The sequence below is a fragment of the Candidatus Nitrotoga sp. BS genome (assembly GCF_927797785.1).
Classification (GTDB): Bacteria; Pseudomonadota; Gammaproteobacteria; order Burkholderiales; family Gallionellaceae; genus Nitrotoga.
In genome coordinates this window covers 1-50,911 of the sequence record NZ_CAKMLL010000034.1, presented here as the reverse complement: position 1 = coordinate 50,911, position 50,911 = coordinate 1, and the positions used below count along the sequence as shown (strand labels likewise).

Genomic DNA, 50,911 nt, shown 5'->3' with positions numbered 1-50,911 from the left:
CACCCAACCCTAATTTGAACGGCAGTACCATCGGCTGTAAGAAACCGCCATTTTTGCCAATAACCAGGCCTGTGCGTAATTGGCATACTCGAACACCATGCTCCTTGGCTTTCACTGCCTCGTTTTCCCATTCGACACAAAGCTGGCGGCCAAAATCATCTTGGCCAGGTGATGTTTCATCGAGTATGGTATCGCCCTGGTTACCATAGTAGCCAATTGCTGAGCCACTCAAGAAAACTCTAGGCTTAGTTTGTGCTCGCGCAATAAATTTCACCAGATCCTGAGTAACATCAATGCGGCTATGTAGAAGGACTTGTTTGCGCTCATCCGTCCAGCGTTTACCAAAAATCGGTGCGCCAGCAAGATTGATAATGGCTTCAAAATAATCAGACTCGGATAGTGTCTTCAAGGATTTGAGTGGCGTCACTTGATCGCCAAATATGGCATTGACTTTATCAGGGTGGCGGCTATAAACCGTTAATGTGTGACCCGCTGCAAGTAATGCCGGGCATAATGTTTGGCCAATAAACCCAGTTCCGCCTGTTATCAGTATTTTCATGAACTGGTTCCTTATCAATCACAAAGCGCGGGGTAACTGAGGGTCAGAGTAAATTTAGTGAATTGAATAATTGCAAGATTTCATAACAGAAACTTTAAATTTACCCTGACCCAGTTATACCCTATTGCACTATAAACATTCACGCATACTTTTACACATTTCAAGCTGCATGTCCCCCTTATCTATTGCAAGTAATTAACAAACCCAAGCAAATTTAGGAGCCATGCAGAGTGTAGCTGAATGTGGATGATGCGTTGCAAACTGCAATCCCTACGGCGGTGCGCAAACTTTTGCAGGAAATACGAGCATGGCGTAGGTTGGTGCGGGAGTGAGAGATGTTGGGCTTCATTTCATTCAACCCAATCTACCGAGCTGTTTGGAATGTTAGAACTGATAATCATGCATTTTAAAAACCGAGGTCTAGACACGCAGCATCCAACCATACCAATCCCGCTACAGGTTTCACCTGAAAGCTTGCGAATGCTATGATAACTGCATAGCTCCAACCATTTTCCGCGCGTATGGCTTTCGCTTCTTTTTCTTTTCTCGTGAAGAAGCTCATCTGCATGTGCATGTCAATCATGCGGAGGGGGAAGCAAAGTTCTGGCTGGATCCGCAGATTGCGCAGAACATCGGCTTGAGTGGCAAGGCGTTAAAGCAAGCACAAACACTTATTGAGGAACATGAATATGACATCCGAGTTGCTTGGCAACGACATTTTGGAAGCTGAAGTTACCAATGTTTCAAGACATGGCTTCTGGCTTCTGCTTGGAGACGAGGAGCTGTTTGTTCCGTTCAGTGAATTCCCATGGTTCGCGCAAGCTCCAATCGGCAAGCTGATGAATGTCGAGTTGCCGCAGCCCCACCATTTGTACTGGCCGGAACTGGATGTGGATTTGGATGTTGAATCCATCAGAAACCCTGCTGCTTACCCGCTGGTAGCGGACGCTTAAAAAAACATCTGGGGACGGAGCCAGCCGCCCTAATGCCTGCATATCTATTTATTGATGGTCGTCCCACTTGCTCGTTGTGCGGCGAGTTCCTTCAAACCCAGCAAGAGCTTGCACAGAATGCTTTCCCAGAATGGCAATCCGAGCATGGATAATCTGGCTGCAATTTTCAGCGCAGTTCGCTTACGCTTGAATGTTGGTCTCGAAGTTCATATAGAAAATTGAATTTTTAGAGGCGACTTAAAACCGCTGTTGGCCCTTTTAAGCTTAAAATAGAAAACGTGCCCTACCCCCAATTGTTCTCACACCCTCGCGACCAGCTTTGGCGCTCATTTATTAAGTAAAGGTTCCGATGTACCCAGTCCAAGATGTTGATGCGATTCTTTTATTGTCCCTGTCTGTCGCGGCGAAGCGGCGGCCTGCTGACCTGACGGAGATCATTACGGCAATTGATCTGGCACATGATGCGATCCCTTCCGGGAATAAATTATCAGACGCCTTCGCCCGGATGTCGGCATACGGCCTGGTTATAGAGATTGAAGGCGACTATACGCTCTCGGCCGATGCGCAGGAAATGATGACCAGCCAGCGCAAGAATGACGACACGGAAAAGAAGTTGTTTCGCCTCAAAGAGCATCTCGCCAACTACCACCGCAAGGGCGAGCACGCGGCCATCCTGATACCATCCGATCAGCTCCTTGCCGCTATAGCAGCGTTTCGGGCGGGCAAAAAAACTGCGGGCAGAAACTTGCTGAGAGACAAACCCAAGGCGGTCTGGATACCCACCAAGGAACTGGCTAATTTCAAGGGCAAGCCGTTTCCATCCAAGCGGCGCAAGACCTGAATCGTGATCGCCAACGGGAACATCGGCGCTCACCTTAAAACGCGATGCAATTGCGCTGCAAAATGCAGGATCAAAATATGACTACCCAACCAAGCAACACCTCACCAAACTCCACAGACAGCACCGGCAATTCGTTCAACGGGCTGCCGCTGGCGCCCGCGATGCAGGCGACCCTGCAGCAACTCGGCTACCTGGCGATGACACCGATACAGGCCGCCAGCCTGCCGATAACGTTAGCGGGACACGACCTTATCGCGCAAGCAAAAACTGGCAGCGGCAAAACGGCGGCATTTGCTCTGGCCCTGCTCACCAAACTCAACCCGCGCCGCTTTTCGGTGCAGGCGATGGTGCTTTGCCCCACGCGCGAGTTGGCTGACCAGGTCACCCAGGAAATACGCCGGCTGGCGCGCTCTGCCGACAACATCAAGATACTGACGCTGTGCGGCGGCTCGACTATGCGCCCGCAGATCTCCAGCCTGGAACACGGCGCGCACATCGTGGTCGGAACGCCGGGACGCATCATGGACCACATGGAGCGCGGCACGCTGAACCTCGAAGCGCTCAACACACTGGTGCTGGATGAAGCGGATCGCATGCTCGACATGGGTTTTTACGAAGACATCGCGTACGTCGCGAAGCGTTGCCCGGCAGAGCGCCAGACGCTGCTGTTCTCGGCGACCTACCCCGACGGCATAACGCGGCTGGCGCGCCAGTTTATGCGTACACCGCAAGAAGTGAAGCTGTTGGAGCAACATGAGGAAACCAAAATACGCCAGCGATTTTATAAAGTCGAAGAGGCACAGCGCCTGCAAGCAGTCGCGGTGCTGTTGAAACACTACCGCCCGGTCAGCACTCTGGCCTTCTGCAACACCAAGCAGCAATGCCGCTCGCTGCTCGAAGCGCTGTATGCCCAAGGTATCAAGGCGCTGACCCTGAACGGCGATATGGAACAGCGTGAGCGCGACCAGGTGCTGATCCAGTTTGCCAACCGCAGCTGTACTGTATTGGTGGCAACCGACGTCGCCGCACGCGGACTGGATATCGACAAGCTCGAAATGGTCATCAACGTCGATGTCACGCCCGACCCCGAAATCCATCTACATCGCATCGGCCGCACCGGGCGAGCCGACCAGAACGGCTGGGCATTGACACTGTGCGGACCGGCGGATCGCAACCGCATCATCACCATCGCCAAATCGATGCGCATCGTACCGGAGTGGCACGAGCTGGACGAATTGAAAGAAGACGATCAGTCCCCGCTGGTGCCGCCAATGATCACGCTGCAAATACTCGGCGGGCGCAAAGAGAAAATACGCGCAGGCGATGTGTTGGGCGCGCTCACCGGTGATGCGGGTTATACCCGCGAACAAGTCGGCAAGATCGCCGTCACCGAGTTCTCCACCTACGTCGCCGTGGATCGAAACATTGCCCACGAAGCCGTGCGCAAATTGACGGCGGGCAAGGTGAAGGGCAAGACGGTTAAGGTGCAGGCGCTGTAGGCGAGGAATTCGAAGCTTGCCCTTTGAAATAGCGCTATGCGTGCACGCTATATTGACCATAAACAAGTCCTAAGATTACATCAGGACTTATTTATGAGTAACTTGTATGACAAAGCCAATCTCTCGTGCTTATTCTCGCTACGCCAAAGAGTCCTTCGCTTTGCTTGGGATGATGATTCGCGTTGTTCGTATTGAACACAAAATGACTGTCAGAGAGTTGGCCGCACGCGCGGATGTATCCAGACTATTTTTCAAAAATTGAATCATCTATTTGATTATATTAAATAATTAATTAAATCAAACTCACTATTGCATCGTCTAAAATGTTGGCGTATAAACACACAAACACCGATAAATAAGGATCACCATGAATATGACTCGCTGGAATGTTGCTGTCTCAGCCGACACAGATCGATCTCTTCGCATGTTTCTCGCTAGCCAGGGAGGAGGCAAAAAAGGAGATTTATCACGCTTTATTGAGGAAGCAGTACAGGCACATATTTTAGAGCTGACAGCCGAACAAGCGAAAACCAGCAACAATAACGTGAGCGAAGCTGACATAACATCAATGGTTGACGAGGCTTTAACCTGGGCGCGTAAACGCTGATGCGCGTCGTTCTGGACACAAACATTCTGTTCAGTGCGCTTATATCTCCTCATGGTGTTCCTGATGCAATTTATCGTGCCTGGCGTGCGGCGCGATTTGAGGTGGTGACCTCGCAAACACAATTGGAAGAAATTCGCCGAGCCAGCCACTATCCAAAATTTAAAGCCGTTTTACAGCCCTCAAAAGTGGGCACTATGCTCAACAACTTGCAGCGTGGCATCGTGCTGGAAAAACTGACCATCACCACTGAAGCCGAGGACCCCGACGATTCGTTTTTATTGGCGATGGCACTGCAGGGCGATGCAGATTATTTGGTGACAGGTGATCGCCGCGCTGGCTTATCGCAACGTGGTCATATTGAACGAACCAGAATTATCACCCCAGCCGCCTTTTGTGATGTAGTGCTGAAGTGAGTCAATACGAAAGCGCGGACTATCATTCTTAACCTGAAGGACTATCACTGATGAAGTCACTACGAAATCCCAACCGTCGCCCCACTCATCCGGGCGCGATCCTGCGCGAAGATGTGCTGCCCACGCTGGAAATGACACAGACCGAGCTAGCCCAACGCCTCGGCGTGTCCCGGCTCACCTTGTCGGAACTGCTGCATGAGAAGCGCGGAGTCACGCCGGAGATGGCGCTGCGCGTCGCCAAATTGCTCAACACGACACCCGAAAGCTAGTTGCGCATGCAGCAGGCTGTTGATCTATGGGACGTGCAACAGCATCCGGAGAAGCTGGCCAACATCAAGCCGCTGAAGAAAGAATTGCTGACTGCGTAGCTTTATCAGCAAAAACAATTCGAGTCCGGTACATTTTAATCATACACCATACAATTATAAGACTTAGCTAGATGGAACCTGAATACCCCAAAGTAGGTGCCTCACAGCGCATAGGTAGATATGCCCAAAAAGCACTTAGTGCAAATCAGCCGCTGACTTGGCAGAAAATTGCATTAGATGGCGATTGTGATGTTGGTTTTGATTATCACTTCCAAATAACAAATGCGGGTTCTGTGATAGTTCCGTTTAGAGGTCAGTTGAAAGGGAGTGAAAATACTAAGGTCAGCAAGAAAGGGCTGATTGATGTTCCATTAAAAACAACTACTTTGAATTTCTATTGCAATACAACTGAACCAATTCTTTTATTGTATGCTGATCTGTCTGCTGACAATGACCCGAGGAAATGTCCTGTATATTTTCAGTGGGTTCATGATGAGATCAAGGAAAAACTAGGGGATGAAGAATATTTTTCATCGGCTCAGCAGGAACACACATTCCACGTCCCGATTAGTAACCTGCTAACGGAAAAATCTCATGACAAGATATTAGAGTACCTGCTCATACAGGTAAAAAAGCTTAGGGCTTCAGATGTTTTGCACACTGTTATTAGCCAAAAATCTCCAGGTAGAGAAAGCGAAGTTTATAAAGGGATCAGGGATAGATTAATTAGTGGCGAGACGTTCCTCGATTCAACCCTGTCAGGGTCTCAATTCCCTTGGCTGACTTCTCCTGAGGGAAGTGTGGCCCATCAGCTCAAAGCAGTTCATGAAAAACTAGAACATAGTGATGACCAAGGGGCAATCAAGCTTCTAACTCCACTCGCCAGTGTAGATAAAAATGCACATGAGGAAGCCGAATTCCACTATCAGTCTGCGAGAGTAGAACTGATACAAAATAAAAAATTGGAAGCATGTACTGTGTTCGAAAAAGCTCATTTGCTAATGGAAGAAGAAGAGCGATACTTAATTGGATGGTTGGAGACCCGCTTGTCACTTATTAGCGATGATCAAGATCAGGGAGAGCTTTCTAAGCTTCTGCAGTCTGTTCCTAATAGTGGTTCAAGAGAGTCACTTTATTTAAGATCTGTGATCTTATCGTTGCTTGGTTCTTATGCGGATGCCCTTCAGTGCCTTGATGGCATGGTTTTAAAAGATGCTGCTGTAGCGAAAGCAAAAGTCTACTTGCTACAAGGTGATTGGATTGGGCTTGAAGGCACCTGTACCTCTTCAATCGAGAAAGGGGGCCTGAGAGAAAGAGATGAGCGACTTCTCCGAATGTTTTTATCGAGAGCGCAATTCATTCAGGCATTCGACTTGGTTGGCAAGCCATATCCCTTAAGGATTCCTACATATGGCACTCCGAGGATGAAGATTAATAAAGTTCTGGAGACATGGTCCACTCTAACAGTGGTCTTAGGTCAAATGAAACAAGCTGGGTGGCCGATAGCAGTTGAGTACCTGTTAGATATGGTCGCGATAACGGCCCAAGTACTTGAGAAACAGTATGAGGTGCTGCCACTGATAAAAGACTTGGCCAAATCCCGGCCATATTTGCATGCTGTAAATGAGGCCCTGGGTCAACTTGCAATCACTTCAGGGGACAGGATAACGGCATTAGAGGCTTTTGAACGATTACCAGAGGATGAAGAGGTTCTGTGTAAAAGAACACTAGCCAACTATGAGCTGAAGAATAAAGACAAGGTTATCGAGTTGGGTGAGAGATTATTGCCTTACAACGGTGAGAGTGACTTATATCCCTCATGTATGTGTGTGGCTGCATTATCAAGCGACGACGTCATCCATCCAGGTAAACGCGAATTATTTTTGACAAGGCTAAATCAGGAACCCAAATGGCATGACGCACTTGCAGTAGCAAAGTTTGTCATTGATAGCTCTGATTCGCTCAAGTTTACTGAGGCATTGGACAACTTGCGCCAGGCTCATAACAAATATCCGGAGTCGGTAACCGTTAGTTCTCACTTGTTCATGGTTCTAGATGCAACCAAGAAGGATGAGGCGAATGAATGCATTGAACTGGCAAAAGCAATTCGAACACATCGGTTGCTGGGGTTGGATGAGAACTTGCACCTTGGGCAAGCTTTTATTACCTCTGGCAGGTGGGATGAGTCCATTCAATTGGCTGATCAGGCCCTTCTGAAATACGGTGATCAAACACGGTTTCATGTGCTCAGAGCATTCGCATTGGACAAGAAAGGTAATGTGGCTGGTGCGCTTGAATCGCTGAATACGGTTCTAAAAGCAGACGGTTATGATGCTACTGCTTACGAACAATACATCAGTATCGCCAGTCGCTGCGGATTGTTTGAAGAAGCAAAGGAACTTGTTAGAAAGCATTATCAGCAAAGCACATTGCGCGAAGACAAATTGGATGCTCTAAAGTTACTGTTTAACTTGGAGTACAAAATAAATCCTGGAAGCAACTCGTTAAAAGGGATTGCAGATCAACTCGGAAAACTCGTACAAAGGGATATAGAAGAGGAAGAAGGCCTTTACCTGCAGCTATTCTTCGCGGCGACCTTAAGCACAAAAGAAGATGAAGTGGATCAGGACGAGGCTAGACTGTTTCAAGAACGGCTGAGAAAGTTTTCAGAGCAGTTTTCTGACTCTAGATTGCTCCGGCAGGTTGAAGTCCCGAAAGATGGGGAAGGCATCCTCAAAAAGCTCCGTGAATTGACAGGCATGACGCCTGAAATAATCGCCAACCTCGAACGTAATGAAAGAAAATTGCAGTCAGGTGAAATGTCGGCACCGTTTATTTGGAGGCCAAGATTATTACCGAATATTCGGGATGTAGCTCATTTATGGGAAGTTGCAAAGAGTTCGAAGAAAGATGCCAGACAGTACCATTTGCTATTGTTAGCTGAGGTTGATCGTGTCCCAGTTGATTTGTCTGATGGTTCTCAAAAATTACCTTTGCTCGACTTGCCTACTTTGCTTTTGCTGGAAGACTTGGAGCTGCTGGGTAAAGTTATAACGCTGTTTGGCCGCATTGCGGTACCGAAATTTGTTATTGCTGAACTGACTTCATTGTCTCACCCGTTTACGGGGACATTCAACATTGCTCTTATAGACCGTGTGCTCGAAAGACTGAGAAATAATCTCTCACAGGTAATTCAACCGGGAAATTTGTCCAAGGCCATATTATCTGGTGGCCCAATAGCCAAAACAAACGAGTTCTTGGAGATATGCAAAACAGGCGACTATTTGTTGTACTCGGATGATGCTGTTTTCAGAATGTATCTGACACATGAAACACCTAAAACGACAAGCATTTGCTCATTGGATGTACTCCAAGCTTTGGAGACTCAAGGGCATTTTTCATGTGGTGACGTTGCGAAAACCTTAGCGCAACTATGTCGGTGGAACGTTGGAATAGTAGTGCAGCAAAAGTATTTCCTTGCAGCCATCCCACCCGAAATTGTTTCTTATTCTGAATCCACAATAATCCTTGGCATGCTGAAAAGTGCAGATGACTTTATGGCTCTTGCTAAAGGTGTTTGGGACTTCAAGCTGAACTATGAAGGTCTAGTTAGACATATAGCTTATTTGCTCTCCTATCTGTCTCGAGAAGGAACAGAGAGAGTAGAGATTGTCGCGGCGATTTGGCAGCTTTGGGCCGAGAAGGTCCAATTTAACGAAAAGTTGGGGGCACCTCCTGAGATGCATTTGGCAAATTCACTTGTTTTAGCAGGAAGCTTTATGCGAGGGTGTAAGAAAGAAAGCATGGAGCGACTATGGAGCGTATACAGAGATGCGGTTGAAAAAGTCTTAGGAGTATCTTCAAATGAGAAAAGTATGAAAAAGGCATTGCTGGATGTGGCTATCTTGAGCGCTGAAATCGCTAATGCTAATGCAAAAGTTGCGCAAACAAAATCTTCGAGTGGAATCGAAACGTCTGAGATTGGGGGAGTAATTATTGAGACGCTTTCATCTGGTTTAGTTGAGGGAACGCAGGACTATGATGACTTTATGAAAGCTTACTCAGATAAAAGAATTGAATTGGCGACGAACTAGAGAGTTGGCTTCGATTTTTTAAAAAAGAGATATACAGTCATGAATTGGGGTCATCAGCTTAAGGTGTCCTTTTTGAGGATAAATACACATGAATAGTGAGCTGACCTATCGATTTTGCAAATTTTGTACTAAATTTTTTAAAACCAGCTGTCCACCATGTCGTCCAGCTCCGGCTTGCACTTCTTCAGCTGGGCATTGTAGGCGGCCGATTTATTTCTGACCTTGTTGGCTACCTGCTTCAACCATCCCTTGTTTTTCCAGCTTCCACTCTGATAACCACTACGCCCTTCATGATAGGCGAGGTACTGGTTGTAGGCATCCCATTTGGAGATGCCAAGGATGCGTTGCGTCGTGTGGGTATACCAGCCAACAAAATTGATCGCATCGGCAAAATCATCACGGTCATGGCCGCCGTTGTCCGTCTCATTTACATAATCTTCCCACGCCGGATCTTGCGCCTGGGCATAGCCGTAAGCCGATGAGCGGCGCGGCAGTGGGATAAAAAGAAACCAGTCTCGTTCCGGTTGCGCATCACTGACAAAACGCGATTCCTGATCGATAATCGCCATCATCACCCACACCGGCGTTCCCCAGCTTTCATTGGCATCGCGGGCAGACTCATACCAATCGGTTTCACCACGGAAGATGGAGCAGATATTATCGGTACGCGCAGGTTGATAAGTCGCGCAGCCTGAGCACAACAACATCATGGCCATCACAGCAAGATAGGGGCGTGACGTTAGTATCATTTTTCCATTATCCGTAATATGGGCGCAGCAATCAAAGAATGGAAAAATCCGGGGAAATTTAAGCAAAGCGTGAGACCCGGAGGCAGTGGTTGATCCGCGCAATACGGCTTAATAGCTATTGTCTGCGGCAGCCAATTTGGCGGATTGTTTTTTCATGCTACTGAATACGGCTTTGGCTGGCATCCAAAGTGAAACGTCCACGCATCGCTCCATTAGCCTTGGCAGCGTAATCAAATCAAGGTAAATCAATGGGGCTAAACTCGATCGATCTTGCAATCGATAGGGTCAGGTATCAATGCTGTTCGGTTAAGCCAGGCAAACCAGAAAACCGTTCGGGCCGAGCTTGTCGAAGCCTTATGTCCGAACACCCACCCTTCGACAAGCTAAGGGCGAACGGCATTATCCGAATAGTATTGGGTCAGGTATTGCAATCACACTTTTTGAAAGTATGAAGAGGTAAAAAGCTTAGCTTCGAATTTGTTTCTCAAGCCACCGCCAGTTCCATTTTTAACGTCTTGCCCAGCACCGCTGCTGCACTGGCCAGTGTGGTGAGCGTGAGGCTGGTGTCGTTCTCGTCCAACAGGCGATTCAAGGCGGCGCGGCTGGTGTGCATCTTTTTCGCCATCTCTGTTTTGTTCAGGTTTTGCGCTTTCATTTCCTGTTCGATCTGCCACGTAATGACACGTTTGACGGCGACAGCGGTGGCTTCATTCAGCGTGGCGTTCTCGGTAAGAAATTCATCGAAGCTGCTGCCGATATTTTTCTTGCTCATGCTTTTCTCCTTAATTGTTTCAATCGCTCCTTCGCCAGATCGAGATCGGGCTTGGGCGTCTTTTGTTGTTTCTTGATGAAGCCGTGTAGCAACACCATGATATTTCCTTTGAGCGCGAAGAGTATTCGCGCGATGCGCTTCTCCAGCCTGATACGCACTTCCCATATATCGCCACCAAGATGCGCTACCAGCGGCATGCCGAGTGGCCAGCCGAATTGCACTGTCTTCATATCCTCACCTATGATTTTCTTTTCTGTTGCCGACAGAGATCGAAGCCATTCGCGTACCGGTTCATTGCCGGTATCCGTTTTGAAGAATCTAACGTCCAAGGTTGGCGTGGTCATGTTGCATAGCGTACCAATTTTGGTTCGCCATAGCAAACATATCTTTAGGGCAAATAATCAGGGAAAACCGAGATTCATTGCCTATAAATCTCGGCTTCGCCAGCTTTCAGTTTTCACCACATTGATATGTGTAACATGTCACATTACAATTTCCTTTCATGATAAAGAGCTTTTCGCACAAAGGTATCAATGCCTTTTTTAAGACAGGCTCCAAGGCCGGTATTCAGGCAGCACAGGCACCACGTTTACGATTGCAATTGGCTGCGTTGAATCTCGCAAAAGTACCTGCCGATATGGCCAGCTGCATGTGTTCAAGGGAAATCTGACAGGCCACTGGGCGATCACGGTCAATGGAAATTGGCGCATCACTTTTCGATTTGAAAATGGCAATGCGCTGTTGGTGGATTATCAGGACTATCACTGAGGGGTGTAAAAAATGGCACCCATGCACAACCCGCCGCACCCCGGCGAAATCTTGCGAGAATGGCTGGGCGAAATGAGCGTTACCGATGCGGCTCAGCATCTCGGCGTGGCACGCGCTACGCTTTCCCGAATATTGAACGGCACTTCCGGTATCTCGGCGGATATGGCATTGCGCCTTCAGGCTGCTTTAGGCACTAGCCCTGTAATGTGGATGGGGTTACAAAATGATTACGAACTTTGGCTGGCATCCAAGGTGCAACGTCCACGCATCGTTCCATTAGTCTTGGCAGCGTAATAAAACCAAGGTAAATCAATGGGGCTAAACTTGATTGATCCTGCATCTGCCCTCAAATTTCTTGTAGAAACAAAAAAAACCGGCATCGCTGGGCGATCTTACCCCTAATAAATTATCCTAGCCGTGCGCGTAAATCTGCATAGACGTCATCGCGGGTTGCGACCGACAGGATGGTCACTAATTTCTTTGCGTCGTTGACGTGGTAAATAAGGCGAAACTGCGGCGTGGTGATCTTGATTTTGTAACAATCGGGAAGTTCGCGGAGTGCGTCTTTCGCTACACGGGGAAGCTTGAGACGTTCTTTGGCTAGCTTTTCTTTGAAGCGTTGCTTGATGCTGCCATCCAGTTTTGCCCATTCTTTTTCGGCATCGGGATGGATAGCGATTTCATAGCTCATCCAGCTTTACCTTGCGCGCTTTGCTTAATGACGAGAGGCGTTCTTTCGCGCGATTTATCGCGATGTTTTCGGCGATGGAGTCCAGCATTGCTTCCATCATTCTGGGCGAGACGATGTAGCCCGCTGGCTTGTTGTGGTTAAGGATGGCAACTGCCTGATTTTCGTCTTCTGCGCGCTTGAGTATACGTGTCGGTGACTCGCGCAGCTCGGTGACTCCGATGGTGATTCCTGCATGTATGGCGTCCATATTTTGTCCTTAATAATGTACGCTTAAGTGTATTGAATTGTGCGGTCATGGTCAATTACTTTGATTCCAACCAATGAACATAATGAGGAGGAAACCCAATTTTTTTTGCAGGTATTTTAATCGGGCTTAACTCCGGTTGTTTTTTCAAGCCATCGCCAATTCTGCCTTCAACGTTTTGCCCGTCACCACCATCGCATTGACCAGTGTGGTGACCGTGAAGCTGGTGTCGTTTTCGTCCAGCATGCGATTCATAGCAGCGCGGCTGGTGTGCATCTTTTTTGCCAACTCTGTTTTATTCAGGATTTGCGCTTTCATTTCCAGTTCGATCTGCCACGCGATAACACGTTGCCCGATGGCGGCGGGAAAATTCATAGTGCCCAAGAACTAGAAGAGCGTCTGCGTCAAACACTGGCTCCGGAAGAAAGCCACCGTATCCTGATTGGCGTGATTGATTGTGCACTACCTGCTTGAACAAGCTGAGATCGATCACGATTGATCGTAGAAACAAAAAAACCCGGCAATGCCGGGCTTTTTCTTTGCAGCAACCACTTACTTTACTGATGAAACGGCTGGGAGTTTATTCAGGATTTTTCATCGCGTGGAACGATGTTGCCCGCATCGTCAGAGAGGATAATTTCCACTCGACGATTCATTTGACGACCTGCCGCAGTGCCGTTGCTGGCAACCGGAGAGGCTTCACCATATCCGCGTGTGGCGATGCGATCACTACTGATGTCCATGTCGACCAGTGCGGCCTGAACGGCATTGGCGCGTTTTTCAGAGAGCGCCTGATTGTGGCTGTCACTGCCAGTGCTGTCCGTGTGGCCTTCAATCATAACCTTGCGTTGCGGGTATTTATTGAGAAAGTCAGCCAGCTTTTTCACGTTGTTGATGCCGCCCGCCGACAGCCGTGCCTTGTTGACATTGAATAGCACGTCACCCAGCGTAATCACCATGCCACGAGCCGTTTTCTTGGCCTTTAACTTCTTGAGTTGCATTTCCTGTTCGGCAATCAGTGCCTGGTTACGCGCTGCATTGGCTTGGGCTTCTGCCAATGCAGCAGCTTGCTTGTCAGCGGATTCCTGGGCCATCGCTGCCTGCTTCCTGGCTTTTTCGGCTTCAGCCATTTTCGCCGCAATGATTGTCTGGTCTTGTTCAGCTTTGGTGCTGGCTTCCGCCAATGCAGCAGCCTGCTTGTCAGCGGATTCCTGCGCCATCGCTGCCTGCTTCTTGGCTTCTTCGACTTCAGCTATTCTTGCAGCAATAAGTGCCTGGTCTTGTTTCGTTTTGGCAGTGGCTACTGCCAATGCCACTGCACGTTGATCGGCAGTTTGCTGCGCAAGCTCAGCCCGCTTTTTGGCCGCATCGGCTTCAGCTGTTCTTGCCTCCAGGCGGACTTGATCGCGTTGGGCACTGGCGTTGGCAATTTCCAATTCGGCGGCTTTGCGCTTGGCGGTTTCCTGCGCGATCGCCACTTTTTGTTTTGCAAGATAAGCTAGTTGATTGACTGTGGGATCACCTTCGCGCTTGCTCAATGCAGCATCAGCTTTTCTCAGCGTTTCGCCGGCATCTTGCAGCTCTATTGCTGCCAGCTTGGTGACCTGCGGGTTACTTCGAGCGCTGTTGTAACTGCTATGCGCATGCTTGAGAGAAGCGTTTTCTGACGGCACGGTGGCACAGCCAGAGAACATCCCGATGACGATGAGGCTCATGGGAACGTATCGAACTTTTTGCATAATTAACTCCATTTTGATGATTATTGTGTAGTACGTTCGATTTCCTGGCGCAGCACGCGAACGTCTTCCTGCAATGCGTTCGCCGCTTTCTGCGTCTTGGCTGAGCGCGTCATTTCTCCGGCCAGCTTGGCGTCGACTTCTGCTTGTTCCGCCATTTTTTTGGCAAGGTCATAGTTTTTGTCTGTCATGGCTTTCTCGGCAGCATTCATCTTATCCATTGCAGACTTGAGCTGGATCGGCGCAAACTCATTACTTCCGGCAAGCATTGCATTGTTTACCGCAGCTTTGGAGACAGCCATTTGTTCGTTAGGCGCCTGGCTGTTTGAGCAACCTGCCATGAACAGTAAAGCAGCAACAGCCCAACCGGCTGTATGCATCATTCGATTCGATTTGAGGGAAAAGTTTTTCATCAATTTGTCATCCTTAATTTTTCATCCTGTGAGTTGAACGTTGAAGATAATCGGTTCAACCCTTGATACTAGCAGACATTAAGGCCTCAAAGATTACCTGAACAAAATATATTAAATAAATCAATATTTTGTGACATTAGTAATGGAGCAGCAATAGGTTGAAAACGTGTCGTTGTCAGCTTAAGGGCCAGAGTCATTTTTGAGGATAAATACACATAAATAGTGAGCTGACCTATCCATTTTGCAAATTTTGTACTAAATTTTTTAAAACCAGCTGTCCACCATGTCGTCCAGCTCCGGCTTGCACTTCTTCAGCTGGGCATTGTAGGCGGCCGATTTATTTCTGACCTTGTTGGCTACCTGCTTCAACCATCCCTTGTTTTTCCAGCTTCCACTCTGATAACCACTACGCCCTTCATGATAGGCGAGGTACTGGTTGTAGGCATCCCATTTGGAGATGCCAAGGATGCGTTGCGTCGTGTGGGTATACCAGCCAACAAAATTGATCGCATCGGCAAAATCATCACGGTCATGGCCGCCGTTGTCCGTCTCATTTACATAATCTTCCCACGCCGGATCTTGCGCCTGGGCATAGCCGTAAGCCGATGAGCGGCGCGGCAGTGGGATAAAAAGAAACCAGTCTCGTTCCGGTTGCGCATCACTGACAAAACGCGATTCCTGATCGATAATCGCCATCATCACCCACACCGGCGTTCCCCAGCTTTCATTGGCATCGCGGGCAGACTCATACCAATCGGTTTCACCACGGAAGATGGAGCAGATATTATCGGTACGCGCAGGTTGATAAGTCGCGCAGCCTGAGCACAACAACATCATGGCCATCACAGCAAGATAGGGGCGTGACGTTAGTATCATTTTTCCATTATCCGTAATATGGGCGCAGCAATCAAAGGATGGAAAAATCAGGCGGAATTTAAGCAACTTAAGAAGAGCAACTTAATGGAAACTGGCGCATCACTTTTCGATTTGAAAATGGCGATGCGCTATTAGTGGATTATCAAGACTATCACTGAGAGGTAAAAAATGGCAACCATGCACAATCGCCCCTAAGCCTAGGGCCAGGCGAGTTTTGACCGGTCCGACGACCACAACCTGGCGCGCAATCCGGAGACGCGGATTGATGCGACGATGCCGCGCCAGCCAAAGGTCGCGATAACCGAGCGCTTCGCACGATCGGCATGCGAACCCTGCAGTCCGTTAGCGCCGAACCTTTCGTACAGGTCCAGATGTGCCGCACTGTTCACCAGCGCGAGGTGAGTGAATGCCTGCGGAAAATTTCCAAGGAACGCGCCGCTCGCGATATCAGCCTCCTCGGCATAGAGGCCAACGTCGTTCGCGTAGCCGAGCAGCCGTTCGAAGTGTCCGCGTGCCTCGTCGATGCGCCCCACCGCAAGCTTGGCATCAACCAGCCAGAAGCTGCAGATGAGGAACGCGCCCTCCTCGCCGGGAAGACCGTCCTCACCGCGGTACCGCAAGACAAAATCACCGTTCCCCAGCGTTTTCTCGACTACATCGATCGTGCGCTCAAGTATCTTACGATCCAGCGGAAATGCCAGCATCGGCGCGAGCAGCACGGCCGCGTCGACACCACCGTCGTAGGCCTGTCGCAGGTGACCTCCGACCGGGTCTATCGCATATTGCATGATATCGGCATGAATCGTGTCGGCCAGTTTTTGCCAACGTGGCGCACCGCTAAACAATTGGGCAGCGCGATCCATCGCCACCCAGCTCATCAACTTGCCATGCACATGGTGGCGTGGCGGGCCGCGCATCTCCCACAGTCCCTGATCGGGATCTTGCCAATGCGCGGCCACGAACTCGGCGAAGGTCTGCAACAAGCGCAGGTACTGCACGCTCAGCTTCTCGCCAAGCGATTGGCTAAGCAGGGCCAGATCGAGCGTTTCGCCATATACGTCGATCTGTTGCTGCAAATAGGCGCCATTGCCCACACGCACCGGTCGGCTGCCCTGGTAGCCCTCAAGATGCTCGATCACCCGCTCATGGAGAGCGTGGCTGTGGTCAATGCCATACATGATTTGCACACGCGGCAGCGTCTCCCTGCAGGCCGTTGCAAGAAAGCGGTGGTAGTTCCGCGCCTCGCCACTGTAGCCAAGCGCTGCCAGCGCGTAGAGCATCAGGCTGCCATCGCGCAGCCATGTGTACCGGTAATCCCAGTTGCGTTCCCCGCCTATCTGCTCGGGAAGCGACGTGGTAAGCGCCGCCACCAGCGCGCCTGTGGGTGCGTAGGTCATGGCCTTGAGAACCAGCGCGCTGCGCTTGACGGTCTCGGCATACGGTCCGTTATAGCGGCAATATGCGATCCACTCCTGCCAGAAAGCAAGTGTGATATTAAGAAACTCGCACACCCGCGTGGCAGGCGCGACCCCGCTCACGGAGTTGCCAGCCAGGACCATATCACGGCATGCTCCTGTGCCCAGCGTCACCCTGGCCTCCGCAACCCCGTTCGTCACGACGAACGGCAAATCCGAATGCAGCGAGGGTACGTCGATACCGGTTACGACACCTGCCGCGACCGTAAGGGTCACGTCATCGCGGGCGAAATGACGCGAAGGGCGGTACCGTACCTTCACGTCGACCTGCCCGCTGACCACCTCGACGCGCCGCACGACCCAGTTGGGCGCGCTGAGGGATACATAGTCGTGCGCGCTCGCATCGATCTGGCGGCCAACCGGCATGAAGTCGGTGACGCGCAGCGTTCCGGTAGGTGTCGTGAAAGTCGTGACGAGCACGTTCGTGTCGGGGACATAGGCCCGGGTTACAGTCATTGGCCCGGCCGGACGAACCGACCAGAAGCCGCCAAGCCCGGCATCCAGCAGGCGACAGAAGATCGGATCGGCATCGAACCGCCGCAGCGCACACCAGTCGATACTGCCATCGAGCCCTACAAGTGCGCTGCCATGGCAATCGCCGATAACTGCATAGTCGCGTATCGGTGTGTATTTGTGGGTCATGGGTCTTGGCATCAGAGCCAGAGAAGGTGGTCGATCCCTGGCACAAGAAATCCTAAATTAAATAAATATATATAAACAAAAGCATACGACATATCATCGTTTTTTTGGACAAAAAACGTCGCATGTTAGCTCTTATAAACACTCGGGAAGTTCGCGGAGTGCGTCTTTTGCTAAACGGGATTACTTCATAACAATACCAGCGTGGCAAGCCCGAGAAAAACCGTGAATCCCAAAACATCTGTAACGGCGATCAGAAGCACGCCGCCGGCAAGGGCCGGATCAATTCCTATGCGATGCAAAAACAATGGAACCACCGTACCAGCAAGTGCCCCGACAAACAGATTGATAATCAGTGCCAGCGCAAAAACCAGGCCCAGCATTGTGTTGTCGAACCAGAACACGGCTATCGCTGCCACCAGCACACCCCACAGTAGGCCGTTCAGGGCACCCACAGCCAGCTCCCTGTATAAAAGTTGCAGTGAATTTCCGCGTACCACCTGATCTAAAGCAAGTCCGCGTGTCACGATGGTCATCGTCTGCGTGCCGGCCACGCCTCCCATGCCGGCTACAACGGGCATGAGTATCGCGAGTGCCACCATTTTTTCGATACTTTCCCCGAACATGCCTATCACCCATGCCGCTACAAAACCGTTAATCAGATTGACGCCAAGCCACACCGAACGACGTCTCGCACTCGTCATGGCCGGTGCGAAGATATCTGTTTCATCATGCACCCCGCCCATTTGTCTGACTGATCTATCGCCTTCCTCCCTGATCACATCGAGCACATCGTCCACCGTGATGCGACCTATCAAATGCCCCTCTTTGTCCACAACAGGAGCAGAGATCATGTCCATATTCTCGAAAGCACGGGCCACCTTGCGTGCCGGCATGTCAGCCGGAATGGGTTCAATCTTACGAACCATCACATCCGCCACGGTGCTGCGCAGGTCAGAGGAAACCAGATCGACCAGGTACAGTACACCCAAGAAATCATTGTCATTGCTAACCACCATGAGGGTATCAAGATGCTCTGGAATTTCTTTTTTCTGCCGCCTGAGTTGACGAACGTAGCGGAGTACAACGTCCAGGGTGACATCGCCCCGAACAGCGATGGCATCGGCATCCATCAGTCCGCCCGCAGAGTCGTCTGGATATGATCGCACCGCATCGAAACGGCGCCTTCGCTGCGCATCCATCGCCTGCAATACTGCAGAAACCACCTCGTCTGGCAAATGGGCGTCCAGATCGGCAAGCGCATCCAAATCCAAACGCTCCACGGCCATCACCAGTTCTTCAGATGAAGTTTTACCTATCAGCTGCCGCCGCACCTCACCATGGGCTTCAACCAGCACATCTCCCTTTGTGTCGGCATCCAGTAATCGCCATAAGAACAGACGTTCTTCGTACGGAAGCGATTCCAGTACATCCGCGATTTCGGAAGAGTGCAGCTGTTGTAGTGTATGCAAGAGTTGATCTGTAGATGCGCCATCCATCGCCTGCTCTACCAGCAAGGAAAGACTTTTTTCCTGGTTGTTTACGGTATTGGTAGCGTGTTCTGGTTTCTGTTGCATGTTTATTCTCCGTTTTCCGGATGTTAGCCCATTGCTTTAGTTTCGCGAGCGTTTCCGCGATTGAAATTGTGCGACGATCAGATCGTGAACTGCAGCCGATGTGCGAATGCTTTACCGCTCTTCCAGGTTTGGCTGTAATCCCTCTGCCTGCCGGCCAATGGTCGGACGACTATCGTTAAAGTTTTCATTTCGCCACTTATTTACACCTTCTTAAAAATCAGGGTCAGATCACGCTTTGCAGTAGAAATAAATAAACCCGGCATCGCCGGGCTTTCTCTTTGCGGAATAAAAGCTAACGGAACATTTTGTTTTGTTTGCACTGGTTGCCTGGAAGAAACCCGACACTCTCCTCTATAATTCAGTCAGGAAAGCAGATTAGCGCCGGCTCATTTTAATCTGATTATTTGACAGCAGGCGTTCTATCTATGCCCATCGGCTCTAAAGTCAGCGACCACGCGCAAGTTTGCTTAACTTAATCGGTGCTAACCTTATCCCGTAGCGCAACTAAAGTGGCAACATCACAATAATCATTGAACAGGCAAAACTTCGGAGGCAGGTATTGCAATCATACGTTTGCGGGAAATTTGGCCTTTCGAATATTATTTTGGACGAGTTCATCACAATCGAAAACGGAAACAACAAACCGGGGCTCACTAAAACCCATGACGAAGAATATTACGGAACTGATTATTGACGACCGAAACAGCAACACGTTGCATGCCAGCAATGGCATGGATTGGCGGGTTATCAGTGATACAGTTATGGGCGGTGTTTCTTCGGGCAAACTCATCCCAACAGAGACTAATGGACGTCACTGCCTGCGACTGACTGGGGATGTCAGCCTGGAAAACAACGGCGGATTCGTTCAGGCCAGCATCGACCTGTTAAGTTCCGGCTTGCTTGATGCAAGCGACTATTCGGGTATCGAGATCGAGATATATGGAAACGGTGAAGTCTATAACCTGCATCTGCGCACTGAGGATACCCGCATTGTCTGGCAATCCTATCGCACCAGTTTCCATGCCCTCCCCCACTGGCAGACCCTGCGGCTGCGCTTTGATGATTTTCAACCTTATCGTATCGACAAACCACTCGACATAATGAAATTGCGCCGACTGGGTGTCGTCGCCATCGGTAGGGAAATGCATGCAGACGTATGCATCGGTCGCTTGTCATTATTTCGTTAGGTGCGAAAGTAGGCATGTTGCAGGAGTTGCCTGAAACAAACCCGGCGCTGTCCACTATAATTCAGTCAGGAAAGCAGATTGGTGCCTGCCGCATTTGATTCCACAAGCCTTCGACAAGGCTCTCCTGAGCGTAGCCGAAAGGCTCAGGCCGAACGAAGTGGAACTCTATTTGTACCGGATCAATAATTTGTATTCATAATCTCAGGAAGTTTTATGCCCATCACCCCCGAAGACCGCGCCCACGCGCAAGACCTGCTAAACTTCATCGACGCCAGCCCCAGCCCGTGGCATGCCGTGCTGTCCATCACGCAACGTTTGCAGGCACAGGGTTTTGTGCATCTGCAGGAGAAGCTGCGCTGGAAGCTGGAAACCGGCAAAGGTTATTACGTGGTGCGGGGTGCATCGCTGATTGCTTTCAGGATCGGACAGCAGCCTTTGCCTGAAACCGGCTTTCGCATGGTAGGCGCGCACACCGATTCTCCCGGTTTACGCCTCAAGACCAATGCGGCACATGCAAGTGACGGCGTGGTACGCCTGGGTGTGGAGATATACGGCGGGCCGATACTGGCGACCTTTACCGACCGCGACCTGAGCCTGGCCGGACGCGTGAATGTCCGCACTGCTCATGAATTTGAAACACGATTGATCAACTTCGAACTACCGCTGCTGCGCCTGCCTAACCTCGCCATCCACATGAACCGGGAGGTGAACGAACAAGGCCTCAAGCTCAACAAGCAAACCGAATTGCCGTTGTTGTTTGCCATTGCCGATAACAAGCTTTCCGCACGTGAGCAATTTCTTAACCTTGTTGCGGATGAGTTGAAAGTGAAGGCACCGGACATCCTCACCTACGAGCTCACCGTATGCGACACTCAAGCTGGTGCCTTCTGGGGAGCTGAGCAGGCGTTCATCGCCAGCAGTCAGCTCGACAATCTCGCCTCTTGCCACGCTGCCCTCACCGCGCTGCTTGCCTCCCCTGCTCCCGCTGCCACCTGCATCGCCGCCTTTTTTGACCATGAAGAAGTAGGGAGCGAAAGCGCTGCGGGTGCGGGCGGTAGTTTTGCCGGTGATGTGGTCGAGCGCATTTCCCTGTGTATGGAGCTGGATGATGAACAACAGCATTGCGCTGCGGCACACAGTTTTTTCATCAGCGCCGACATGGCGCACGCCTACCAGCCCAATTTCCCCAACGCTTACGAACCCAATCACCGTGTGATGGTGAATGCCGGCCCGGTGATCAAGACCAACGCCAACCAGCGCTACAGCACCGATGCGGATACCGCCGCGCGCTTCATCACGCTGTGCGAAAGTGCCGGTGTGCCTTACCAGAACTACACCCACCGCACCGACCTCGGCTGCGGCAGCACCATCGGCCCGATTGTTGCTGCCAGTCTGGGTATCGCCAGCGTGGATGTTGGCTCACCCATGTGGGCCATGCACAGTCTGCGTGAAAGCGCAGGCGTGCAGGATGTGGCTTACATGATCAAGGCGATGAAAGCCGCATTTAGCAGCTGGGGTTCGGAGGGGCCGTAAAAAAATCACGGGGTGTTACATTTTAAATGTGAAATGTAATACGTGAACCCCCTTTTTTATCTATCACCATTCCTCACATTCCGCATTTCTTAATATTTTCAAGAGCAGCCACGATGGTATGGCGAGGTGCGGCAATATTCATGCGCATGAATCCGCTTCCGCCCTCACCAAACAGAATGCCGGGGCTCATCCCCACGCCGGCTTTATGCACAAAGGAATGCTTGAGTTGCGCGTCGCTCATCTCGAGTTCACGGCAATCTAGCCATAGCAGGTAGGTGCCTTCTGGTTTGATAAGCTTGATTTTAGGGAGATGGGTGGCCAGAAAATTTTCGACGTAATCTCGAGTATCCCGCAGATAGGCCAGCAACTCATCCAGCCATGTATCGCCTTCCCGGTAGGCGGCTTCGAAAGCGACGATACTAAAGGGATTGGATGCGCTGCTGTGCATCCTGTCAAATACCTGGGTAATAGCTGCCCGATGCGCTCGATCCGGCACGATGAGTGAGGAAAGATTCAGCCCCGGGACATTGAATGTTTTGCTGGGTGCAAGGGTAGTCAGGATATGGGCCGGGTTCTGTGCCAGCTTTGCAAGCGTGGTGTGTTTATTTTCTGGGTAGATCAAATCTGCGTGAATTTCGTCTGACACTATGGGCAGATCGTATTTTTTTGCGATTCGTAGGAGGTGCTGCAATTCCGGCTCGCTCCAAACCCTGCCAACCGGGTTGTGCGGTGAGCATAGCAACAGCATGCGCGCCTGTGCTGCACACTGTTCCAGATGGTCAAAGTCGATGACGTAGTGGCCATTTTCCATGCGCAGCGGGTTTTGCAGCAGCGTTCTACCGGTATTGGTGACAGCCGTAAAAAATGGAAAATACACGGGCGGCTGTACGATTACCGAGTCACCCGGCTCGGTAAAAGCCATGATAGCGGCGTGCAGCGAAGGTACAACGCCGGGGCACATCATGATCCACTCGCGCGGCACTTCCCAGTCGTGACGACGTTTAAGCCAATCTATCAGAGATTGGTACAAGCTATCCGGAAACTGGGTGTAGCCATACACGGGATGGGCGGCGCGCTCGGCCAGGGCACGGGTCACGGCTGGCGGGGCGGCAAAATCCATATCGGCAATCCACATCGGGATGACTTCGTCTGCGCCAAACATGCTTTTCCGCCCGTCATATTTTACGCTGGAGGTACCGGTACGGTTGATGTCGTGGTCAAAGCTGTTACTCAAGTGATTTCTCCCGGGTCGTTACTTCTAACAGCGTAAAGTGAATTCTATTGTATCGAACGGTACAATATCCCTCACTGCTTATTCTATGGAACAGTAAGCCATGGACCATACCAAAAATTCACGCCGCATGGTGCTGGTCAAATCAGAATTGATTCTGCTGTTCGTCACATTATTCATGGCCGGCTGCGCCACGGTGGAAACCCGTCCGGCGGCACCCACAGACGATGCTTTGGCTACCTGCCGAATGTTATACCAGGAGGTCGATGCAGCCATCGATCATGCGGGGGTGCGCGACTACGGTTCATCGCCGGTTCAAGATTTTCCCTACTTACGCACATCACGCCTGCTCGCTTCGTTCAGCGGAGAGTTGGCCACACAGCAACATTGGACAGCATGGACTTCACACATGGCAAATTTGGATGCTGAGTCGCGTGCGTTGGAGTTACGTAATCTGCCCACGTCGATGGAAAGTCATCGCAACGGCACCTTGGTTGAAGAACTCAACCGCTGTCGTGAACGCCTGCTTGCCAACGATCTCGCGCAACCGGAGCGCCGCAAGATGCTTCGCAATGCCGCTCGCGTACCGGATGATTATGTCACCTGGTGGCGGGTGCTCGGCCTTTACCCGCTTACTGCGCCGGTCGTTTCCAGCAGAATATCGGTTTGGCATAGAGAGACACATAACACCTTCGCCACCCCGTTGGCAGCGCTGCCAGTTGCGGGTGAACTGGTACGCTGGGCGTCATCGCCCGGTGCGCTGCTCACTGCGCCACAGGTGGGTGATGTTCTGCATCGCACACTCGATCCACTCGGCATCCCTATGCCAACGAGCGCCGACCTCGACCAGATTTTTGACACCTTTGCCCCGGCATGGGAGGTGGATGTAGTGGATAACAATGATCGTATTGGAATGGCACATTTAAATAACGGGCCTATGGTGGATGTGGCGCGCCCGATGGTGTATCGCAAGGTCTCGCACACCCGCTTTGGCGATCAAGTGCTGTTGCAGCTCAATTATATAGTCTGGTTTCCAGCGCGCGCCGGTAACGACATTTATTCCGGAAAGCTAGACGGCATCAACTGGCGAGTAACTTTAGGCCCGGACGGCGAACCGTGGTTGTATGACGTTATCCATAACTGCGGTTGCTACCACGAATTCTTCCCGAGCCGTCATCTGCGTCTGCGCGATGACCTGCCCACTTTCTATTCTGAACCCCCACTGCTGCCTCAACCTGCACCTGAACTACAACCGCTCGTGCTCCGCATTGCTTCCCACACTCATTATATTCAGCGAATTTACCACGACCAATCATCGCCCGAATTACTGTCTGCGGCGCAAGCTATGGCCTGGGAAGACTACGATACATTACGTTCCTTACCCACTGCTGATGGTTACCGCAGCCTTTTCGGCAGATATGGTTTAATCGCCGGCACTGAACGCCCTGAGCGCTTTCTTTTATGGCCTATGGGCATCCGCTCGCCGGGCGCGATGCGCCAGTGGGGGCGTCACGCAACCGCTTTTGTCGGTCGCCGCCACTTTGACGATGCGCATCTAATCGAATCGCTATTCACGAGGGTGCCATGAAAAAATTGCTATTCTTAATCATAGGCTGTTTGCCGACGAGCGCATCTGTGCAGAGTTTGTTGCAACCGGTTCGGACGTTGAGAACGATAATGTGAGTACACGGTCGAATCTTTCAAACTTTCAAAAGGAAATCTCATGAAACGACGAACCCTACTACAAAGCCTTGCCATCGTGGCTGCGCTTCCGTTGATTTCAGCTTGTTCACGCGGCCGGACGGCGGCTACTACCATTGATACTGTCACAATTACACCTCTGAATAAGCCGCATGAAGAGTGGCGGGCGTTGGTCTCTGCTGATGCGTACAAGGTGCTGTTTGAAGAGGATACCGAACGACAAAATAGTAGTGAGCTTAATCGTGAGCATCGTGATGGCCTCTATATCTGTGCCGCTTGTTACTTGCCATTGTTCGAAAGTGCGCACAAATTTGAAAGTGGTACGGGCTGGCCCAGTTTTACCCAACCCGTTGCGGGGCACGAGGGAACAAAACGCGATTTCAAAATGCTTATACCCCGCACTGAATATCATTGCGCTCGCTGCGGCGGCCACCAAGGTCATTTGTTCAATGATGGGCCACCGCCACGTAATGAACGCTGGTGCAATAACGGTTTAGCGCTACGATTTATCCCGAAGGACGAACCACTGCCCGCGCTCAGGAGCTGATTATGACAATATTGAATCCATCATTTTTTGATAAAAAAGCTCGCAGTGCACTTAATATTGCTTTGCTGATACTTGCCATATTTGCTGCCTGTGGACAGTCAAGGGCACAGGCTGCGTCCATAGCCTCCAGCGAACGGACTGAGCCAGTGGTCGGTGTTGCCACCTTTGCGGGTGGCTGCTTCTGGTGCACAGAATCAGATTTCGACAAGATACCGGGTGTGATATCCACCACATCAGGCTATATCGGCGGTACGGTGATCAATCCGACATACGAACAAGTATCCGCCGGTAACACTGGCCATGTCGAAGCAGTGCAAGTGCATTTTGACCCGGCCAAGACCAATTTCGCCAAACTGCTTGCCGCATACTGGCCGACGATAGATCCGCTAACGCCCAATCGCCAGTTTTGCGATAATGGCACGCAGTACCGTAGCGTAATTTTTTATCACAATGCGGATCAACAACAGCAAGCTGGGGCATCTAAGGCCGCGCTGGTATCTTCAGGTCGTTTTACCCGGCCGATTGTGACCGAGCTGTTGCCCGCCACCGCATTCTATCCGGCGGAGGAGTATCACCAAGACTTTCACAACAAGAATCCGATTCGCTACAAATACTATCGTTACCGCTGCGGTCGCGATGCTCGCCTGAAGCAGGTATGGGGTAAAAAGAACTGATTATTTTTTCACTACAGTGCGTGTTTTCCGCTACGACAAAAGTAGACTGGTTGCTGGTAATATTGTCTGGTGCTGAGTAATCGAATTCGATAATCTAATCGCAGATAACGTCTGTACTGCGATTATTCTGTGCAAAGCAGACTCAATCTCTACCGTATTTTAACCAGACACTACTGCATAACACATCAATGCTTGTTTGACTTTTTAACCATTCATAAGGAAAAGTATTATGAGACGTTTGTCAATTCGCAACCTCCATGTAAGCCTTGTTGCGGGAACCATTGCAGTAATCATGACTTTTCAAACGACGCCTGTTGTTGCGCAACACTTGACAATGGATGCAATAACAATAGAACGATCCACGATTCTTACCCAGCCGGGTGTTTTTGGCGTAGTTACGATGTTTAAACTGCGGCCAGAGTGGAACAAGATGTCTGCAACTGAGCGCATGGGTAGCGCTGCAGAAGTCGCAAAGTTGATCGAAAAGCATAAAGATAATGTGCTGGTGGACCTTTATCTGACTCGCGGTCTTAAAACCAATTCCGATTTTTTCATCCGTATAAATGCTTATGATCTCGCTAAAGCGCAGACATTCATGCGTGAATTCCGGTCGACAACCATCGGTAAAAATACTGACGTTTCCGATACCCTGGTAGGCGTGACGAAGCCATTGAATTACATCACAAAAGAAAAATCACCCAACCTCAATGCCAGCCTCAGCGCAGCAACCTATGACGGCGATGCGCCGCGTTACGCTATCGTTATCCCGGTAAAGAAAAGCGCAGCGTGGTGGACTTTACCATTTGAGCAACGGCTAAAGGAGATGGAGACTCACGCCGTGTCAACACTACCCTATATGACCAACGTTAAGCGTAAACTCTATCACTCTACAGGGCTGGACGATATCGACTTCATAACCTACTTTGAGACCAACGATCTATTGGCATTTCACAACTTAATGACCTCTCTCGCCTCAATACCGGAGAACAATTACCATGTGCGCTGGGGCGATCCAACCACACTTGGCTCTATTCTCAGCCCGGAAAAGGTTATCAAGGCTCTGTCTGAATAACTTTCTCAAATATTGAGGCGGATTCAAGAACCAATCACAATAGTTGATATTTAGTCGTAAATTTGATGCGCTCCCTACCGTTTTGCTGCCCAGAAAGTCCAGGGAGCATTCGATGAATTTCTGGGCATTGCCCTGAACGACTTCGCGAGTTAATCGAATACGTGATATAACAGTCAACTTGACTTTTCTAACGGCGTGAAGTAGCTATGCGACATTCCCATTTATCTCATTTCATCTCATCCATCTGGTCACGTATGTTTCTAGCTGGGTTAGCCATTTTTCTATCCTCGTTGACCCACGCTCAGGAAATAGCCTTTGACCATACGATCCAAGAAGGGATGACCCTTATTAACACTGTGCGTTTGGTCGGATGGGCGAAGACGCCCTCGTCATCAGGTAACGTTAACGTATCAATAGATGGCGTGCTACTCGGCAAGGCGGCCTATCCACTACCGCGCCAAGATGTGCCAAACTCTGGGTTCATTTTTGAATTTGATAGCTTGGCGTTTGCCAATGGCCTTCGGACGGTCACTGTCACATCCTTTGATGCGCAAGGGGAAAAAATTGCAAGTGCGTCAAAAAAGCTCAATATCGCCAACACCCCGACCAAAGGATCGATTGAAAGCCCCATGCACCGCGATCCTGCATCGGGTGAGATTGGTGTAACAGGCTGGGCTCTAGGAAAAGGGGGATTCAAAAAACTGGAAGTGTTGATCAATGGCCGGTATGCCGCTGATGCCTCATATGGTATTCCTCGAAGCGACGTGCAAGCGATATTTCCTGAATATAACATAGCAAACAGTGGTTTTCGTGCTGTGGTAAATCTCGACACCCTTGGTTTGGCGCGTGGCTATCATAGAATTACGCTGGTAGGCTTGGATGTAGATGACACCCGATCACAAATCGCGGAAAGCGAGTTTTTTTATACCAAGGGCCATATCGGTCGCAATTATCTTGATCTTCCAATGATTAGTGGTATCGCTACAGGTGTCGAAAAGCTCCGTGTTGCGGGCTGGACAGAGGGCGTTGTGCCCGCTTCCAGAGTGGATGTCTATATCGATGATCGGTACGTCGGCGGGTCAGATCGAATAGACATTGCGCGCCCTGATGTGCCCCCTGTTTTCCCTGGCGTGACCAATCTGGCCGCTTTTGATTTTTACGTCCCCTCCACACAGCTTGTGTCGGGTAAGCACCGCATTGTAGCTGTAGTCACTGATGTTCATGGGCAACGTGCAAACGTAGATGTGTTCACGGGACCAATAAGCTTTTCGATCGACAAGACTGAAAAATTGTTTGGCGTTCACCTTAGGCCGACCAATAATTATGGAAGCGCGATTTCTGATTACATCAATGATATTAATATCGCACCAAAAATTGTGATGTATTTTCAGCCTTGGCGAACAGCAAATGGGAGCTGCTCAACTTTTAACGAATATCCATATCTGCCGCGAAATGTGGCAGATACAGGTGCCATCCCAATGATTACCTGGGAGCCGCACCAGGACGGCTTAGGCTTGGGCAATGCGACTGAATTTTCGTACGCTCGAATTCTGTCAGGAGCACATGATGAATGCATCAATCAAACTGCGATGGAGGTCCGCACATTTGGCAGCCCAGTCATGATTCGATTTGCCCATGAAATGAATGGGCAAAGCAACACTTGGACTGGCATTATCAATGGCAATAACCCGGCCGGTTATGTACAGGTTTTTCGTAAAATAGTTGATATGTTCAAAGCTGCCGGAGCTACCAACGCGCGATTCCTATGGTCGCCCGACCACGCATCGCCCCCAGAAGTGGCCGCTCCATCAAACGAAATTCGCAACTATTATCCAGGGGATGGATATGTTGACCTGATAGGCGTGTCTGGCTACAACTGGGGCAAGGATCCATTACGTGGTGGTGGCTGGGTGAGTGGCGAACAGATTTTCCAAAATTTCATACAAACGATGGTTAGAACTTATCCTGGGAAAGCCATCATGGTGACTGAAATCGGGAGTGTTCCGAGCTATGGCGTCAATAGTCGTAGCCAGTGGTATACCGATACTATCCGCTATCTCTACAATCGCCCGGAAGTAAAAGGGTTGGTTTGGTTTAATGACTTTGCATTTGCACAAACAAATGAAGCTGACTTCCGCTTTTCAAATACGGCTGGCTTCCCTGGCGTCGACACTGCTGAAAAATCAGTAATGAAGCTACTCATTGATGAATATCAAGGAACAAAAAACTAGGCTATGTCGCAATTAACTGTTGAATTTTATTTAAAAGTTTACTATTGATCCGGCACCGTTTATCCAAAGAAGTCGTTCGCATTGAGCTTGTCGAAATGTGAATGGCTTCTTATGCTTCGACAAGCTCAGCACGAATGGCAGTCAAGTTCAATTCGTGCCGGATAAATAAACATCCATAAGACATTTCTACAAATCCAATTTTCTTCACAATACTGCGTCGTTGTAACAAATTTATTGTTACCTATCAAATATATGCAGCGTTTAAATTTTTTACACTTACCTTGCATTGCCTAGAAACTTTAATTTTTAGAGGTGCCCTATAAATCATAGGGTTTGACGCTCTGACTATTATATAAATATTATTTCAATCAAATATTTGAAAATATTCAGAAAATTACTGTGACACCTGATGACATGGCGTTTCTGTTTTATGACTGTACTTGCGTATTGATAAGGAAAAATAATGTCGAACTTACTGAAGGTATTAGAGACAGTGAAAACTAAAAAAATATTCGCGATACTTTTTACGTTCATCGCGTTGCATGCCACGATGTTTGAAGCGCACGCAGCGCCAGTGCTAGACAGTTCATTCGGAAGCAGCGGCATCGTGCGCATCGGGGTGCCCGCCGGCGCGGAGGATAGGCCAACCGCGTCCGCCCTGCAGCGCGACGGCAAGTTGCTGCTTGCCGGTTGGACGGCGGGACGGCAATCGCACGCTTTTGTTCTCCGACTACTTCCAAACGGCACCCCTGATGCCACTTTCGGTCAGAATGGCGTGGCCTTGTTCGATCTGCCCAATGGAGACTATTACGAAGTCCTACAGCTCGAGCAGGGTGCCGATGGTTCCATACTGATAAATGGATCTAACTGGAGCGGCTTTGTACTGACCCGGCTCACAGCGGCCGGCGTTCTCGACACCAGCTTTGGTACGCAAGGTTTTTTCAGTGTGGAAGGAACCCCGGCACGCTTCGTGCAACAGCCGGACGGCGGTCTGCTTATCGTTTCGGACGCCACGCAGGGGTCGCAATTTGCATTGCGACTCACACGCCTTAACCCTGCCGGCGTGCGTGATTCGACCTACGCACCAAACGGTGAAAAGATACTCAGCGGCCTACCTCCGAATTTTAGAATGGCCTCGGGCGTTTCAGTTGTCGCCGAACCAGACGGCGAATTTACAGTTATGGCAAGAGCGACCTTTATCGGTGGCACCTATTTGCTGGTCCGGGTGACGGCCGCCGGCACGCTCAATTTTGGCTTTGGTAATGGTGGTTTGATCTCGTGGTACGACGTGTATAACGCCACCGATCATCCGGTCGCCATGGTGCGCACCGCTATTGGCGGATTGCTTCTAATGGGCAATGCTCCTCCGCCCCTCGCGAGCGGCAAGATCGTGTTGTGGCGAATCACTCCCGGTGGTTTGGCCGATGCATCTTTCGGTACAGCCGGTCGACTTGAGATCGACAATGGCGGCGCCGCCAGTCACGGATTTCGATTGGCGGCGCTGAGTGATGGCAGTATCGCATTACTCAACGCCGTCAACGACACCACTGCGCGCGTAAGTCACTTCGATGCCAGCGGAGTCCTGGATAGTGCTTTTGGTGTTGCCGGTAGCGCGACTATTGCATTTTCCGGCTATATAACTACGTACTTTGTAGACATCCTGTCAAATGGCGTAGGCGGCTTATTGATACCGGCAACGGCCAATCTGGCCTTTAGATGCAGCTCCTTTTGCGTTCCTCGCGGCGCGGATGCTGCCGTCGCAAGCCTCGATAGCAGCGGACGTCTTCAAACCAGCTATGGCCAAGGCAATGGCTTCGCTGTTATGAACACCGCCGAATACAGCAACGACAGGATTGACTCAATACTGGTTGAAACTTCGGGCAAAGTTGTGCTTGCAGGTTACTCAGATACAGCCGCGAACTTTGATTATTTGCTTGAACGCCTGACGGCAAATGGTTCCCCCGATATCTCATTCGGGACGAATGGGCGCGTAGCGCCGAAGCAGTACACGCACTTCATGGGCAAGGTGCGTACCGTTGAACAAGAAAGCGGCGCGATAACGGTCGTGACTGGAACCGCGCAAGGATCTCGTGGCCAGTTCGGCAGCGTCACGGCGTTTCGAATTGACTCTGCCGGGATGCTCGACGCCGGATTTGCACCCGCTCTCTCAGCACCGTCGAGTGCCAATACGGATATTGCGTTGGGCGTTCGTCCGGATGGGCGCTTGCTTTACGGAACGACACCGGACGGAACTGCAATTTTGCAGCAGACAATGCCGGATGGCACGCCGGACGTGAATTTCGGCGCGAGCGGTAAAATTGAATTTCCGTTGTCTGCCGAGGAGCTTTCACGCCATGCGGATCTGGTTTTGCTTGGCGACGGCTCAGTGGTCTTTGCCGTGCTGACGAATCAGAACCTGCGTCTCTATAAGGTCGATTCGCATGGGTTGCCGGTAGCTTCGTTTGGGACGGACGGTCAGTTTGCCTATGCTTTTGCTGATGGACACTATCCACCATTCTCCTTGCTCTCACTGAGCGATGGCTCGCTGCTGGCTGGTATTCCCTACGCACTGTCCAGTTCGTTAAGTGGATCGCTGTACGTGATTCGGATTTCCAACAATGGCATGCTGATAGGAGAGAACAATTTGTTGGCGGATCCGGGTAGTTTCACTTGGAATTTTTCTGCATTGCCCAACGCCAGTGTGGTGATAGCGCGCAGCCGTTACGGTGCAACGAACTCGGCAGCGCTATATCGCCTGCTTCCAAATAACAGTCTGGATGCGAGTTTCGGCATCAGCGGGGCGTTTCCCTTACCCGGCATGGAGAGTGTCAGCGCGCTGGCGCTCGATGCCAATTCTCGTTTACTCGTTGCGGGGCAGGATGCGACGAGTGCTGTTCTGGCTCGCTATGATCTCAGCGGAGCGCTGGCAAGTGTGCCCATCGTTGAGTTTTATAACACCAATCTGGATCACTATTTCATCACCGCCGACGCCAGTGAGGCTGCGGGGATCGACGGAGGGAGCGCGGGACCCGGCTGGATTCGCACCGGAGGTAGTTTCAAGTCGGGTGGTAGCACACCCGTTTGCCGGTTTTACGGCAGCCAGGTTCCAGGCCCCAATTCGCATTTTTATACATTAGCGAGCCCTGAATGTGATGGCCTTAAACAGCTTCAGGCCATCACGCCCGCCACGCAGAAGCGCTGGAATTTTGAAAGTCTGGAATTTATCTCGTCTCCGCCGACCGATGGTACCTGCCCGGCCGGGACAACGCCGGTTTACCGGGCCTATAACAATGGGTTTGCCCGTGGTATTGACAGTAATCACCGCTTGTCTAGTAGTGCGGCAGCTATTCAGGAGGTCGTCACGCGCGGCTGGATCGATGAAGGTGTGGTCATGTGTGCTCCGATTTGACTTGCCCTAAAATTTTTCCCAATCTCTCAAGACCGGCCATTCAAACGCCACAGCGTTAAAAGTGGTTTGTGAGCTGCCCACAAGGAAAGAGAAACGAGCGGGGCATTAATAAAAGAACGTTTCTGATTATGACTGTGTGCGTATTGATAAGGGAAGATAATGTCGAGCTTACTGAAGGTATTAAAAACTATGAAAACTAAAAAAATATTCGCGATATTTTTTACGCTCATCGCGTTAAATGCCATGATGTTTGAAGCGCACGCAGCGCCAGTGCTAGACAGTTCATTCGGAAGCAGCGGCATCGTGCGCATCGGAGTGCCAACCGGCGCGGAGGATAGGCCAACGACGTCCACCCTGCAGCGTGACGGCAAGTTGCTGCTTGCCGGTTTGACAACGGGGCGACAATCGCACGCTTTTGTTCTCCGACTACTTCCAAACGGTACCCCTGACGCCACATTCGGCCAAAATGGCGTGACCTTGTTCGATCTGCCCAATGGAAACTCTTACGAAATCCAACAACTCGAGCAAGGTGCCGATGGTTCCATACTGATAAATGGATCTAACGGGAGCGGCTTTGTGCTGACCCGACTCACGTCGGCAGGCACTCTTGACACCAGCTTTGGCACGCAAGGTTTATTCAGTGCGGACGTCACCCCGGCGCGCTTCGTGCAACAGCCAGACGGCGGTCTGCTGATCGTCTCGGACGCCACGCAAGTCTCAAACCCCTCACAAGGGTCTCAATTTGCATTGCGACTCACACGTCTTAACGCAGCCGGCATGCGTGATTCGACCTATGCACCGAACGGCGAAAAGATACTCAGCGGCCTGCCTCCAAATTTTCGGATGACTTGGGGCGTTTCAGTTGTCGCTGAGCCGAATGGCGGGTTTACAGTCATGGCAAGAACGTTCCTTAGCGGTGGCACTTATCTGCTGGTTCGCGTGACGGCTGGCGGTACGCTCAATCCTGGCTTTGGAAATGGTGGCTTGGTCTCAGGGTACGACGTGGGCAACCCCTTCGACCAACCGGGCACGATGGTGCGCACTGCTAATGGCGGATTGCTTCTGATGGGATATGCTCCAGCCTTCGCGAGCAACAATATCGTGTTGTGGCGAATCACTGCCGGCGGCTTGGCCGATGCGTCTTTTGGTACTGCCGGTCGACTTGAGATCGGCAACCGCAACCTCAACGGATTGGCAGTACTAAGTGACGGCAGTATCGCATTGGTCGACGCCACCACTGCGCGTGTACGTCACTTCGATTCCAACGGAGTCCTGGATAGTGCTTTTGGTGCTGCCGGTAGCACAACAATTGCACTCCCCGGTTATAGTGTGTTCTCCGCCATAGATATCCTGTCAGATGGCGTAGGCGGCTTACTGGTACCGGCAGTGGCCAGTCAAACCGAGAGATGCTCCATCGGCGGTTGCGTTCCTCTCGGCGTAAATGCTACCGTAGCAAGCCTCAATGGCAGCGGTCATCTTCAAACCAGCTATGGTCGAGGTGATGGCTTCGCTATCGTGAACTCCGCCGAAAATTACAGCAACGACAAGGTTGACGCGATACTGGTTGAAACTTCGGGCAAAGTTGTGCTTGCCGGTAATTCAGACGCAGGCGCGACGTTTGATTATCTCCTTGAACGCCTGACGGCAAATGGTTCCCCCGACATCTCATTCGGGACGAATGGGCGCGTGGCGCCAAGGCAATACAGCCGCTTCATGGGCAAAGTACGTGCCGCTGAACAAGCAAGCGGTGCGATAACGGTCGTCGCTGGAACCGGAAGCGGGTCTGTTCTCCCGGTAGGCACCGTTACAGCGTTTCAACTTGACGCAGCCGGAATGCTCGATGCCCGATTCGCCCCCGCTCTTGCAGCACCAGGGATCGCCAATACGGATATTGCGTTGGGCATTCGTCCAGATGGGCGCTTGCTTTACGGAACGACAACAGGCAGAAATGCCATTTTGCAGCAGAAGATGCCGGATGGCACGCCTGACTTAAATTTCGGCACACGGGGCAAAATCGAATTTGCGTTTCCTCCTTGGGAGCTTTCGCGCCAGTCAGATCTGATTGTGCTTGGGGACGGCTCAGTGGTTTTTGCCGTACTGGCGGCTCAGAACCTGCGGCTTTATAAGGTCGATGCGCATGGGTTGCCGGTAGCTTCGTTTGGTACGGGCGGCCAATTTACTTATGCTGTAGATTTTTTGGATGAACTCGGCAGTGGAGATTCATTCTCCTTGCTTTCACTGAGCGATGGCTCCCTGCTAGCCGGTATTCGCGAATCTCCTTCGATGTACTTCGGTTTTCCAAGAGGATCGCTGCTCGTGATTCGAATTTCCAGTAATGGCCTGCTGATCGGAGCGAATAATTTGTTGGCGGAGCCGGGTATTTTCGATTGGAATTTTGCTGCGCTGCCCGACACCAGTGTATTGATAGCGCGCAATAGTGACGGTAGCCCAACGAGTTCGGCGAATTCGGCTGCACTATACCGCCTGCTTCCGAATAACAGTCTGGATACGAGTTTTGGCATCGACGGGGCGTATTCGCTACCCGGCATGTGGAACATCAGCGCGCTGGCGGTCGATGCCAATTCTCGTTTGCTTGTTGCGGGACAGGATGCGACGAGTGCTGTTCTGGCTCGCTATGATCTGAGTGGAGCCATTACCAATGTGCCCATCGTTGAGTTCTATAACACCAACCTGGATCACTATTTTATTACCGCCGACGCCAATGAGGCTGCGGGGATCGACGGAGGGAGCGCGGGACCCGGCTGGATTCGCACCGGAGGTAGTTTCAAGTCGGGTGGTAGCACACCCGTTTGCCGGTTTTACGGCAGCCAGGTTCCAGGCCCCAATTCGCATTTTTATACATTAGCGAGCCCTGAATGTGATGGCCTTAAACAGCTTCAGGCCATCACGCCCGCCACGCAGAAGCGCTGGAATTTTGAAAGTCTGGAATTTATCTCGTCTCCGCCGACCGATGGTACCTGCCCGGCCGGGACAACGCCGGTTTACCGGGCCTATAACAATGGGTTTGCCCGTGGTATTGACAGTAATCACCGCTTGTCTAGTAGTGCGGCAGCTATTCAGGAGGTCGTCACGCGCGGCTGGATCGATGAAGGTGTGGTCATGTGTGCTCCGATTTGACTTGCCCTAAAATTTTTCCCAATCTCTCAAGACCGGCCATTCAAACGCCACAGCGTTAAAAGTGGTTTGTGAGCTGCCCACAAGGAAAGAGAAACGAGCGGGGCATTAATAAAAGAACGTTTCTGATTATGACTGTGTGCGTATTGATAAGGGAAGATAATGTCGAGCTTACTGAAGGTATTAAAAACTATGAAAACTAAAAAAATATTCGCGATATTTTTTACGCTCATCGCGTTAAATGCCATGATGTTTGAAGCACACGCAGCGCCAGTACTCGACACTTCGTTCGGAAGCAACGGCGTCGTGCATCTCGGCGGGGAGCCCTATAACTATTACCAGCTTGACTCGATACTGGTTGAAACTTCGGGCAAAGTTGTGCTGGCAGGTATTTCAACTCATATAGACATAGGCAATTCTTACTCCCCCTTTGATTATTCGCTTGACCGCCTGACAGTAAATGGCTCCCCCGACATTTCATTCGGGACGAATGGGCGCGTGTTATTCGACCCGAGGCGCAAGGTGCCGGGGCAAAACCTAAGTTTCTGGGGCAAGGTGGGTACAGCTGAACAAGCAAACGGCGCGATAACGGTCGTAACGGCGGGATCCGAGTTCAATTTTTTATTGGGCCCGGTCGCCGCAACCCCATCCAACGCGTTTAGATTTGACTCTGTCGGGTCGCTCTACACCGGATTTTCCCCAGCTCTAACACCATCGTCGTACATCAATTCGAATTTTTCGTTGGGTGTTCGTCCAGATGGGCGCTTGCTTTACGGAACAACAACGGACGACAAAGTTGGGATTTTGCAGCAGACAATGCCGGATGGCACACCTGACCTGAATTTCGGTACGAACGGTAAAATCGAATTCGCGTTTTCTGCTAGGGAGTATCCGGGGCAGGTGGATCTGGTTTTGCTAGGCGACGGTTCAGTGGTCTTTTCCGTACTGACAAATCAGAACCTGCGTCTCTATAAGATCGATTCACATGGATTGCCGGTAGCTTCGTTTGGGACGGTCGGTCAGTTTACCTATGCTTTTGCCGAGCCTTTCGCCATTGGTGAACTATTCTCATTGCTCTCACTGAGCGATGGCTCCCTACTGACTGGCATTCGTGATGGTCCATCGAGTTCGTCAAATGGTTCATTACTCGTGATTCGGGTTTCCAACAATGGCATGCTGCTCGGAGCGAACAATTTATTGGCAGATCGGCGTCAACTCGATTGGAGGCTTACTGCACTGCCCGACGCCAGTGTGGTGATAGCGCGTAGCCGTAGCTTTGCCCCTACGAATTCGGCAGCACTATATCGCCTGCTTCCGAATAACAGTTTTGATGCGAGTTTTGGCATCGACGGGGCGTATCCGCTACCCGTTATGTCGAGCGTCAGCGCACTGGCGGTCGATGCCAACTCTCGTTTGCTTGTTGCGGGGCATGATGCGACAGGTGCTGTTCTGGCTCGCTATGACCTGAGCGGAGCACTCGTCAGCGAGCCCATCGTTGAGTTCTATAACACCAATCTGGATCACTATTTTATTACCGCCGACGCCAATGAGGCTGCGGGTATTGACGGAGGAAGCGCGGGACCCGGCTGGATTCGCACCGGGGGTAGTTTCAAGTCGGGTGGTAGCACACCCGTTTGCCGGTTTTACGGCAGCCAGATTCCCGGCCCCAATTCGCATTTTTATACATTAGCAAGCCCTGAATGTGATGGCCTTAAACAGCTTCAGGCCATCACCCCCGTCATGCAGAAGCGCTGGAATTTTGAAAGTCTGGATTTTATCTCGACTCCACCGACCGATGGTAATTGTCCGGCCGGGACAGCGCCGGTTTACCGGGCCTATAACAATGGGTTTGCCCGCGGTGTAGACAGCAATCACCGCTTGTCCAGTGCTGCGGCAGACATCCAGGAAGTCGTCTCGCGCGGCTGGATCGATGAGGGTGTGGTTATGTGTGCTCCGATTTGACGTGCCCTGAAGTTTTGGTCATGGCTTCCCTATCCTTCAAAACCGACCATTCACGCGCCATAGCGTCACAAGTGGTTTGTTAGGTGCCAGGAAACGAAAAGAAACGACAAAAATAAAAAACCCCGCATTACCGGGGTTTGGTTATTTGTTGCCTCATGCCATGTCACGAAACATCAAAAATGGTTAGACGTTGAACCGAAAGTGCAGCTTGTGTGCAAAGTACAGCCTGTGTGCCCAGTGATTACTATGCGTTCATCTGCCGTTTGCTATTTCATGGCCACTCAATTGCACCAAACGATTTCGCTGCCCCTTTTAACTGACATCACGAGCAGACATTGATTGACGAAAAAATGCTCTCAGTCTGGCGGAAAAAGATAGGGTTTATTGAAATTCATATCTATATTTTTCGCCGATTACGTTGACATCAATTCTTTCACATCCCAATTTTCTGGCGCACAAGTCGTTTAAATTCCTCTAAGCCAATGTGCTCAAGCCCTACCGGAGTCGGCGAAATTATATGTCGCTCTGAAGCGGGCGGCGAGAAATCGTTTAATACCGCTGCATCTTGGATGATATTAAACACTCCTCGCCCAAGACCCACTGGACTGGAGAAGCCACTGCCCGAAGCTCCAGTAAGAAAATAGATTTTGCTCTTTCCATCCACCAATTTAGTTACACCCGGATGTTGAGTTTGGTCACAAAGTGGCATTGATTCCTTCATCGTATAAGTGGCTCCAACTGCACCCTTTAAAACCTCCTGCACTTTAAATGTCGTATAACAAACAATAAAGCCGACACCTGTTTGTGGCTCACTCTCGGTTTTATATTCAATGATATTTCCTTGAAATGCAATCGCTGAGCTGCTGATGATCTCATCCAGGGTAATCGGCAATACAATAGAAGCTCGAGCCGGTGTTGCAATTATAAAACTGAGGAAACAGGTAAAAAGAAATTGTCTTAGCATGATACGCCTCCAGTATGTAATTATTATTGTTACTCAGCAACTTGGAATTAATGTTTTTTGCCTAGTTTATAACTGCATGACTATACCTTATCAAAGCTGCACTTCTTGCTGATTACCATTGATCTGAGTTAACCAAGTTGCAAGACCAGGACGTACCGCCAGAGCGATATAGGAGCAGCGATCTTCAAATGTTCGCAGTCTCGCCTGGCTCACGAATCACGGGCATTCGCGAGCTATTCTATTTCAGACGTTGAAGCGGAAGTGCATCACATCGCCATCCTGCACTAAATAACCCTTGCCTTCCAAGCGCATCTTTCCTTTCTCTTTAGCACCCGCCTCGCCCTTGCAAGCAACGAAATCATCATAACTGATCACTTCGGCGCGTATAAAACCATGCTCGAAATCATTATGTATGACGCCCGCAGCCTGCGGTGCGGTATCGCCTGTGTGTATCGTCCAGGCGCGCACTTCTTTCACTCCAGCGGTAAAATACGTTTGCAAACCCAACAACTTATATGCCACGCGAATTAGTCGGTTTAAACCTGGCTCTGTTAAACCGATGTCGGCCAGGAATTCTATTTTATCTTCATCTGCAAGCTCTGAAATTTCAGATTCCAGCGCTGCGCAAATCGCCACTACTGGTGCCCCTTCACGTTCGGCGAATTCTTCCAGCCGCGTTAATAATGGATTGTTTTTGAAACCATCTTCAGCCACGTTGGCCACGTACATGGCAGGCTTAATGGTGAGCAGGCACAGTGGCTTAAGCGAGGCGATCTGCGCCGCATCCAGCTTCATCATACGCGCAGGCTTGCCTTGGTTTAAATGTGCAGCAACTTGATCCAGCAGTTCACCAAATTTAGCAGCTTCTTTGTCGCCGGAACGGGCAAGTTTGGTGTTACGTAGCTGGGCTTTTTCCACCGTTGTCATATCCGCCAGCGCCAATTCCGTTACGATCGTTTCAACGTCGGAAATCGGATCGACCTTGCCCGCCACGTGAATGACGTCGTCGTCCTCGAAACAGCGCACCACATTCAAAATACCATCGGTCTCACGAATATTGGCAAGAAATTGGTTGCCCAAGCCTTCGCCCTTGGATGCCCCGGCCACCAACCCCGCGATGTCCACGAACTCGGTGATGGCATATTGCATTTTCTGCGGCTTGACGATATCGGCCAGTGCCTGCATCCGCGCATCCGGAACTTCCACAATGCCGACGTTAGGCTCTATCGTACAGAACGGATAGTTCTCCGCCGCTATACCCGCCTTGGTAAGTGCATTGAATAAGGTGGACTTGCCCACATTGGGCAGACCGACGATTCCGCATTTCAGGCTCATGAATATTCCTTAAAATTAATTACTGTGCAACTTCAGCATTGCCGCTTCCTGCTTGCCATCAACTATCAGGGGAACCACAACCAGCGAACGTTGCATGGCGTGTTCGATTAATTCCACTTCTTCATGGCGCGGGGCATTCAACACATAATTAACGACGTCCGCACGTTCACCCGGGTGACCAATGCCAATACGCAGCCGCCAAAAATCGCGCGTGCCAAGATGCGCAAAGATGTCCTTCAAGCCGTTGTGTCCGCCGTGACCACCGCCGAGTTTAAGCTTGACGCTGCCCGGCAACAAATCAAGTTCATCATGCACCACCAAGATGTGTTGTGGTTCAATTTTGTAGAACTGTGACAACGCCCCCACTGCACGGCCACTGATATTCATAAAGGTTTGTGGCTTGAGCAGGAATAATTCACGACCATCCACATGACCGCGCGCAACCAATCCGTGGAATTTGCTTTCTGCCTTGAAAGTGAATGGGTGCATGCGAGCGAACGTGTCCACCCACCAGAATCCAGCGTTGTGTCGGGTGAAATCATATTCACGACCGGGATTACCCAGCCCGACAATTAATTTGATTTCACTCATTTTTAGCTTAGACCATATAAAAACCGCACGATATGCTAAAAACCCGCCATGCACTCTTAAGAGTGCATGGCGGGTTTTTAATTGTATTGCTTATGCTATTTAGATTTTGCCGCAGCTTTCGCATCAGCCGTTTGATCGACAGCTTCAGCAGCAGCGGCTGCCTCTGCTTCTTCTGCTTCTGCTGCAATCGCGGCACGCGGTACCTGAACAGTAGCCACTACAGCGTCTCCAATATGGGTACCTGCTGCTTCTATGCCTTTAGGTAGATTAAGGTCAGATACATGGATAGGATGATTCAACGCCAGCTCGATCAGATCGACCTCGATAAATTCAGGAATATCAGCCGGCAAACAAGCAATATTCAGATCATTCATCACGTGAGAAACAACACCTCCACTCAGCTTCACCCCAGGGGCGATATCGGCATTTATAAAGTGCAATGGCACTTTCATATGAATCTTCTTATTTGCTTCCACGCGCTGAAAATCAATATGTTGCACTTGCTGGCGAAATGGGTGCATCTGAAAATCACGCAGCAGCACTTTTTCCTTCTTGCCATCCAAATCCAGAGTCAGGATAGAAGCATGAAACGCCTCCTTACGCAGGCTGTGATACAGATTGTTGTGATCAAGATCAATCAGTGCAGGCTCAACGCCACCATACACGATGCCAGGCACGCGGCCAGCCTTGCGCAGACGGCGGCTCGCACCCGTTCCTTGCACCTTGCGGGATATTGCGCTTAGTTCGATTTTCATTTATTTCTCCACTTCAAATTCGGAATCACCCGCGACCAGGCAATCCCAGGTTACGTAGTCGTCAATATGACGGCTACAAAAACTATTCCATAAATAATGAGCTGACGGACTCTTCTGCATGAACGCGACGAATTGTTTCGGCCAGCAGCTCGGCCACACTCAACTGGCGGATACGCTTGCAAGCCGCAGCTTCATTACTCAACGGGATGGTGTCGGTCACGACCAGTTCATCTATTGCAGAATTTTCTAGGCGCTCAATCGCCGAGCCTGACAACACCGGATGTGTGCAATACGCCACCACCTTCTCTGCACCTTTGGCTTTCAGTGCATCAGCGGCCTCACATAAGGTATTACCGGTATCTACCAAGTCATCCATAATCAAGCAGGTTCGGCCTACCACTTCACCAATGATGTTCATCACCTTGGCCTCATTGGGTTTGGGGCGACGCTTGTCGATGATGGTGAGATCAGCTTCCAAACGCTTGGCCAATGCACGCGCACGCACTACTCCACCCACATCCGGCGAGACCACCACCAGATTTTGGTAATTATGCTTCCGCACATCCGCCAATAAAATCGGACTAGCGTATATGTTGTCCACAGGAATATCGAAAAATCCCTGTATCTGATCCGAATGCAAATCCATGGTTAGAACGCGATCCACGCCAACACCAGTCAGCATGTTCGCCACCACCTTGGCTGTAATCGCCACGCGCACAGACCGCGGACGTCGGTCCTGCCGGGCATAGCCAAAATAGGGCAGCGCGGCGATGATACGACCAGCGGAAGCGCGTTTAAGCGCATCCACCATTACTAGCACTTCCATCAGACTATCGTTGGTTGGGGCACATGTTGATTGCAAAACGAACACGTCTTTGCCGCGCACGTTGTCATGAACTTCTATCAGCACCTCGCCGTCTGAAAAACGGCCAACGGTGGCTCGCCCAAGTTGAATATTAAGGTGCTGCGTTACATCTTGTGCAAGCTTAGGATTGGCATTGCCGGTGAACACCATCAAGCTGTCGTCGGACACCATGCTCCCCTTAAATAAAAACGGGCGCAAGCGCCCCAAACAAACAACATCTCTCAAACTGGCTGGGGAGGTAGGGATCGAACCTACGAATGCCGGAATCAAAATCCGGTGCCTTACCACTTGGCGACTCCCCAATAATCTTGCATTTCACATTACGGTAATATCCCGCAGTGGATGCTGCGGCAAACCGCGCGCTACTATACCGCGCATGTCTGACGGCAAATGTCCTATGACTGCTTGCGCCTGTGCCTCGGTAACAAATTCAGCAAACACACATGCACCAGAACCACTCATCTGAGCTTGCGCAAATTTCTCAAGCCAAACAAGATGCCGCGCCACTTCTGGGTATAAGCCGCATACCACCGACTGAAGATCGTTGTGTGGTAGCCGTAACGGAAGGCCGCGAATTCTGAGGGAAATCGCTTCCCGTGTCAATTCCAAGTTCGCGAAATCCAAGTGTGCGAATACCTTTGCCGTAACAACATGCACTGGCGGGAACAACACCACATACCAAGCATCCGGCACAACGTAGGCCTGCAATTGCTCGCCTATGCCCTCGGCATAGGCATTTTCGCCGAACACAAATACCGGTACGTCCGCACCCAGAGACAGGCCTATCTGCATTAACCGTTCGCGCGACAACCCCAAATCCCACAGATTATTCAGCGCAATAAGTGTAGTGGCTGCATCCGAACTACCGCCGCCCAAACCACCTCCCATCGGGATACGTTTATCCAGAGTTATGTCCACACCTAGACTGCATCCACATTCTTTTTGCAGCAGACGCGCTGCGCGCACGCACAAGTCCTGTTCCTGTGGCACACCATCAAGCGCACTGATGCGTCGCACCACACCGTCCCTGCGCAGCGAGAAATGCAACATGTCACTAAAATCAATGAAACGAAACAGCGTTTGCAGCAGATGGTAGCCGTCCATCCTTCGCCCTACCACATGCAAAAAAAGATTAAGCTTGGCTGGTGCCGGAAAAGATAGAGTGCTTGTTAAATTTCCCATTCATCAATCAGCAATTGGATTTCCAGTCCATCGCGTTGCATGGCAAGACGTAACGGCAAGCTGTCCGGTGTTTGCACTGCATAGCGCGTATAGCGTATCACCCAGCCATCTTGGCTTAACAACATTACCTGTCCATTAGCATCATGTTCGATGTCAAATGCACCCTTCGGCGCAGGCAACGCCAACACCCAGTAACGCAAACCAGACAGTGGCAAGCTCCATCCCAGCACTTGCTGAGTTAATTCGTCGGCGTTTTTTGCTACGTAGTGCTTAAACGGCATATCCAGTGTTGCCCCCTGCATGTCGCTACGAATGCGAGCCATAGTCTGCCCCAAAGGGGCAAGTAGCAGGATTTCATCTGTCTCAGCACGATGCATCCAGCGTACTCCGGATAAAGATCGGTTCCCATCATGCTGTACGGCAATCCGCCCGGACAGCACAAAAGGTACATATTCCGTCTGCGGGGGTCGCGTAACTGGCTGAGGTACTGGCGGCACGTTTGCGCAACCGACCAGCAACAAGAGATACAGAAGAAACGCTCGATGTATCAAGGCGCGAATTTCTTGATCACAAACTGCAGCACTGTGTTATCAGGATGAGATTTTAATGCGTCGCTCCACATTTTTTTTGCTTGCTCTTTTTCACCCTGCTCCCACAGCACCTCACCGAGATGCGCAGCAATTTCCGGATCTGGATTGGCGGCATAGGCACGCCGCAGGAACTCTAAACTCTTGGGCAGATTGCCCAAGCGATAATACCCTAAACCCATACTGTCAATGATGCCGGCGTCATCCGGAGCAAGCTGGTATGCCTTCTCCACCAGTTTCATCGCCTCTGGTACACGCTCATTGCGCTCTAACAGACCATAGCCCAACGCGTTGTATGCTTGTGCGTTACCAGGCTCGATCTCAATTAGCTTTCGCATCATCTGCTCAAATGCATGATGTTTCCCGACCCTTTCCGCTAACATCGCCGCCTCATACATTAACTCTGGTTGGTTGGGTAACTTTTCCAGTTCTTTTACTAGTACCTGATAGGCGGCTTCAAATTGAAGCGCATCGCGCAGAATCTTTGCCTCAACCATGGTCAGCTGTGCGCGCTGCTTATTGTTCTTCGGAATAGTCTTGTGCAATAGTTGTCGCGCCTCATCCAACTTACCTGATTTATTGATTAGGTACGCCATGCGTATGCGCGCGGAGAATTCATACTCCCCATCCTTTACTTTGCTGTAGTTTTTCATTGCCTCTTCTTCATGCTTCTTAGCTTCACTCAACTGGCCAAGGTAGTAATACACTACGTTTTCATCTTTCTTTTTATTAGCAAGAGCCTGCTGTAACTCTTTCTCACCACGATCCAGCTCACCCATGTCTAACGACAACAATCCCACCGCGAACGCCAGATCAGCGTTATCCGGGTACGCGTTAAGTAGCTGCTGAAATTCTGAGCGCGCTTCTCGATTTTGTTTCTGCTGCATCAGCGCGCGCGCATAAAAAAGGCGCACCTCCTTTGTGTCAGGATAAGTTTCAAGATATTTCTTCAGCAGCGTCAATGCCTCCTGTGGCAATGTACTCTGCAATAATCGGGCATTGAGTAGCACGGCACTATCCCATTCCGGTCGCAAGGCATATGCTTGTTGAGCTTCTTTCAAGGCTAATTCGTGCTGACCTGCGGCTTCCGCTACTTGCGCCAACACCCAACGCGCCTCCGCCACTTGGGGGTAAGGCTGCGCCAGTTCACGAAGTAAATTAAATGCGGCATTTTTATCGGGATAACTCGCGATCATTGAGGAAACTCGCGTAAAAATATTTCCGACATCCTCCGTCGTTGCCGCTAAAAGACTTATGAGATGTGGGCGCGCTTCATCCAGTTTGCCGCCACTTACCAACAGGGCTGCCAGAGCCTGTTTTGCCAGCAGTGAATCTGGCTCTATTTCCAGCCACAGGTTGAATGCTGACATCGCCTTGTCCATTTGGCGCGTCTCAAAAGCCAAATGTGCAGCATAGCGCGCCAAGCGCGGATCACGCGTGGCGTTGGCCAGCTTCAGGTAGAGCTGTGCAGCCAATTCAGGCTGACCACGCTGCAGGGCCATATCTCCCAGCAGATACTCATAGAGTATCTGCTCAGTCAATTCCTGCTTGGGCAGTTCCGCTTGCTTTTTAGCTTCAAGTTCCGGCTTTTCCGCATGCCCCGTATCCTGTTGCGACGCGTGCGCACAAGAAATCAGCAACAATGCAAAAAAAACTGTGCTACGTTTTAAGTTCATCATATTTAATAGGTAGGTATTTTAAAAATAAAAAATTCATGGAGTCGCATATACTCTCTGATTGAGCCATAATCTCTATGTGTATTGTCAAAGCGAAGGGTAGCGCAGATTCGAAGAACGTCAAAATGCGTTGCCGCGATGCCATTCATGGTTATATCTCATTGTTACTCATAAGAAAAATATAAACTTATTAGAGACACCCTTAATTTTGTTACCCAGCATGATCAATATGTTCATTATGAAGCAAAACGACATATTAGGTTATATTCACCTTCCCACACAATCTGCATAAGCACTAATGTCTGTCACCGCACCAATCACCCTATCTGCACGCAATCTGATTCGCTGTTTCGGTCAACGCGAGGTCATCCATGGCATATCGTTAGAACTTCGGCATGGAGAGGTGCTCGGGCTACTTGGACACAATGGTGCCGGCAAAAGTACTACTTTGCAAATGCTGACCGGTGCACTGTTGCCGCATTCAGGGCAAATTGAAATATGCGGCTTTGACCTCTCACGCCAGCCCCAGAACGCTAAGGCGCGAACCGGATTTTTGCCAGAAACGCTGCCTCTATATCGGGAAATGAGCGTAAATGATTTCCTTATATTCGCCGCCAAGCTGCATCGTATGCCCCGTGCACAGATTGAGGATGCTTTGACTGAAACTAAGCGTCGTTGCGGCTTACAGAACCACGGAAAAAAAACCATCGGAACCCTTTCCAAGGGCTATCAGCAACGTGTTGGCATTGCACAAGCAATCATCCATCAACCAGAAGTAATCATTCTCGACGAGCCCACCGTTGGCTTAGACCCATCTCAGATCCGTGACATCCGTACATTGATACGCGAATTAGGGAATATGCACAGCGTTATCCTTTCCACCCATCTACTAGGCGAAGTGGAAAGCATCTGTGACCGCGTTGAAATCATGCATCACGGTCGCCTAATTTACGGCGATAGCAGCACAAAAATGCAGCAATACGGCAGTCAACCAGGCTTCATTGTCACCCTGTTGGCGCCGCCTGTGCTTTCCGAATTGCAAGCCATCATCGAAGTACAGCAGGTAGACCAGCTGTCCGCTACACAGTTCCGCATTCTGCATGCAGCGAACACAAATCCAAGCGCTGCTCTGCTAGCGCTTGCCGCACAACATGGCTGGCAAGCGGAACAACTCGTTCCGTTGCGAACGCGCTTGGAAGATGTGTTTATGCAAATCACTCAAGACGATAAATTATGATTTTAGCCATTGCGCACAAGGAATTTCGCAGCCTGTTCGTCATCCCTTCGACCTGGCTGATTTTGGGCGCTCTGCAATTTATCCTCGCCTGGTTTTTCCTGGCGCGCCTTGATGCTTTTTTGCAAGTACAGACACAACTGGCTCAACTTGCCAACGCTCCCGGCGTCACAATAGCTGTGACGACTCCATTATTCGGCACCGTCGCGCTGATTTTGATGATGTTGATACCAATATTTACCATGCGCTTGATCGCCGAGGAACGACGCAACCAGACCCTGATTCTATTAATGAGCGCACCGGTTTCCGATAGTCACATTGTGCTAGGGAAGTTCATCGGTCTGATGCTATTTCTGCTGCTCATCATCGCAAGCTGCATTTTGATGGTGCTAACGCTGGCCGCAGGCACACAATTGGACACTGGCCTTCTCCTCACCAATGCGCTGGGGATAGTACTGCTTGCCGCCAGTTACGTCGCATTGGGAATGTATGTTTCCTCACTTACTGCGCAGCCAGCGGTGGCCGCTATCGGTGCATTGGCCATATTTTTCGGTCTCTGGCTGATGGAAGTAAGCGCAATGGAAAATGACAACATTTGGCGCTCGCTCACTCCTACCAGCCATTTTCAAAGCTTCAATAATGGCCTGTTGAATAGTACAGACCTGATTTTTTTCCTGCTGTTCTGTACCGCCTTTCTGTTGCTAACAATACGGCGGCTGCATAATAACCGCATTTATAGCTAATAGGCTTCCAGCATGAAACTTCCACAACTCAATCTACTGATTAAAAACCTTGCCTTCGCCGCACTGCTGCTTGCCGCTATAGTCACGTTGTATCACTTCGCCGCACAGCACCCGACACAATGGGATATGACCCAAAACGCCAGCAACAGCTTGGCAGATAGCAGTGTAAATGTACTAAGCCAGCTGCAAGGAGAAATAAAACTAACGATGTATGTAACCGGACAGAATGCCAACTTGGGAGATATGCACAGGCTAACCCGTGATTTTGTCGCCCTCTATCAGCGCTATAAACCTGACATTTCGCTCACTTTCATCGACCCAGTGAAGCAACCAGAGGAAGCACGCAAGGTCAATATCCATGTAAATGGCGAAATGCTGGTTGACTATGGCGGCAAACGCGAGCATCTCACCATGTTGAACGAGCAAGCGCTTACCAGCGTGTTATTACGTATGGCTCACACAAAAAATCAATTAGTTATGTATCTTGATGGACATGGTGAACGCAATCTGGAAGGCATCGCAAATCACGATCTCGGCGAATTCGGCAAGCGGCTGCAACGAAATGGCTTTCATCTTAACAGCCTAAATTTAACACTAGCCCAGGAAGTGCCAATCAATGCCAACATGCTGATCATTACGCAGCCGCAAATCGATCTATTACAAGGCGAAATAGATAAACTACTGCGTTATATCGCCAACGGCGGTAACCTGCTGTGGCTAGTAGACGCCGAACCATTACATGGACTGGAGCGTCTGGCCGAAAAATTGGACATAATCCTCACGCCTGGCATCGTGATTGATCCAACAGCAGAAAAGATGAATATTCCTGCGACTTGGGCGCTGGGTGCGGGCTACCCACCACATGCCATCACACAAAGCTTCAACTTGAACACAGTTTTTCCCTTTGCACGCGCCATTGGCTGGGAGGAAAATACTGCATGGCAGCGCACCCCGTTGATAGAAGCCGCTCCGCGTGGCTGGATTAGCCGTGACACACCACAAGGAAAGCCACACTTCAACAAAGCCTATGACATCCCAGGCCCAGCGACAATCGCGCTCGCCCTGCAACGCAACATAAACGATCGCGAACAACGCATCGTTATCGTCGGAAGCGGTTCGTTTCTTGCCAACACCTATTCCGGTAACGGCGGCAATATTGATCTCGGCATCAACATGACGAATTGGCTAGGGAACGAAGAGAGACTCATCACCACTCAACCCCGTGCAGTGAAAGACGGGATGATTAACTTGAGCAAAGTCCATCTGGCCATAATCAGTGGCAGCTTACTGATTGCCACGCCTATACTGTTAACCATGGTAGGCACTATGCTGTGGTGGCGAAGAAGACGCTAACATGTTTTAAACGTTCCTTGGATTCTCATTCGAAGTGCAACATTCAGTGCTGGCTTCGCCCATGTGCTGGGTTGTCCAAAGAATACCTCATGCGGCGTTTTCCAGTCCAGGCATTTTCTAGGCCGATGGTTCATTTGGTTGATGGCGAATGTGACTTGTTCAGGGGTCACGTTCAGCAGGTTGGTGCTCTTGGGGAAGTACTGGCGGATTAAGCCATTGGTGTTCTCATTCAAGCCACGCTCCCACGAATGGTAAGGATGGGCAAAGAAGACAGCCGCATCCAGGCAAGCGGTGATAGTTTCATGCCCGGCGAATTCTTTCCCATTGTCAAAAGTAATCGTGTGGCAGCGGTCGCGGTAAGGTTCAAACAGGGACTGGATGACGGCCGTTACCCCGTTGGCATGTTTGCTTTTGACCAGCCCAGCCTGTGCTGTGATAGCACCACAGTTCCCGCAACGATTCTTTCAGCGCCCAAGCACGCGCCGTCTTCAAGTTGCCCCGCCTGATCGCATTGAACCGTTCTGCTGCTGCCGCAGGCATGTTTTCAGCGCTATACAGCCACAGGTACTTGCTGCGTGCCGAGTATCGTTAGCTGTCGCGTCCCGTGTGATCATATACCCACCAGGAGCTGGGCACTATTCCGAGCAAGGGATCTGATGCGTAGCGTAATTGAGTCTTTAAAGTGGAGCAGTCCAGATGAGTGAAGTGCATGCCCAGGCCCGAACCACGCCGCGTACGCGAGCCGAGATCAAAAAGTCGTCAGCGTCCTTGGTTGAGCTGGCAGATATCTACAACATCAGCCTGGCGACGGCCCGCAAGTGGAAGGGGCGCGACGACCCTCAAGATCTGTCGCACCGACCGCACAAGCTGAACACAACGCTGACGCCTGGGCAAGAGGCGATCGCGGTGGAGTTGCGCTGCCTGACTCTACTGCCGCTCGATGACTTGGTTGCTGTGGTGCGAGGGTTCATCAACCCGAACGTCTCACGCTCAGGACTGGATAGATGCCTGCGCCGCCACGGGGTGGGCAATCTGCGCGCCCTTCAAGCCAAGGCACGTGCAGATGCCGGAGAAGTGCAGTCGCCCATCAAGACCTTCAAGGACTATGAGCCTGGCTTCCTGCACATGGATATCAAGTACCTGCCGCAGATGCCAAACGAGAGCGAGCGGCGCTACCTGTTCGTGGCCATCGACCGCGCAACTCGCTGGGTGTTCATGCGCATCTACGCAGATCAAAGCGAGAACAGCAGCGTGGATTTTCTGAACCGCTTGGAGCACGCAGCACCGATGAAGATCGTCAATCTTCTCACGGACAACGGCAGTCAATTCACGGACCGATTCACCAGCAAAAAACGGGAACCTACGGGACGCCACAGCTTCGATGTGCGGTGCAAAGAACTGAATATCGAGCACCGTCTGTGCCCACCGCGCCACCCACAAACCAACGGCATGGTGGAGCGCTTCAATGGCAGAATCAGCGAGCTGGTGAGTCAGACGAGATTCGCTTCTGCTGCCGAGTTGGAGGCGACGCTCGAAAGCTACTTGAAGACCTACAACCATCAGATTCCGCAACGCGCACTCAAGCATCTCTCGCCGGTTCAGGCTCTGAAAGATTGGCACAAGAAAAAACCTGAATTATTCAAGAAGCGCGTTTATAACCAGCCGGGACTTGACACATGAACGACGCACCAAGATCGATATTGTATTTGAGAAAGTGATTGATCATGTGG

General features: G+C 50.7%; 48 protein-coding genes and 1 tRNA gene. 25 read left to right on the top strand and 24 right to left on the bottom strand.

The window, feature by feature from the left end:
- Window positions 1-559 (bottom strand): epimerase (locus MJ769_RS03100; RefSeq protein WP_239234383.1); only part of this gene is annotated, 559 nt, incomplete at its 3' end.
- 568 nt (window positions 560-1,127) lie between these two features.
- Here MJ769_RS03100 and MJ769_RS03095 point away from each other — a divergent pair.
- From MJ769_RS03095 to MJ769_RS03055, 9 genes are all read left to right on the top strand, one after another.
- The gene (locus MJ769_RS03095; protein ID WP_239234382.1) at window positions 1,128-1,289 is read left to right on the top strand and encodes a DUF4160 domain-containing protein; all 162 of its coding nucleotides are present in this window, start codon (window positions 1,128-1,130) and stop codon (window positions 1,287-1,289) included.
- Window positions 1,243-1,512: a DUF2442 domain-containing protein gene (locus MJ769_RS03090; RefSeq protein ID WP_239234381.1), complete on the top strand. Its 270-nt coding sequence runs from the start codon at window positions 1,243-1,245 to the stop codon at window positions 1,510-1,512. Before MJ769_RS03095 ends, MJ769_RS03090 begins: the two co-directional genes overlap by 47 nt.
- Window positions 1,513-1,861: 349 nt before the next feature.
- On the top strand, window positions 1,862-2,353 hold the full coding sequence (locus tag MJ769_RS03085) for a hypothetical protein (protein WP_239234380.1): 492 nt from the start codon (window positions 1,862-1,864) through the stop codon (window positions 2,351-2,353).
- A gap of 77 nt (window positions 2,354-2,430) precedes the next feature.
- Window positions 2,431-3,852 carry an ATP-dependent RNA helicase DbpA gene (dbpA, locus tag MJ769_RS03080; RefSeq protein WP_239234379.1) on the top strand — a complete coding sequence of 474 codons (1,422 nt, stop codon included), beginning with the start codon at window positions 2,431-2,433 and terminating at the stop codon, window positions 3,850-3,852.
- A 106-nt stretch (window positions 3,853-3,958) separates the two neighbouring features.
- Complete coding sequence (locus MJ769_RS03075; protein WP_239234378.1) at window positions 3,959-4,114, top strand: hypothetical protein; 156 nt, start codon at window positions 3,959-3,961, stop codon at window positions 4,112-4,114.
- 105 nt (window positions 4,115-4,219) lie between these two features.
- A complete protein-coding gene (locus MJ769_RS03070; RefSeq protein WP_239234377.1) occupies window positions 4,220-4,459 on the top strand; it encodes a ribbon-helix-helix domain-containing protein in 240 nt (79 codons plus the stop codon).
- A complete protein-coding gene (locus MJ769_RS03065) occupies window positions 4,459-4,872 on the top strand; it encodes a putative toxin-antitoxin system toxin component, PIN family (RefSeq protein WP_239234376.1) in 414 nt (137 codons plus the stop codon). Before MJ769_RS03070 ends, MJ769_RS03065 begins: the two co-directional genes overlap by 1 nt.
- A gap of 50 nt (window positions 4,873-4,922) precedes the next feature.
- On the top strand, window positions 4,923-5,141 hold the full coding sequence (locus MJ769_RS03060; protein WP_239234375.1) for a HigA family addiction module antitoxin: 219 nt from the start codon (window positions 4,923-4,925) through the stop codon (window positions 5,139-5,141).
- Between the two features lie 170 nt (window positions 5,142-5,311).
- Window positions 5,312-9,274 carry a tetratricopeptide repeat protein gene (locus MJ769_RS03055; RefSeq protein WP_239234374.1) on the top strand — a complete coding sequence of 1,321 codons (3,963 nt, stop codon included), beginning with the start codon at window positions 5,312-5,314 and terminating at the stop codon, window positions 9,272-9,274.
- Window positions 9,275-9,411: 137 nt separating this feature from the next.
- On the opposite strand, the gene MJ769_RS03050 is transcribed toward MJ769_RS03055, so the two are convergent.
- The 3 genes from MJ769_RS03050 to MJ769_RS03040 form a co-directional block, all read right to left on the bottom strand.
- Complete coding sequence (locus MJ769_RS03050; protein WP_239234364.1) at window positions 9,412-10,023, bottom strand: transglycosylase SLT domain-containing protein; 612 nt, start codon at window positions 10,021-10,023, stop codon at window positions 9,412-9,414.
- Window positions 10,024-10,507: 484 nt separating this feature from the next.
- Window positions 10,508-10,795 carry an XRE family transcriptional regulator gene (locus tag MJ769_RS03045; RefSeq protein WP_239234373.1) on the bottom strand — a complete coding sequence of 96 codons (288 nt, stop codon included), beginning with the start codon at window positions 10,793-10,795 and terminating at the stop codon, window positions 10,508-10,510.
- Complete coding sequence (locus MJ769_RS03040) at window positions 10,792-11,139, bottom strand: type II toxin-antitoxin system RelE/ParE family toxin (RefSeq protein WP_239234372.1); 348 nt, start codon at window positions 11,137-11,139, stop codon at window positions 10,792-10,794. Before MJ769_RS03040 ends, MJ769_RS03045 begins: the two co-directional genes overlap by 4 nt.
- Window positions 11,140-11,446: 307 nt before the next feature.
- On the opposite strand from MJ769_RS03040, the gene MJ769_RS14510 reads away from it, so the two are divergent.
- A complete protein-coding gene (locus tag MJ769_RS14510) occupies window positions 11,447-11,563 on the top strand; it encodes a type II toxin-antitoxin system RelE/ParE family toxin (protein WP_239234371.1) in 117 nt (38 codons plus the stop codon).
- A 12-nt stretch (window positions 11,564-11,575) separates the two neighbouring features.
- Entirely contained in the window at window positions 11,576-11,857 is a 282-nt protein-coding gene (locus MJ769_RS03030; RefSeq protein ID WP_239234370.1) for a HigA family addiction module antitoxin, read from the top strand.
- 112 nt (window positions 11,858-11,969) lie between these two features.
- Here the strand turns inward: MJ769_RS03030 and MJ769_RS03025 are convergent, their stop codons facing one another.
- From MJ769_RS03025 to mgtE, 8 genes are all read right to left on the bottom strand, one after another.
- Window positions 11,970-12,254 carry a type II toxin-antitoxin system RelE family toxin gene (locus MJ769_RS03025; RefSeq protein WP_239234369.1) on the bottom strand — a complete coding sequence of 95 codons (285 nt, stop codon included), beginning with the start codon at window positions 12,252-12,254 and terminating at the stop codon, window positions 11,970-11,972.
- The gene (locus MJ769_RS03020; RefSeq protein WP_239234368.1) at window positions 12,244-12,501 is read right to left on the bottom strand and encodes a type II toxin-antitoxin system prevent-host-death family antitoxin; all 258 of its coding nucleotides are present in this window, start codon (window positions 12,499-12,501) and stop codon (window positions 12,244-12,246) included. The genes MJ769_RS03025 and MJ769_RS03020 overlap by 11 nt, the downstream gene beginning before the upstream one ends.
- Window positions 12,502-12,645: 144 nt before the next feature.
- On the bottom strand, window positions 12,646-12,873 hold the full coding sequence (locus MJ769_RS03015) for a helix-turn-helix domain-containing protein (RefSeq protein ID WP_239234367.1): 228 nt from the start codon (window positions 12,871-12,873) through the stop codon (window positions 12,646-12,648).
- 209 nt (window positions 12,874-13,082) lie between these two features.
- Window positions 13,083-14,237: an OmpA family protein gene (locus tag MJ769_RS03010; RefSeq protein ID WP_239234366.1), complete on the bottom strand. Its 1,155-nt coding sequence runs from the start codon at window positions 14,235-14,237 to the stop codon at window positions 13,083-13,085.
- Between the two features lie 20 nt (window positions 14,238-14,257).
- Window positions 14,258-14,647 carry a DUF4398 domain-containing protein gene (locus tag MJ769_RS03005; protein WP_239234365.1) on the bottom strand — a complete coding sequence of 130 codons (390 nt, stop codon included), beginning with the start codon at window positions 14,645-14,647 and terminating at the stop codon, window positions 14,258-14,260.
- A gap of 264 nt (window positions 14,648-14,911) precedes the next feature.
- Window positions 14,912-15,523, bottom strand: coding sequence for a transglycosylase SLT domain-containing protein (locus MJ769_RS03000; RefSeq protein WP_239234364.1), 612 nt, complete (start codon window positions 15,521-15,523; stop codon window positions 14,912-14,914).
- A 197-nt stretch (window positions 15,524-15,720) separates the two neighbouring features.
- Window positions 15,721-17,640, bottom strand: a complete 1,920-nt coding sequence (locus MJ769_RS02990) for a glycoside hydrolase family 15 protein (RefSeq protein ID WP_239234363.1) — start codon at window positions 17,638-17,640, stop codon at window positions 15,721-15,723.
- A 185-nt stretch (window positions 17,641-17,825) separates the two neighbouring features.
- The gene (gene mgtE, locus MJ769_RS02985) at window positions 17,826-19,214 is read right to left on the bottom strand and encodes a magnesium transporter (RefSeq protein WP_239234362.1); all 1,389 of its coding nucleotides are present in this window, start codon (window positions 19,212-19,214) and stop codon (window positions 17,826-17,828) included.
- A 662-nt stretch (window positions 19,215-19,876) separates the two neighbouring features.
- Here mgtE and MJ769_RS02980 point away from each other — a divergent pair.
- Together MJ769_RS02980 and MJ769_RS02975 are read left to right on the top strand one after the other, a co-directional pair.
- On the top strand, window positions 19,877-20,401 hold the full coding sequence (locus tag MJ769_RS02980) for a CIA30 family protein (protein ID WP_239234361.1): 525 nt from the start codon (window positions 19,877-19,879) through the stop codon (window positions 20,399-20,401).
- A gap of 213 nt (window positions 20,402-20,614) precedes the next feature.
- Entirely contained in the window at window positions 20,615-21,934 is a 1,320-nt protein-coding gene (locus MJ769_RS02975) for a M18 family aminopeptidase (protein WP_239234360.1), read from the top strand.
- A gap of 73 nt (window positions 21,935-22,007) precedes the next feature.
- On the opposite strand, the gene MJ769_RS02970 is transcribed toward MJ769_RS02975, so the two are convergent.
- A complete protein-coding gene (locus MJ769_RS02970) occupies window positions 22,008-23,168 on the bottom strand; it encodes a MalY/PatB family protein (RefSeq protein WP_239234359.1) in 1,161 nt (386 codons plus the stop codon).
- Window positions 23,169-23,268: 100 nt separating this feature from the next.
- Here MJ769_RS02970 and MJ769_RS02965 point away from each other — a divergent pair, with 100 nt between their 5' ends.
- From MJ769_RS02965 to MJ769_RS02930, 8 genes are all read left to right on the top strand, one after another.
- Window positions 23,269-24,753: a hypothetical protein gene (locus MJ769_RS02965; protein WP_239234358.1), complete on the top strand. Its 1,485-nt coding sequence runs from the start codon at window positions 23,269-23,271 to the stop codon at window positions 24,751-24,753.
- Between the two features lie 135 nt (window positions 24,754-24,888).
- Window positions 24,889-25,413, top strand: a complete 525-nt coding sequence (gene msrB, locus MJ769_RS02960; RefSeq protein ID WP_239234357.1) for a peptide-methionine (R)-S-oxide reductase MsrB — start codon at window positions 24,889-24,891, stop codon at window positions 25,411-25,413.
- A 2-nt stretch (window positions 25,414-25,415) separates the two neighbouring features.
- Window positions 25,416-26,087, top strand: a complete 672-nt coding sequence (msrA, locus tag MJ769_RS02955) for a peptide-methionine (S)-S-oxide reductase MsrA (RefSeq protein WP_239234356.1) — start codon at window positions 25,416-25,418, stop codon at window positions 26,085-26,087.
- A gap of 229 nt (window positions 26,088-26,316) precedes the next feature.
- A complete protein-coding gene (locus tag MJ769_RS02950; RefSeq protein WP_239234355.1) occupies window positions 26,317-27,159 on the top strand; it encodes a chlorite dismutase family protein in 843 nt (280 codons plus the stop codon).
- 338 nt (window positions 27,160-27,497) lie between these two features.
- Window positions 27,498-29,390: a glycoside hydrolase family 26 protein gene (locus MJ769_RS02945; RefSeq protein ID WP_239234354.1), complete on the top strand. Its 1,893-nt coding sequence runs from the start codon at window positions 27,498-27,500 to the stop codon at window positions 29,388-29,390.
- A gap of 463 nt (window positions 29,391-29,853) precedes the next feature.
- Entirely contained in the window at window positions 29,854-32,799 is a 2,946-nt protein-coding gene (locus tag MJ769_RS02940; RefSeq protein WP_239234353.1) for a hypothetical protein, read from the top strand.
- Between the two features lie 189 nt (window positions 32,800-32,988).
- Entirely contained in the window at window positions 32,989-35,937 is a 2,949-nt protein-coding gene (locus MJ769_RS02935; RefSeq protein ID WP_239234352.1) for a hypothetical protein, read from the top strand.
- A 189-nt stretch (window positions 35,938-36,126) separates the two neighbouring features.
- On the top strand, window positions 36,127-37,896 hold the full coding sequence (locus MJ769_RS02930) for a hypothetical protein (RefSeq protein WP_239234351.1): 1,770 nt from the start codon (window positions 36,127-36,129) through the stop codon (window positions 37,894-37,896).
- Window positions 37,897-38,329: 433 nt separating this feature from the next.
- On the opposite strand, the gene MJ769_RS02925 is transcribed toward MJ769_RS02930, so the two are convergent.
- The 9 genes from MJ769_RS02925 to MJ769_RS02885 form a co-directional block, all read right to left on the bottom strand.
- Window positions 38,330-38,860: a hypothetical protein gene (locus MJ769_RS02925; protein WP_239234350.1), complete on the bottom strand. Its 531-nt coding sequence runs from the start codon at window positions 38,858-38,860 to the stop codon at window positions 38,330-38,332.
- Between the two features lie 243 nt (window positions 38,861-39,103).
- A complete protein-coding gene (gene ychF / locus MJ769_RS02920) occupies window positions 39,104-40,195 on the bottom strand; it encodes a redox-regulated ATPase YchF (protein ID WP_239234349.1) in 1,092 nt (363 codons plus the stop codon).
- Between the two features lie 15 nt (window positions 40,196-40,210).
- Window positions 40,211-40,786: an aminoacyl-tRNA hydrolase gene (gene pth / locus MJ769_RS02915; RefSeq protein WP_239234348.1), complete on the bottom strand. Its 576-nt coding sequence runs from the start codon at window positions 40,784-40,786 to the stop codon at window positions 40,211-40,213.
- A gap of 95 nt (window positions 40,787-40,881) precedes the next feature.
- On the bottom strand, window positions 40,882-41,541 hold the full coding sequence (locus tag MJ769_RS02910; RefSeq protein WP_239234347.1) for a 50S ribosomal protein L25/general stress protein Ctc: 660 nt from the start codon (window positions 41,539-41,541) through the stop codon (window positions 40,882-40,884).
- An 82-nt stretch (window positions 41,542-41,623) separates the two neighbouring features.
- The gene (locus MJ769_RS02905) at window positions 41,624-42,577 is read right to left on the bottom strand and encodes a ribose-phosphate pyrophosphokinase (protein ID WP_239234346.1); all 954 of its coding nucleotides are present in this window, start codon (window positions 42,575-42,577) and stop codon (window positions 41,624-41,626) included.
- A gap of 56 nt (window positions 42,578-42,633) precedes the next feature.
- Window positions 42,634-42,708: transfer RNA gene (locus MJ769_RS02900), tRNA-Gln, on the bottom strand.
- 13 nt (window positions 42,709-42,721) lie between these two features.
- Window positions 42,722-43,588 carry a 4-(cytidine 5'-diphospho)-2-C-methyl-D-erythritol kinase gene (gene ispE, locus MJ769_RS02895; protein WP_239234345.1) on the bottom strand — a complete coding sequence of 289 codons (867 nt, stop codon included), beginning with the start codon at window positions 43,586-43,588 and terminating at the stop codon, window positions 42,722-42,724.
- The gene (gene lolB / locus MJ769_RS02890) at window positions 43,576-44,139 is read right to left on the bottom strand and encodes a lipoprotein insertase outer membrane protein LolB (RefSeq protein WP_239234344.1); all 564 of its coding nucleotides are present in this window, start codon (window positions 44,137-44,139) and stop codon (window positions 43,576-43,578) included. The genes ispE and lolB overlap by 13 nt, the downstream gene beginning before the upstream one ends.
- Window positions 44,136-45,854 (bottom strand): tetratricopeptide repeat protein, encoded by a 1,719-nt coding sequence (locus MJ769_RS02885; protein ID WP_239234343.1) that lies wholly within the window; start codon window positions 45,852-45,854, stop codon window positions 44,136-44,138. Before MJ769_RS02885 ends, lolB begins: the two co-directional genes overlap by 4 nt.
- 295 nt (window positions 45,855-46,149) lie before the next feature.
- On the opposite strand from MJ769_RS02885, the gene MJ769_RS02880 reads away from it, so the two are divergent.
- From MJ769_RS02880 to MJ769_RS02870, 3 genes are read left to right on the top strand one after another with little or no spacing between them, the layout of a single operon-like run.
- Entirely contained in the window at window positions 46,150-47,088 is a 939-nt protein-coding gene (locus MJ769_RS02880) for an ABC transporter ATP-binding protein (protein ID WP_239234342.1), read from the top strand.
- The gene (locus MJ769_RS02875) at window positions 47,085-47,828 is read left to right on the top strand and encodes an ABC transporter permease subunit (protein WP_239234341.1); all 744 of its coding nucleotides are present in this window, start codon (window positions 47,085-47,087) and stop codon (window positions 47,826-47,828) included. The genes MJ769_RS02880 and MJ769_RS02875 overlap by 4 nt, the downstream gene beginning before the upstream one ends.
- 12 nt (window positions 47,829-47,840) lie before the next feature.
- Window positions 47,841-49,181 (top strand): GldG family protein, encoded by a 1,341-nt coding sequence (locus MJ769_RS02870; RefSeq protein ID WP_239234340.1) that lies wholly within the window; start codon window positions 47,841-47,843, stop codon window positions 49,179-49,181.
- Here MJ769_RS02870 and MJ769_RS14640 read toward each other — a convergent pair.
- Together MJ769_RS14640 and MJ769_RS14635 are read right to left on the bottom strand one after the other, a co-directional pair.
- On the bottom strand, window positions 49,178-49,552 hold the full coding sequence (locus MJ769_RS14640) for an IS30 family transposase (protein ID WP_445083056.1): 375 nt from the start codon (window positions 49,550-49,552) through the stop codon (window positions 49,178-49,180). The two genes, MJ769_RS02870 and MJ769_RS14640, sit on opposite strands and share 4 nt — an antisense overlap.
- Window positions 49,545-49,721, bottom strand: a complete 177-nt coding sequence (locus tag MJ769_RS14635; RefSeq protein ID WP_445083055.1) for a hypothetical protein — start codon at window positions 49,719-49,721, stop codon at window positions 49,545-49,547. The genes MJ769_RS14640 and MJ769_RS14635 overlap by 8 nt, the downstream gene beginning before the upstream one ends.
- Before the next feature lie 156 nt (window positions 49,722-49,877).
- On the opposite strand from MJ769_RS14635, the gene MJ769_RS02860 reads away from it, so the two are divergent.
- Window positions 49,878-50,861, top strand: coding sequence for an IS481 family transposase (locus MJ769_RS02860; RefSeq protein WP_239234338.1), 984 nt, complete (start codon window positions 49,878-49,880; stop codon window positions 50,859-50,861).
- Window positions 50,862-50,911 lie beyond the last annotated feature (50 nt).

Bases quoted from the DNA above. Each gene is read 5' to 3' on its own strand.
- MJ769_RS03025 (WP_239234369.1), bottom strand. From the start codon at position 12,254: ATGAGCTATGAAATCGCTATCCATCCCGATGCCGAAAAAGAATGGGCA.
- MJ769_RS02940 (WP_239234353.1), top strand. From the start codon at position 29,854: ATGTCGAACTTACTGAAGGTATTAGAGACAGTGAAAACTAAAAAAATA.
- MJ769_RS03075 (WP_239234378.1), top strand. From the start codon at position 3,959: ATGACAAAGCCAATCTCTCGTGCTTATTCTCGCTACGCCAAAGAGTCC.
- msrA (WP_239234356.1), top strand. From the start codon at position 25,416: ATGACAATATTGAATCCATCATTTTTTGATAAAAAAGCTCGCAGTGCA.
- MJ769_RS03055 (WP_239234374.1), top strand. From the start codon at position 5,312: ATGGAACCTGAATACCCCAAAGTAGGTGCCTCACAGCGCATAGGTAGA.
- ychF (WP_239234349.1), bottom strand. From the start codon at position 40,195: ATGAGCCTGAAATGCGGAATCGTCGGTCTGCCCAATGTGGGCAAGTCC.
- MJ769_RS02880 (WP_239234342.1), top strand. From the start codon at position 46,150: ATGTCTGTCACCGCACCAATCACCCTATCTGCACGCAATCTGATTCGC.
- MJ769_RS03065 (WP_239234376.1), top strand. From the start codon at position 4,459: ATGCGCGTCGTTCTGGACACAAACATTCTGTTCAGTGCGCTTATATCT.
- MJ769_RS02980 (WP_239234361.1), top strand. From the start codon at position 19,877: ATGACGAAGAATATTACGGAACTGATTATTGACGACCGAAACAGCAAC.
- mgtE (WP_239234362.1), bottom strand. From the start codon at position 19,214: ATGCAACAGAAACCAGAACACGCTACCAATACCGTAAACAACCAGGAA.
- MJ769_RS02870 (WP_239234340.1), top strand. From the start codon at position 47,841: ATGAAACTTCCACAACTCAATCTACTGATTAAAAACCTTGCCTTCGCC.
- dbpA (WP_239234379.1), top strand. From the start codon at position 2,431: ATGACTACCCAACCAAGCAACACCTCACCAAACTCCACAGACAGCACC.
- MJ769_RS14635 (WP_445083055.1), bottom strand. From the start codon at position 49,721: ATGCCTGCGGCAGCAGCAGAACGGTTCAATGCGATCAGGCGGGGCAAC.
- MJ769_RS03010 (WP_239234366.1), bottom strand. From the start codon at position 14,237: ATGCAAAAAGTTCGATACGTTCCCATGAGCCTCATCGTCATCGGGATG.
- MJ769_RS03050 (WP_239234364.1), bottom strand. From the start codon at position 10,023: ATGATACTAACGTCACGCCCCTATCTTGCTGTGATGGCCATGATGTTG.
- MJ769_RS03040 (WP_239234372.1), bottom strand. From the start codon at position 11,139: ATGACCACGCCAACCTTGGACGTTAGATTCTTCAAAACGGATACCGGC.
- MJ769_RS03005 (WP_239234365.1), bottom strand. From the start codon at position 14,647: ATGAAAAACTTTTCCCTCAAATCGAATCGAATGATGCATACAGCCGGT.
- MJ769_RS03090 (WP_239234381.1), top strand. From the start codon at position 1,243: ATGAATATGACATCCGAGTTGCTTGGCAACGACATTTTGGAAGCTGAA.
- MJ769_RS02860 (WP_239234338.1), top strand. From the start codon at position 49,878: ATGAGTGAAGTGCATGCCCAGGCCCGAACCACGCCGCGTACGCGAGCC.
- MJ769_RS02875 (WP_239234341.1), top strand. From the start codon at position 47,085: ATGATTTTAGCCATTGCGCACAAGGAATTTCGCAGCCTGTTCGTCATC.
- ispE (WP_239234345.1), bottom strand. From the start codon at position 43,588: ATGGGAAATTTAACAAGCACTCTATCTTTTCCGGCACCAGCCAAGCTT.
- MJ769_RS02885 (WP_239234343.1), bottom strand. From the start codon at position 45,854: ATGATGAACTTAAAACGTAGCACAGTTTTTTTTGCATTGTTGCTGATT.
- MJ769_RS02905 (WP_239234346.1), bottom strand. From the start codon at position 42,577: ATGGTGTCCGACGACAGCTTGATGGTGTTCACCGGCAATGCCAATCCT.
- MJ769_RS02925 (WP_239234350.1), bottom strand. From the start codon at position 38,860: ATGCTAAGACAATTTCTTTTTACCTGTTTCCTCAGTTTTATAATTGCA.
- MJ769_RS02975 (WP_239234360.1), top strand. From the start codon at position 20,615: ATGCCCATCACCCCCGAAGACCGCGCCCACGCGCAAGACCTGCTAAAC.
- MJ769_RS03015 (WP_239234367.1), bottom strand. From the start codon at position 12,873: ATGAATTTTCCCGCCGCCATCGGGCAACGTGTTATCGCGTGGCAGATC.
- MJ769_RS03045 (WP_239234373.1), bottom strand. From the start codon at position 10,795: ATGAGCAAGAAAAATATCGGCAGCAGCTTCGATGAATTTCTTACCGAG.
- pth (WP_239234348.1), bottom strand. From the start codon at position 40,786: ATGAGTGAAATCAAATTAATTGTCGGGCTGGGTAATCCCGGTCGTGAA.
- MJ769_RS02910 (WP_239234347.1), bottom strand. From the start codon at position 41,541: ATGAAAATCGAACTAAGCGCAATATCCCGCAAGGTGCAAGGAACGGGT.
- MJ769_RS03060 (WP_239234375.1), top strand. From the start codon at position 4,923: ATGAAGTCACTACGAAATCCCAACCGTCGCCCCACTCATCCGGGCGCG.
- MJ769_RS02990 (WP_239234363.1), bottom strand. From the start codon at position 17,640: ATGACCCACAAATACACACCGATACGCGACTATGCAGTTATCGGCGAT.
- MJ769_RS02930 (WP_239234351.1), top strand. From the start codon at position 36,127: ATGAAAACTAAAAAAATATTCGCGATATTTTTTACGCTCATCGCGTTA.
- MJ769_RS03000 (WP_239234364.1), bottom strand. From the start codon at position 15,523: ATGATACTAACGTCACGCCCCTATCTTGCTGTGATGGCCATGATGTTG.
- MJ769_RS03070 (WP_239234377.1), top strand. From the start codon at position 4,220: ATGAATATGACTCGCTGGAATGTTGCTGTCTCAGCCGACACAGATCGA.
- MJ769_RS03020 (WP_239234368.1), bottom strand. From the start codon at position 12,501: ATGGACGCCATACATGCAGGAATCACCATCGGAGTCACCGAGCTGCGC.
- MJ769_RS02965 (WP_239234358.1), top strand. From the start codon at position 23,269: ATGGACCATACCAAAAATTCACGCCGCATGGTGCTGGTCAAATCAGAA.
- msrB (WP_239234357.1), top strand. From the start codon at position 24,889: ATGAAACGACGAACCCTACTACAAAGCCTTGCCATCGTGGCTGCGCTT.
- MJ769_RS02935 (WP_239234352.1), top strand. From the start codon at position 32,989: ATGAAAACTAAAAAAATATTCGCGATATTTTTTACGCTCATCGCGTTA.
- MJ769_RS03030 (WP_239234370.1), top strand. From the start codon at position 11,576: ATGGCACCCATGCACAACCCGCCGCACCCCGGCGAAATCTTGCGAGAA.
- MJ769_RS02950 (WP_239234355.1), top strand. From the start codon at position 26,317: ATGAGACGTTTGTCAATTCGCAACCTCCATGTAAGCCTTGTTGCGGGA.
- MJ769_RS03085 (WP_239234380.1), top strand. From the start codon at position 1,862: ATGTACCCAGTCCAAGATGTTGATGCGATTCTTTTATTGTCCCTGTCT.
- MJ769_RS02945 (WP_239234354.1), top strand. From the start codon at position 27,498: ATGACCCTTATTAACACTGTGCGTTTGGTCGGATGGGCGAAGACGCCC.